Origin of the sequence: Bacillus sp. SH7-1, assembly GCF_008042405.1 — a bacterium.
GTDB lineage: Bacteria > Bacillota > Bacilli > Bacillales > Bacillaceae_G > Bacillus_A > Bacillus_A thuringiensis_N.
Window position 1 is genome coordinate 1 of record NZ_QNUD01000002.1, and the last position, 57,671, is coordinate 57,671.

Here is a 57,671-nt window from a genome sequence, read left to right on the forward strand (position 1 = left end):
TTCACGTTGTTTGTTTCGTTTAGTTTTCAAAGTTCAATATCGCGTTTTAGCGACTTTAATAATATATCATAGTATATTATTTTCGTCAACAAGTTTTTTTCGATAACTTGTATCTCTCATTTGCTGACTCTGCCTATTATATAAGCTTTCTCTTATCTATGCAAGTATTATTATAAAAAAATAAAGAGGGGGAAAATCCCCCCTCTCTTATTCTTCAGAAGAAACCTCTTCGCTTGTTTCTTCTTCGTCATCTTTTTGTGCTTTTGCTACCGTTGCTACCTCTTGCTCATCTTCTAATCGAATTAGACGAACACCTTGTGTATTACGTCCCATTTGAGAGATTTGATCAACTGGCATACGAATAATAACACCCGCTGCTGTAATTAACATAATGTCTTCTTCACCTGTTACAGACTTAACCGCTACTAATTTACCGTTCTTATCTGTAATGTTACAAGTCTTCAGACCTTTACCACCACGACTCTGTAGTCTATACTCTTCAACCGGCGTACGCTTACCATACCCATTCTTCGTTACGATTAAAACATTCGTATCTTCTTCAACAATTTCCATACCTACGACTTGGTCCTCTTCGCCTAGTGTAATAGCTTTTACACCAGCTGCATTACGGCCCATAGAACGTACATCTTGTTCATTGAAGCGGATTAACATACCATTACTTGTCCCTACGATAATATCTTTATCGCCAGATGTTAAACGTACAGAAATCACTTCATCTTCTTCACGAAGCGAAATTGCAATTAAACCGTTCGTACGTATATTTGCAAATGATGAGAGTGGCGTTCTCTTAGAGATACCTTGTTTCGTTGTAAAGAATAGGAACTGGTCGTCACCAAACTCACGAATTGGAATGATGGCGTTGATCCACTCACCTTTATCTACCCCTAATAGGTTAATAATCGGTAGCCCTTTTGCTGTACGACTATACTCTGGAATTTCATATCCTTTTGTACGGTATACTTTACCCTTGTTTGTGAAGAATAAAATATGATCATGTGTAGAAGTAGTCAATAAATGTTCTACGAAATCATCATCGTTCGTTCCCATTCCTTGTACACCACGTCCACCACGGTTCTGTGTTTTGTACGTAGAAGCTGGTAACCTCTTAATATAACCATTATGAGTTAACGTAATTGCAATATTTTGCTCTGGAATTAGATCTTCATCTTCAATAAATTCCATACCGCCGATTGTAATTTCTGTTCGTCTCTTATCATTAAAGCGCTCTTTCACTTCTGTTAATTCTTCTCGAATAATCTCAAGAACTTTCTCTTCATCTGCTAAGATCGCCTTTAATTCAGCAATTAACTTCATTAAATCTTGATATTCTTGCTCGATTTTCTCACGTTCTAATCCTGTTAAACGTTGCAAGCGCATATCTAAAATCGCTTGTGCTTGTTTCTCACTTAAACCGAAACGTTCCATTAAACCTTGCTTTGCGATATCAGCTGTTTTTGAACTACGGATTAAAGTAATAACTTCATCAAGGTGATCTAACGCAATACGTAATCCCTCTAGAATGTGGGCACGTGCTTCTGCTTTCTCTAATTCGTAAGCAGTACGTCTACGAATTACTACCTTTTGATGCTCTAAATAGTAATATAGATTTTGTTTTAAATTTAGGACTTGTGGCTCTCCATTTACAAGAGACAACATATTAATACCGAAGCTCGTTTGAAGTGCCGTGTGTTTATATAGATTATTTAATAGTACATTGGCATTTGCATCACGACGTACTTCCATAACAATACGCATACCATTTCGATCTGATTCATCACGTAAATCTGTAATACCTTCAATTTTCTTATCGCGAACTAATTCTGCAATTTTTTCAATTAATCGTGCCTTATTAACTTGATAAGGTAATTCCGTTACGATAATAGATTGTTTACCATTTGATTTCTCTTCAATTTCAACTTTGGCACGAAGCATAATAGAGCCTCGTCCTGTTTCATAAGCTCTACGAATACCACTTCGCCCTAAGATTAAACCTGACGTTGGGAAGTCTGGCCCAGGAATATATTCCATTAATTCCGCAATGGTAATATCAGGATTATGGCTTAATGCCAATACACCATCAATTACTTCGCCAAGTTGATGCGGCGGAATGTTTGTTGCCATACCAACTGCAATACCCGTCGTACCATTTACTAGTAGGTTAGGGAAACGAGCTGGTAATACAATTGGCTCTCTTTCAGAACCATCATAGTTATCTTGATAATCAATTGTATTTTTTGAAATATCACGTATTAATTCCATAGAAATCTTAGACATTCTTGCTTCTGTATAACGCATTGCTGCCGCTGAATCTCCATCAACAGAACCAAAGTTACCATGACCATCAACAAGCATATAACGTTGACTAAAATCTTGCGCCATACGTACCATCGTTTCATAAACAGCTGAATCTCCGTGAGGGTGATACTTACCAATTACTTCGCCGACAATACGCGCCGACTTCTTATATGCTTTATCAGCTGTAATTCCTAAATCATTCATCGCATATAAAACCCTACGATGAACTGGTTTTAACCCATCACGAACATCTGGTAATGCACGAGATACGATAACACTCATCGCGTAATCTAAAAATGAGGTACGCATTTCATGACTAATATTAATTTCTCGAATTCGTGCTTGTTGTTGATTTTCTGACATCAACGAGCACCTCCTCTTACATTTCCGTTACACATACATTGATTTATATGTAGAAGACAGGAATACTTATATTCCTGTCATTACTCATTTAAATATCAAGGTTTTTCACGTATTTTGCATTTTCTTGGATAAAGTTACGGCGTGGCTCTACTTTATCCCCCATTAAAATCTCAAATGTTTCATCTGCTTCAATTGCATCTTGAAGAGAAACTTGAAGTAACGAACGTACTTCTGGGTCCATTGTTGTCTCCCACAGCTGGGTTGGATTCATTTCTCCTAGACCTTTATAACGCTGAATTCCAGGTTTAGGTTGGGCTGGTAATTCAGCTAGTATTTTTTCAAGTTCTTTATCGTTGTAAGCATATTGAATTTTTTTACCTTGTTGTACTTTAAACAATGGTGGTTGCGCAATATAGATATAACCACACTCAATTATTTGACGCATATAACGATAGAAGAACGTTAATAATAGGGTACGTATATGTGCACCATCCACATCGGCATCCGTCATAATAATAATTTTATGATAACGAGCCTTCTCAATATCGAAATCCCCGCCAATATTTGTACCAATTGCTGTAATAATTGTACGCACTTCATCATTAGATAAAATTTTATCTAATCGTGCCTTTTCAACGTTAATAATTTTACCTTTAAGTGGTAAAATCGCTTGAAAATGACGGTCACGTCCTTGTTTCGCAGATCCGCCGGCAGAGTCACCCTCTACGATGTAAATTTCACTGATTGCTGGATCTTTCGAAGAACAATCCGCTAATTTACCAGGTAAACTTGAAACTTCTAATGCACTCTTTCTACGTGTTAATTCACGAGCTTTTTTAGCAGCTACACGCGCGCGTGCTGCCATCGTGCCTTTATCTACAATTTTACGCGCAACATTTGGATTTTCTAGTAAGAACTTTTCAAAGGCTTCCGAGAATACAGATTCTGTAATCGTTCTCGCTTCACTATTTCCAAGTTTCGTCTTCGTTTGTCCTTCAAATTGTGGATTTGGATGTTTAATTGATACGATCGCTGTTAAACCTTCACGAACATCTTCACCAGTTAAATTACTATCCGCATCCTTTAAAATATTATTTTTACGACCATAATCGTTGATTACACGCGTTAAGGCAGTTTTGAATCCTACCTCATGTGTACCACCTTCATACGTATGAATATTATTTGTAAATGAGTAAATATGATTTGTATATCCTTCGTTATATTGCAACGAAACTTCAACCTGGATTCCATCTTTTGAACCTTCCACATATACAGGCTCTTCATGGATTGGTTGTTTTGAACGATTTAAATGCTCCACATAAGATTTAATTCCACCTTCATAATGGAACTCTTTCTTTTGCTTATGTTCACGCTTATCTTCAATTGTTAATTTAATATTACGATTTAAAAACGCCAACTCACGCATACGAGTTGCTAACGTATCAAATTCATATTCTGTCGTCTCTTTAAAGATTTCTGGATCTGGCTTAAAGCGAGTTATTGTTCCTGTTTGATTTGTATCACCGATAACTTTTAAATCAGCAACCGGAATACCTCTTTCGTATTTTTGGTAATGGATTTTACCATCACGATGTACAAATACTTCTAGTTCTGTTGATAATGCATTTACAACAGATGCTCCAACACCATGCAAACCGCCAGAAACTTTATAACCGCCGCCGCCAAATTTACCACCGGCGTGAAGGACAGTCATAATAACCTCTACTGCAGGACGTCCCATTTTTTCTTGTATACCAACTGGAATACCACGTCCATTATCGGTTACAAGAATACTATTATCTTCTTCGATGCTAACATTAATTTCATCGCAATATCCTGCTAATGCTTCATCGATACTATTATCAACAATTTCCCATACAAGGTGGTGAAGTCCTTTTCCACTCGTAGATCCAATATACATACCCGGACGTTTCCGAACTGCCTCTAGTCCCTCAAGCACCTGTATCTGGCTTTCATCATATGCGTTCTCTTGCATTTGTTTTTGGTCCATTGACACAAAGATCACCTACTTTTCCATTTAAACAGGGGTTATGCCCTATCTATTTCACAATCTACCGTGCCGTTCGTTACATGAATTGTTTTTGCTTCTTTCAATGTTTCGTGTTCAATTCCGTCGACACTCGTCGTTGTCACAAATGTTTGCACCTTACCTTGAATTGTATTTAACAGATGTGATTGACGATAATCATCTAGCTCTGATAAAACATCATCTAATAAAAGAATTGGATATTCCTTAACTTCTGAGTAAATCAATTCAATTTCAGCTAATTTTAGGGACAGTGCGGTCGTTCGTTGTTGTCCTTGCGAACCAAAGACTTGAACATTTTTACCATTAACGAAGAATTGTAAATCATCACGATGAGGACCTATTAAAGTCGTACCACGGAAAATTTCACGTTGTTTCACAGATTGAAAACTTTCATAGTATACTTCTTTTATTTTCGACAAATCCATTGATTCTGATACATCTACGCTTGGTTTATAGATGATTTCTAACTCTTCTAATCCTCTACTAATCCCACGATGGATTGGTGCAGCCCATTCTTGTAGTAAGTGCAAAAACTCAAAACGTTTTCGCAATATTTTTGTACCATGTTCAATGAGTTGAAGTGTAAATACATCCAACATCGTTTCCTCATTTTTGCTATTCCCTTGCATTTTTTTAAGCAAGTGATTTCGTTGCGTGAGCACCTTTTGATATTGACTTAGTTCATACAAATAAACGGGTGCTATTTGTCCAAGTTCCATATCTAAAAAGCGTCTTCTTACTTGAGGGCTTCCTTTTACAAGATTTAAATCTTCTGGGGCAAACATGACAACATTCATTTCACCGATGTATTGGCTTAGTTTTTGTTGTTCAAGTTGATTTAACTTTGCCTTTTTGCCTTTTTTAGAAATATTTAATTCTAAAGACAAAGAACTGTTTCTTTTTTGCAAGCTACCTTTGATTTGACCATAATCTTCATCCCAGCGAATGAGCTCACGATCATTAGAGGTTCTATGAGATTTCGCCATCGCTAATACGTAAATAGCTTCCATCAAATTTGTTTTCCCTTGTGCATTTTCGCCAATAATTACATTGACCTTATCCTCAAAGGAAAGCTCTAATTTTTCATAATTGCGATAGTTTTTTAATTGTATTTCTTTAATAAACAAAGGGCTCCCCCTTTATGCCTGAACTTGGAAAGTTCCGCTTCCTGGAATTTCAATAATATCGTTCGCATACAGTTTGCGACCTCTTCTATTTTCAAGTTCTTGATTCACGTACACTTCATATTCTTGTAAAAACCATTTTACAGCGCCACCTGTATCAATTACATCGGCTAACTTTAAAAATTGTCCTAGTGTAATATACTCTGTTGAAATTTTAATACGTTTCATAAAATCGCTCACTTTCTGAAAGTGTTCATTCTTTCATTGTACTAAATAAACTAGCATTAGGAAAGTAATACCCAAAAATCAAATAAGGGCTACTAGCATCTGAAAACTAGCAACCCTTATTTCTTACTTAGTAAGTACGAACCGGTAAAATTAATTGAATAATGGATTCATCATTTACTGTACGAATTAAGAATGGTCTCATTGCTCCAGTAAAGCTAATCTTAATTTCAGTACTATCTAATGCCTTTAGTGCATCCATCATATATTTTGCACTAAAAGATATTTTTAACTCTTCCCCATCTACTTTTTCACATTGAACTTCTTCTACTACTTTTCCGATTTCCGGTGAATTCGAAGAAATTTCTAGCATTTCCTGTTCTAAGGTTGATAATTTCACAACATTATTACGACCATCTCTTGCTAATAGAGATGCACGATCAATTGCTTGTAAAAATTCTTTTGTATTTACAAAAATATCTGTTTTACTCTCTGCTGGAATTAAACGAGTTGTATCAGGGTAATTTCCTTCTAACAATCTTGAGAAGAATAATAAATGTTTTGTACGGAATAATACTTGATACTCCGTAATAACGATATCTACCATTTCTTCAGACTCATCTAGAATTTTGCTTAATTCATTTAAGCTTTTCCCTGGAATAACAACATTCGCTTGGAATTCATCTCCAATGCCTTCGATTTTTGCTTTTCGCAGAGCCAACCTGTGACTATCTGTAGCAATGCAAGTTAGTTCGCTGTTATATACCTTCCAGTTTACACCTGTCAAGATCGGTCTTGTTTCAGAAGTGGAAACTGCAAATACAGTTTGTCTGATCATATGTTTAAGTAAATCCGTTGGAATCTTAAAAACATGATGTTCTTCAATTTGTGGTAATAATGGATATTCTGCAGAATCTAAACCATTTAGATTAAACTCTGATTTTCCAGAAGTTATTTTTGTCATCAAATGATTTTCAACAGAAATTTCTACAGTTTCTTTAGGTAATTTTTTTACAATTTCACTAAAATATTTTGCCTGTAAAACAATACTCCCTGATTGTGTTACTTCTACGATTTCTTTTCCATCCTCTTCAACTGGGATGAAAGATTCAATCGAAATATCAGCATCGCTTCCTGTTAATGTAACGCCTTCTTCCGTAGCGACAACTTTAATTCCTGTAAGGATCGGAATTGTTGTACGAGAAGAAACAGCCTTCATTACATCTTGTACACTTCTTACAAGATAGTCTTTTTGTATTGAAAAACGCATAAAGAAAAACCTCCGGTAAGTATAAGATTTTATTTAATTAATAAAGATAAAAAATAGTAGTAATAGTAATAGGGCTTGTGGATATGTGGATAACCCCTTTGAAGGATGTAAAAACAGTCTATCTACATGTGGATAGACTGTGCGTAAAACAAGGGAAGTTATTCACACTATTCAGCTACTACTTTAAAATATCGTTAATTTCTTCAACTTGCTTTTGTAATTGCGTATCCGTTTTAAGTAGCTTAGAAATTTTTTCATGGGCATGGATAACGGTTGTATGATCACGTCCGCCGAATTCTTCACCTATTTTAGGTAAGGAGGAGTCTGTAAGTTCGCGTGATAAGTACATTGCAATTTGGCGAGGAAAGGCAACTGATTTTGTTCGCTTTTTCGCCTTGAAATCTTCTAATTTTACTTGATAAACATCCCCGACAGCCTTTTGGATATCATAAATAGAGATAATTTTTGGTTTAGAATTTGGAATAATATCTTTAAGTGCTTCAGCTGCTAAATCAGCATTAATATCTTTGTTAATTAAAGATGAATAAGCTACAACTCGGATGAGTGCGCCTTCTAGCTCACGAATATTTGAATCAATTTGATTTGCAATATAAAGCATGACCTCATTTGGTATATCAAGTCCTTCAGCCTTTGCTTTTTTACGTAAAATTGCAATTCGTGTTTCTAAATCTGGCGGCGTAATATCCGTAATAAGTCCCCATTCAAAGCGAGAACGAAGACGATCTTCTAAAGTTGGAATTTCTTTTGGTGGCCGATCACTTGAAATTACAATTTGTTTACTTTCTTCGTGTAATGCATTGAATGTATGGAAAAACTCTTCTTGAGTTTGTTCTTTTCCTGCTAAAAATTGAATATCATCTATCAATAAAACATCTACATTACGGTATTTATTACGGAAATCGACCGCTTTATTATCACGAATAGAATTAATGAATTCATTTGTAAATTTTTCTGATGATAAATATACAACCTTTGCGTTTGGGTTATGTTCAATTACATAATGACCAATTGCATGCATTAAATGGGTCTTTCCAAGTCCAACTCCCCCGTAAATAAAGAGGGGATTATATGCTTTAGCTGGTGCTTCGGCTACGGCCAATGAAGCAGCGTGAGCAAAACGGTTACCAGAGCCAATAACAAATGTATCAAACGTATATTTTGGGTTTAGCATACTCTGTGGTAAATGATTAGAATCATCTTGTGCTGAATTTGGTTTAGCAGGAGGAAGATCGATCTCCTCTTCCGCTTGACTTTGGGGAATAATAAAGCGAATAGCTAATTTTGCCCCTGTTAAATCATAAAGTGTTTCCGAAATTAGCTCTGAATAATGAGATTCTAACCAATCACGAGCGAATTCATTTGGAGCCGTAATTGTTAATACGTCTTTCTTTAAATTATGAGCGGTTGTTGATTTTAACCATGTTTCATAACTGGGTTTACTGACCTTTTTTTCTAGTTCTTTTAAGGCACTGTTCCATAAATCAGAGATGTTTTCCAAAGGTGTCCCTCCTTTACTAAGATGGTAAAAGAATAAGGTTGCGCAACAAATGTACAACCTAAATAAATATAAAATGTATATTTATACGAAACGTATTTTAAAACCTAAAAACGTCGTTTGTATATGAGATAGGGTTTTCGACAAAAAAAGCGAATGTGGATAAGCATTTACCCACATGTGATTAAAACTGTCCACATGTTATACACAATTTGTGGATAAGATAAAGGTGTGGAAAACTTATTCAAAGTGAAAACACAACTATAATATCAAAAAAAAGTAGCTATAGCAATGAAATTAAGAAAGTTATCCACAAAATCAATACCTTGTGGAATAAACTTGTCCACAACACGATATACTGTGTAAAAGTACGAAAAAAGTTTGTGGATATAAAAAACAAGAAAAAACATTTATCCACAAGGAAATATAGCGTCTGTGAAAAAGTATGTGAATAGGTTCAAAATGAATATTTGATGAAAATTTCTAGAACCATTGACATTTTCCTAGTTGATTAACTATAATTTATAAGACTGTCTTTAACAGATATTCCTCAGGGAGGTGTCATATAATGAAAAGAACTTACCAACCAAATAAACGTAAGCGCAGCAAAGTACATGGTTTCCGCAGCCGTATGAGCACAGCGAACGGACGTAAAGTGCTAGCAGCTCGTCGTCGTAAAGGAAGAAAAGTATTATCTGCGTAGACCACTGATCGTTCAGTGGTCTTTTTTTCTAATAATAGTGAATTTCCGCTGATGAACTACAGGAGTGTCAATTGATATGAAGAAAAAACATCGTATAAAAAAGAATGATGAATTCCAGACGGTTTTTCAAAAAGGAAAATCGAATGCAAATCGTCAATTTGTTGTCTATCAACTAGATAAAGAAGAGCAGCCAAATTTTCGCATTGGTCTTTCTGTCAGCAAGAAAATAGGAAATGCAGTAGTGCGTAACCGAATTAAACGTATGATTCGCCAGTCGATCATAGAATTAAAAGATGAGATAGATTCTGGAAAAGATTTTGTTATAATAGCAAGGAAGCCTTGTGCAGAGATGACATATGAAGAATTAAAGAAAAGCTTAATTCATGTCTTTAAACGCTCTGGTATGAAAAGGATAAAAAAGTAGCGTAAGGAAATGAATTACACTATATACATACCGAAACAAGGAGGAGCAGGCTTTGAAAAAGAAAATAGGTTTACTAGCCATGGTTATTGTATTAATGGCAATTGCTACTGGTTGTAGTGAAACGGGTCAGCCGATTACACCGAAAAGTACTGGAATTTGGAATGAATATTTCGTATACCCGCTTTCTCAGTTAATTACGTATTTTGCCAACTTATTTGGTAGTAATTACGGTTTAGCAATCGTTGTTACAACTCTTATCATTCGTTTTGCATTATTACCATTAATGATTAAACAAACGAAGAGTACGAAAGCAATGCAGGCGTTACAACCAGAAATGGTGAAGCTAAAAGAGAAATATAGTTCTAAAGATCAAGCGACACAGCAAAAATTACAACAGGAAATGATGCAGTTATATCAAAAAAATGGTGTGAATCCATTAGCCGGTTGTTTACCAATCTTCATTCAAATGCCAATTCTATTCGCTTTTTATCATGCGATTATGAGAACGGCTGAAATTAAGCAGCATAGTTTCTTATGGTTTGATTTAGGACATGCAGATCCGTACTATATCTTACCAATTGTTGCGGCAATTACGACATTTATTCAGCAAAAGCTTGCAATGGCAGGAACTGCTGGCCAAAACCCGCAAATGGCAATGATGATTTGGCTTATGCCGATTATGATTTTAATCTTTGCAATTAACTTCCCAGCTGCATTATCACTTTACTGGGTTGTTGGTAATATCTTTGGTATCGCTCAAATGTATTTCATCAAAGGGCCAGAAATTAAGGCTAGTAAGGCTGAGGGATCAGGCAAGTGAGTGTAATCACTGCTAAAGGTCGAACAGTTGAGCAGGCAGTAGAGGATGCTTTAAGGCAATTAAATGCTTCAAAAGACCGAGTAGATATAAATATTATCGATGAGGGTAAAAGAGGATTCTTAGGTTTATTTGGGAATCGACCTGCAGTAGTAGAAGTTGTATTGAAGAAAGACCCAATTCAAGAATGTGAAGAATATTTAAAAAATGTTATTCACGATATGGGTGTGGAAGCTGAGATTAGTAAAATTGTAAAAGGACGCGAAGTTGAATTTACAATTTCTGGGGAAAATATAGGTGTTTTGATTGGAAAAAGAGGAAACACCTTGAACTCTTTACAGTATTTAACAAAACTTGTGGCGAATCGCAATACGAAGCAGTATATTGGTATCACACTAGATGCTGAAAATTATCGTAGTAAAAGAAAAGGTACATTAGAAGCACTTTCTTATCGATTAGCAAAACAAGTAGTAAGTACGAAAAAAAGAGTTGTGTTGGAACCTATGCCATCTTTTGAACGAAAGATTATCCACCAAGCATTATCTAATCATCAAAATATCATTACAACTTCTGAAGGAAAAGAACCACATCGACATGTTGTAATATCTTCCAAATGACCGGTTACTCAATTGAGTGCCGGTTTTTTTTGAGGGGAAAATAGATGTGGATAACTAAAAAACACTAAACTTATCCACTGTGAATAAGTTTAGTGTTTTTTACATGAGGACATAATAAAATGAGTTATTATTCTTTTGTAGATAGGTTCGTTATGGTATTCTAATAATTTAGTGAAGAAAATAATCATGTTGAAATAGAGATAAATAAGCAAGTGAGGTGAAAGGACATGGAATTCGATACAATTGCCGCAATTTCCACAGCACTTGGAGAGGGTGCAATTGCCATTGTTCGAGTAAGTGGGGATGATGCGGTTGAAAAAGTTAATCGTATTTTTAAAGGGAAGGACTTAACAGAGGTTTCTTCTCACACAATTCATTATGGTCATATTGTTGATTTAGATACAAATCAGGTTATTGAAGAAGTGATGGTGTCTATTATGCGTGCACCAAGGACTTTTACACGTGAAAATATAGTAGAAATTAACTGTCATGGTGGACTTGTTTCGGTAAATAAAGTATTGCAGCTTATTTTAGCGCAAGGAGTACGATTAGCAGAGCCTGGTGAATTTACAAAACGTGCTTTTTTAAATGGCCGTATTGATTTATCACAAGCAGAAGCTGTTATGGACTTAATCCGTGCAAAAACAGATCGTGCAATGAACGTAGCAATTAATCAAATGGAAGGGCGATTATCTAAATTAATCGGCCGTTTGCGTCAGGACATATTAGAAACGTTAGCTCATGTTGAGGTAAACATAGATTACCCGGAATATGATGATGTGGAAGAAATGACACATAATATTTTAATTGAGAAAGCTACACATGTTCGTGCTGAAATTGCAAAAATATTAGAAACATCGAAGCAAGGAAAGATTTTACGTGAAGGTATTGCTACTGCAATCATCGGTAGACCTAACGTTGGGAAGTCATCGCTATTAAATAGTCTCGTTCAGGAGAAAAAGGCAATTGTAACTGATATTGCAGGAACAACTCGTGATGTTATTGAAGAGTACGTTAATGTGCGTGGTGTACCACTTAAACTTATAGATACAGCCGGGATTCGTGAAACAGAAGATGTTGTTGAACGAATTGGTGTAGAGCGTTCAAAAGAAATGATGAGCCAAGCTGATTTAGTGTTAGTTGTCGTTAATTATAGCGAAGCTTTAACGAATGAGGATGAAGATCTATTCCGTGCGGTACAAGGAAAAGATTTCATTGTTATTGTAAATAAGACAGATTTACCGCAAGCAATCGATATGGAACGTGTTACAGCATTGGCAGCGGGAAATCGTGTTATTACAACGTCGTTAATTGAGGAACAAGGAATAGATGAGCTTGAAAAGGCAATAGCTGATTTATTTTTTGAAGGAACAATTGATTCTGCAGATGTGACATATGTTTCTAACGCGAGACATATTGGATTATTAACACAAGCAGGAAGAACAATTGGAGATGCAATTGAGGCGATAGAAAATGGTGTGCCAATTGATATGGTGCAAATTGATTTAACAAGAACGTGGGAAATACTTGGTGAAATTACTGGTGATACCGTTCATGAAAGCTTAATTGACCAGTTGTTCTCTCAATTTTGTTTAGGAAAATAATATAGCGATGTTTTAGAAAGATAGAGATTATTAGGAGGAATAAATGATGGGATACAATGCCGGTTCATACGATGTCATAGTAATCGGTGCAGGTCATGCAGGATGTGAAGCTGGTCTTGCGGCAGCACGAATGGGCTCCAAAACATTAATGTTAACAATTAATTTAGATATGGTAGCGTTTATGCCGTGTAACCCTTCTGTTGGTGGACCAGCAAAAGGGATTGTTGTTCGTGAAATTGATGCATTAGGCGGAGAAATGGGACGCAACATTGATAAAACGCATATTCAAATGCGTATGTTAAATACAGGTAAAGGGCCAGCTGTACGTGCACTTCGAGCACAAGCAGATAAGTTCTCTTACCAGCATGAATTAAAGAAAACAATTGAAGAAACACCAAACTTAACCTTGTTCCAAGGAATGGTAGAGCGTTTAATCGTTGAAGACGGCGAATGTAAAGGGGTAATTACGCAAGCTGGTGCTGAATATACAGCAAAAACAGTTGTAATTACGACTGGAACGTTTTTACGCGGTGAGATTATTATGGGAGATTTAAAATATTCGAGCGGTCCGAATAATCAACAACCATCTATTACGTTATCAGAACATTTAGAGGAGCTTGGATTTGATCTTGTTAGATTTAAAACAGGTACACCTCCGCGCGTAAATAGTAATACGATTGATTACAGTAAAACAGAAATTCAGCCAGGTGATGATAAACCACGAGCTTTCTCTTTTGAAACGACAAAATTTATTATGGATCAAATTCCATGTTGGTTGACGTATACAAGTACGGAAACACATCGTTTAATAGATGAAAACCTACATCGCTCAGCTATGTATTCTGGTATGATTAAGGGAACAGGACCTAGATATTGTCCTTCAATTGAAGACAAAGTAGTAAGGTTTAATGATAAACCACGTCATCAAATTTTCTTAGAGCCAGAAGGACGTAATACACAAGAAGTGTATGTACAAGGTTTATCCACAAGCTTACCAGAAGACGTGCAGCGTGATATGCTTAGAACAATCCCTGGTCTAGAAAACGTTGAAATGATGCGTACAGGTTATGCAATTGAATACGATGCAATTGTGCCAACACAACTATGGCCAACACTTGAAACGAAAAATATTAAAAATTTATATACAGCAGGACAAATTAACGGAACTTCTGGTTACGAAGAGGCAGCAGGACAAGGGCTTATGGCTGGGATTAATGCAGCATGTCGTTCTTTAGGTAAGAAAGAAGTTATTTTAGGGCGTGAGGATGCTTATATTGGTGTCTTAATTGATGATCTTGTTACGAAAGGTACAAATGAACCGTATCGTTTATTAACGTCTCGTGCAGAATATCGTCTATTATTACGCCATGATAATGCTGATCTTCGTTTAACTGAAGTTGGTCGTGAAATTGGATTAATTAAAGAAGAGCGCTATGAGCGATTTACAAATAAAAAGTTACAAATTGAACAGGAAAAGGAACGTTTAAGCAGCATTATTATTAAACCACGTCCTGAAGTTCAAGAATTAATTCGCAGCATTGGTGGAAGTGAATTGAAAGATGGAATACGTGCAAGTGACTTATTACGTCGTCCAGAGATGACATATGAGCATATTCATCTTTTAGTACCAAGTGAAGTAGAATTAAGTGATGAAGTGACAGAACAAGTTGAAATTCAGATTAAGTACGAAGGATATATCGAAAAATCTTTACAGCAAGTAGAGCGTATGAAGAAGATGGAAAACAAAAAAATCCCTGTAGATATTGATTATGATGCGATTTCTAGCATTGCATCAGAAGCTAGACAGAAATTGAAAGATGTTCGTCCACTTTCAGTGGGGCAGGCTTCACGTATTTCTGGCGTAAATCCAGCGGATATTTCCATTTTACTTGTGTATATTGAACAAGGAAAAATTGCGCGAGTATCGAACCAATAAATAGTAAGGAGATATTGTTAGATGAACATAGAACAATTTCAATCTATGCTAGAAGAGAAGGGTATCACCCTCTCTTCTAGACAGTTAGAGCAGTTCGAAATCTACTTCGAAACATTAGTAGAGTGGAATGAAAAAATGAATTTAACGGCTATTACGGAGAAAGAAGAAGTATATTTGAAGCACTTTTTTGATTCCATTACAGCTGCTTTTTATTATGATTTTTCAAAACCATTCTCAATTTGTGATGTTGGCGCAGGAGCTGGATTTCCAAGTATTCCTTTAAAAATTTGTTTCCCGCACTTAAAAGTGACAATTGTAGACTCATTGCAAAAACGTATTAATTTCTTGAATCATTTGGCACAAAAGTTGGAATTAAGTGACGTTGCGTTTTGTCACGATCGTGCCGAAACATTTGGGAAAAAAGAAGGTGTACGTGAATCGTACGATATTGTAATGGCACGTGCAGTTGCACGTCTTTCAGTATTAAGCGAGCTATGTTTACCGCTTGTAAAAGTTGGGGGAACATTCATTGCAATGAAAGGTGCCGCAGCAAACGAAGAAATTGAAAATGGCAAGTATGCTTTAGAGGTGCTAGGCGGGGATTTAAAAGAAATGTCTACGTTCCAATTACCGTTTGAAGAAAGTGAACGTAATATTTTATTAATCGAGAAAAAGCGCAAGACACCAAAGAAATATCCACGCAAACCGGGAACACCCAATAAATTACCTATTGAAAAATAAATCTTATTAGACGTAAGATTAAATTATATAAATGAAAACGTAAATGTTTCATAGGAAACATTTTATGGAGAATAGTCAATAGGCCTAAAAGGTGGTGGAATATGTATGAAAAATACGTTTTCTCGTTTATTTGGCTTTGGAGATAAAGAGAGCGAATTCGAATTACAAGACGAAAGCCATGAAGAAATAGATAAAAAGGTATATGAAGAAATACAAGAAATTCCGATAGTAAATATTACCCCTAACCGTTATCAACCACGAACAGTTTTTGATGATGCACGTATTGAGGAGCTAGCATTAACAATTCGTACACACGGACTTATTCAGCCAATTGTTGTGAGGCAATATGAGGATGATAAGTACGAGATTATTGCTGGAGAAAGGCGTTTCCGTGCGGCAACAAAGTTAGGGTGGGAAAAGGTTCCTGCAATTATAAAGAACTTAAATGATACAGAAACAGCTTCTGTAGCTTTAATTGAAAACTTGCAGCGTGAGGAACTAACAGCAATCGAGGAAGCTGTGGCCTATCAAAAGCTAATTGAGTTACATAATTTAACACAAGAAGCATTGGCACAACGACTTGGAAAAGGACAATCCACAATCGCAAATAAGTTGCGATTGTTAAAGTTGCCTGAAGAAATAAAAAGTGCGTTATTAGAAAAAAGCATTACAGAGCGTCATGCTCGCGCGCTCATTCCTTTAAAAAATGAGGAATTACAACTGAAAGTTTTACAGGAAATTGTGGAGAAACAACTGAATGTAAAGCAAACAGAGGAACGAATTGCGAAATTACTAGAGGAAGCAAAACCGAAGCGTAAGGCAAAGCAAAAAGCAGTAAGTCGAGATACGAGAATTGCCATGAACACAATTAGACAGTCATTACAAATGGTTGCTGACAGTGGTTTAAATGTTAATTCTGAGGAAGAAGAGTTTGACGAGTACTATCAAATTACAATTCAAATTCCGAAGAAAAAATAATAATGGCGTGTTAGAGACCTGATCCTATTGGATAGGTCTCTTTTACTATATTTTCTTGTTAGATGAAGAAGGAGTTTACAAATAAATTTTGAAGTTTAATAAGGACGTAAAAGAAAAACTTTTATTTCATGTTACAATAAACGTAATTGTTACTAGAATAAGATAGAAAGGTTGAAAGTAGGTGACATCATGGGAAAAATCATTGCTATAGCCAATCAAAAAGGTGGCGTTGGGAAAACAACAACATCTGTTAATTTAGGGGCTGGATTGGCACAAGTAGGTAAAAAGGTCCTTCTTGTAGATATTGATGCTCAAGGAAATGCAACGACGGGTGTGGGAATTGAAAAATCCGAATTAGATCAATGTATTTACAATGTTCTTGTGGAAGATGCAGATGTTCAAGGGGTTATACAGAAAACCGCAACTGAAAACTTAGATGTTCTACCCGCTACAATTCAATTGGCAGGTGCTGAAATTGAATTGGTACCGACTATTTCCCGGGAAGTACGTTTACAAAGGGCATTACAGCCAGTTCGTGATGAATATGACTATATTATTATCGACTGTCCCCCGTCCTTAGGGTTATTAACGATTAATGCATTAACCGCAGCAGATTCTGTTATTATTCCTGTTCAATGCGAATATTACGCACTAGAAGGATTAAGTCAGCTATTAAATACAGTTCGACTTGTGCAAAAGCACTTAAATAAAAATCTAGCAATTCAAGGTGTATTGCTAACGATGTTGGATGCCCGTACGAATTTAGGGATTCAGGTTATAGATGAAGTGAAGAAATACTTTAGGGATAAAGTATACCGTTCGATTATTCCTCGTAATGTTCGTTTAAGTGAAGCACCAAGTCATGGGAAACCAATTATGCAGTATGACGCTAAATCAAGAGGGGCAGAAGTGTATATAGATTTAGCAGAGGAAGTGATTGCAGGTGGCTAAAGGATTAGGAAGAGGAATCAATGTGTTTTTTCCTGATTTAGATGTGAAAGAAGAAGAGACAATTCAGGAGATTGCGATAACTGAATTAAGACCGAATCCATATCAACCACGTAAACACTTTAATAAAGAGGCAATTCAAGAATTATCGGCTTCTATTAAAGAGCACGGCATATTACAACCGTTAATTGCTAGGAAGAGTATTAAAGGATATGAAATTGTTGCAGGTGAAAGAAGATATCGTGCTGCCAAAGAGGCCGGGCTTGAAAAGGTACCTGCCGTTGTAAGACAATTAAACGAGCAGCAAATGATGGAGTTTGCATTGCTTGAAAACTTACAACGAGAAGATTTAAATCCAATGGAAGAAGCAATGGCATATCAAATGTTAATGAATGAGCTAAATGTAACGCAAGAACAATTAGCAAAACGTCTTGGTAAGAGCAGACCTTACATTGCAAATTATACGCGGTTATTAAGCCTCCCTCCGTTTGTACAAGATATGATTGCAAATGGTCAACTTTCAATGGCTCATGGGAGAACTTTACTTACAATAAAAGATGAAGAACAATTGAAATCTTTATTGAAACGAATTGAAAAAGAAGGATTAAATGTTCGTCAATTAGAGAAAATTGTTCAGGAGATTAATCAACGCGTTTCACGTGAAACAATACAAGTGAAAAAGGAAAGAAACATATTTTTCGTAGAACGCGAAACGTTCTTAAGAGAAAAATTTGGCACAGATGTGAAAATTAAAGAAACGAAAAAAGAAAAAGGTAAAATCGAAATTGAATTTTTTAATAAAGAAGATTTGAATCGTATTTTAGAATTATTAGCACAGAAAAACTAAAAAGCAAACCATCTTATTATTTATAGATGGTTTGCTTTTTTTAATACAGATAATTTTTGGTCAGTTTCTTTTATACTCTGTGCAATTACCTCAGCCATTTTCATGACTAAACTTAATCTTGTATTTTGCAGAACGAAAAACTCCATAAAACCATTTAGATTTACGATGCCATGAATATGTAGATCACCAACTGCAGGTAATTTCTTATTCATTGCAGCTCCGGGTTTACTAGGCCCCATTCCGGTGGTGATGGAACCGATGCTTTGAGACTTTCCTAAACAGGCATCAACCGCAATTATAAATGAAGTAGGATTATCTTTCTGTATATTCTGAATTCTTGCTTCTAAATTTAGCGCATGTACTGGCTCATCTAGTGTACCGAACACTTGGAAGTTTTTAATTCCTACTTGTTCTAATTTCGTACCGACTAACGGACCGAGTGCATCGCCTGTAGAACGATCTGTTCCGATACAAACGAGAATAATCGGTATATTCGTTTTAATAGGGATATGGGAAAGTAAGAAGTTACTAATTGTCTCGGAGGCTTCTACGTCTTGGTGCATAACATTTTGAGTTTCTTTTTCGAAAAAGGGTAAGCGAAAACTTCCAATATTCATGAAGCATCCATCCTTTTAATAAATTTTCAAAATATGTTATATGGAGAGTAAAATGGAAAACTATAAGTGCGTACTTCCTGTAAAACTTGAGTGAAAATGGAATAATAGTACTAGTATATATATATTCGTTCCATTTTATACCTGCATGGAAGTTAACAAATGCAATTAAAGTCATAAAAACTTTGCAGAAATCAGGGTGACTTCTGATACAATGAGAAGGATAATTAAAAAGAAATTTTAGCTGGAGAGGTAGAGGTACATGGATTTAGCGTTGAAATGGTTTGAGTCCATTGATTGGACGAATATAGGTGTGAAATCACTAAAAATAGTCGTTATTTTAATACTTGGTGCAATTATTGTGCGAGTTGCGCGTGCAATTGTACGAAATGCGTTTCGTATGGGAAGTCGTTCGCCAATTCAAATTTCAGAACGTCGTACAGTTACAGTAGCGAAGTTACTTGAAAATATTGTGGCATACGTTGTTATGTTCATTATGCTAATTGCGATTTTAGGTGTGTTTAATATTAATGCATCTGGTTTATTAGCCGGTGCCGGGGTAATTGGTTTAGCGGTCGGATTTGGTGCTCAAAGTTTAGTGAAAGATGTCATTACAGGGTTATTTATCTTGCTAGAAGACCAATTTTCAGTGGGAGACTATGTGAAAATTGGCCAGTTTGAGGGAGTCGTTTTAGAAATTGGACTTCGTACAACAAAAGTAAAGAGCTGGACAGGCGAAATTCATACTTTACCAAACGGAAGTATCATTCAAGTTACTAACTATTCAGTTAGTAATAGTGTTGCATTTGTTGATGTATCTATTTCGTATGAGGCTGACATAGCAAAAGCAGAGCAAGTCATCGAAGAATTATTAGAAGAATTACCTGCGCAATATGAGCAAATGGTAACAACGCCTCTGTTATTAGGCGTGCAAACATTAGCTGCATCAGAAGTTATATTACGTGTTATTGCAGAAGTAGAGCCGATGCAACATGCGGTTATTGCAAGAGTACTTCGTAAAGAAATTAAAAATCGTCTAGATTTACATGGGATTGAAATTCCATATCCACGTATGGTTTTATATAATCGTGAAGAATTGGTAAGTGGAAAAGCAATTTAGTATGGAGAGGGGTTTGGAGAATGGAGCAAAAGCAGTATAACTTGTACGATGTTGTGGAAATGAAGAAAGCCCACCCATGTGGTGAGAATCGTTGGAAGATTATTCGTATGGGAATGGATATCCGCATTAAGTGCGAGGGATGTGACCATTCAGTAATGATTCCTCGAAGAGAGTTTGATCGTAAGGTGAAAAAAATACTTGTGAAGCACGAAGAATAGAGAGAAAGTAACAGTTGCAGTGGGTAGCTGTTACTTTTTTTCGTTTGGAGGAAACTTGTCATTTTTTTCGTTACTATCTATAATGATGAAAGATTGAGACATAGGAGTGAAAAATATGGGATTAACGGCTGGGATTGTTGGATTACCTAACGTAGGGAAGTCCACTTTATTTAATGCAATTACACAAGCAGGAGCAGAATCTGCAAACTATCCATTCTGTACAATTGATCCAAACGTAGGGATTGTAGAAGTACCAGATGAGCGTTTAAATAAATTAACGGAATTAGTAGAACCGAAAAAAACTGTTCCGACTGTATTTGAGTTTACTGATATTGCAGGTATCGTAAAAGGTGCTAGTAAAGGTGAAGGTTTAGGAAATAAATTCTTATCTCATATTCGCCAAGTAGATGCAATTTGCCAAGTTGTCCGTTGTTTTGAAGACGAAAATATTACGCACGTTTCAGGGAAAGTAGATCCAATCGATGATATTGAAACAATCAACTTAGAGCTAATCTTAGCAGATTTAGAATCTGTTGATAAACGTATCGAGCGTGTTGCGAAATTAGCAAGACAAAAAGATAAAGAAGCAGTATATGAGCATGAAATTTTAGTGCGTTTAAAAGAAGCTTTCGAAGAGGGAAAACCGGCTCGTACTGTTGAGTTTACAGAAGAGCAGATGAAGATTGTTAAAGGTCTTCATTTACTGACAACGAAAGAAATGTTATACGTAGCAAACGTAAGCGAGGAAGATGTTATCGATCCTTCTGAAAACAAATACGTACAAATGGTAAAAGAATTTGCTGCAAATGAAAATTCTCAAGTAATCGTTGTATGTGCAAAAATCGAATCAGAAATCGCTGAGTTAGACGAGGAAGAGAAAAAGGTATTCCTTGAAGAGCTAGGCATTGAAGAATCTGGTTTAGATCAATTAATTCGTGCTGCATATGATTTATTAGGACTTGCTACTTACTTCACAGCTGGTGTGCAAGAAGTACGTGCATGGACGTTTAAACAAGGTATGAAAGCACCACAATGTGCTGGTGTAATTCATACAGACTTTGAGCGTGGATTTATTCGTGCGGAAACAGTTTCTTATGATGATTTAATGACAAACGGTTCTATGACAGCTGCAAAAGAAGCTGGAAAAGTACGTTTAGAAGGAAAAGAGTATATCGTAAAAGACGGAGACGTTATGCACTTCCGCTTCAACGTTTAATTTAATATTTCCTAGGAAAAATAAAGATATAAGCTTGGCAAATATATTATGTGTTTGCCAAGTTTTTTATGTATGGGTGAGTTGATTCATCTAACTTACTATGATATAATCTAAACTCGTGAGTAATTACTATAAATTAATTGCTCCTTGCCCATTATGGGCCGTTTAGACCAAAAGGAGGTGAAAGTGTAATGAGAAAGTACGAAATTATGTACATCATTCGTCCTGGCGTTGAAGAAGAAGCTCAAAAAGCTTTAGTTGAACGTTTTGCAGGTGTTTTAACAAACAATGGTGCAGAAATCATTAACACGAAAGAGTGGGGTAAGCGTCGTTTAGCTTACGAAATCAACGACTTACGTGAAGGTTTCTACATGATCTTAAACGTGAACTCTAACGCAGAAGCGATTAACGAATTCGACCGTTTAGCTAAGATCAACGAAGACATCCTTCGTCATATCGTTGTTAAAGAAGAAGAAAAATAATTGATATATAAGGGAGAGTGGTTCGATTGATGAATCGTGTTATCCTCGTTGGTCGTTTAACTAAGGACCCTGACTTACGTTACACGCCCAATGGTGTTGCAGTAGCTACTTTTACGTTAGCTGTGAATCGCGCATTTGCGAATCAACAAGGTGAGCGTGAAGCTGACTTTATTAATTGTGTAATATGGCGTAAACAAGCAGAAAACGTAGCAAATTATTTGAAAAAAGGTAGCTTAGCAGGCGTAGATGGACGTCTTCAAACTCGTAATTACGATGGACAAGATGGTAAACGTGTATATGTAACAGAAGTTCTTGCGGAAAGCGTACAATTTTTAGAGCCGCGTAATGGCGGTGGGGAGCAACGTGGTTCATTTAATCAGCAACCATCAGGAGCTGGTTTCGGTAACCAAAGCTCTAACCCATTTGGTCAATCTAGTAATTCGGGCAACCAAGGTAACCAAGGAAACTCTGGATTTACGAAGAATGACGATCCATTTTCAAATGTAGGTCAACCGATCGACATTTCCGACGACGATTTACCGTTCTAATACAGTAAATTTGTTAGTTTTAACTAAGAATGGAGGGAAATAGACATGGCAGGACGCAAAGGTGGACGTGCGAAACGTCGTAAGGTGTGTTTCTTCACAGCTAACGGCATCACTCGCATTGACTATAAAGATGTTGATTTATTAAAACGTTTCGTTTCTGAGCGTGGTAAAATTTTACCTCGTCGTGTAACAGGAACAAGCGCGAAATACCAACGCAAACTTACAGTTGCAATTAAACGTGCTCGTCAAATGGCACTTTTACCATATGTTGGTGAATAATAGCGTATGAAATGCACAGTAGAGTCGGACTCTACTGTGCATTTTGCTATGCTTTTCTTTTTTTGAAAGAGAGGTTAGAGGATGAAAAATACGAAATTTATTACTGAGGGTGCAGCGTTGTTAGCGATATATGCAATGTTGCTACTTATATCTATGTATGTTCCGATTTTAGGTACAGTTGTAACGTTTGCGTTGCCATTGCCATTTATATTGCTAACGATAAGATATAAATTATCTAATGCCTTTGTAATTTTTACGGCGGCGCTTTTTATTACTGTTATTGTCAGTCAGCCGATGAACCTAGTGAAGACAACTATGTTTGGATTGATAGGTATCGTTTTAGGATCTATGTATAAAAAACGAAAAAAACCGGTAGAGATTTTGATGGCGGGGACGCTTGCATACTTAATTGGTATTATGCTCATTTATGTTGTGAGTATAAAGTTTTTTAACATAGATTTAATGAAGCAAATGCAAAATATGTTTAATGAAAGTATGGCACAAAGTGAAAAGATAGTCAGTGCTGCTGGTATGCCGATTAGTAAAGAACAAAAAGAGTTATTTGCACAAATGAATGATATGCTACAAACGTTATCTCCAAGTTTACTTGTAATGGTTTCTGCATGTTTTTCTTGGATCACAGTAATATTATCGGGCAGTGTTTTGAGAAAGTTAAAACACGATGTTATACCTTGGCCTAGATTTAAAGATATACAATTACCAAAGAGTATTGTTTGGTATTACGTTATATTTATTTTGTTATCAACTTTTATAAAAGTAGAACCGACATCATATTTACATATGGTATTTTCTAACCTATATGTCATATTTGCTTTACTACTCGTACTGCAAGGTCTGACATTTATCGCTTTTTTAGCGCATAGCAAAGGTTTTACGAAAGGGGTTCCTATTATTAGTTTTATTGTCTGCATGTTTATTCCGATGCTGTTTCCTCTTGTGACAATCTTAGGTATAATTGATTTAGGGATTTCATTGCGTTCTAAAATAGGAGGATGAAGTAATATTCCTTATACTATTTTAATCTGTTTAACTAACTGGAAGGTGAGTTAGTTTTACTTTATAGGAGTTGTATACATGCCTGAATTTTATAAGAAACAGTGGTTTTTATATCCTGTTTATGTATTGGCATTTTTCGTGTTTGTGCTCATTTCGATTCTCTGTTATTTTCATTTAATGATGGGGATAGCTGCCTTTTTTATTTTTTGTATCGTCCTTTTTGTTGTTGTACGATTTGAACTTACCTTTCAAAAGAATTTCGAAAAGCATACGACAGATATGATTACAAGGGTAAAGAAAGTAAGTAATGAGGCATTTAACCAAATGCCGATTGGTATTTTGTTATACAATAAGGATTATGGGATTGATTGGGCGAATCCTTATTTATCTTCATGTCTGGGACAGCATGCATTAGCTGGATGGCACCTTTATGATGTATCGGAAACGTTACTTCTTTTTATTAAAGGAGAAACTTCCGATGATATAGTTTCTTTAAATAATCGAAAGTTTCGTGTTTTTGTAAGGAAAGAAGAAAAGTTAATTTATTTCTTTGATGTAACGGAACAAACAGAAATTGAAAAGATGTATGAGGATCAACGTACTGTTTTGGCTGTCATTTATTTAGATAATTATGATGAAGTTACACAAGGTTTAGATGATCAATTACGTACGAATATAACAAGTCTTGTAACATCACGACTAAATGAATGGGCCGTTAAGTATGGGGCATATTTAAAACGTGCATCTTCAGAAAGATTCTTCGTTGTACTAAATGAAAGTATTTTAGCGCAGATGGAGAAAGGGAAATTTAGCATTTTAGATCAGGTGCGTGAAGAAACATCCAAAAGGAATATACCACTCACCTTAAGTGTAGGTGTTGGATCAGGTGATTTACCGTTATCAGAACTTGGGGCAATGGCTCAGTCCGGTTTAGACCTTGCGCTTGGACGTGGTGGAGATCAAGTAGCTATTAAACAGGCAACAGGTAAAGTTAAGTTTTATGGTGGTAAGACAAATCCGGTTGAAAAACGTACTCGCGTGCGTGCCAGAGTTATTTCGCATGCATTAAAGGATTTAGTATTAGAAAGTAGCAATGTCATTATAATGGGGCACAGGGCTCCTGATATGGACGCAATTGGTGCCGCGATTGGTATTTTAAAGGTAGCACAATTAAATGAGCGCAAAGGATATATTGTGCTAGATGAAAATGATTCTGATAAGGGAATTAAGCGTTTGATGGATAAAGTGAAACAAAACGAAGAGTTATGGTCTCACTTTATTACACCAGGACAAGCGATGGAATTTGCAAATGATGATTCTTTACTTGTTGTTGTTGATACGCATAAACCTTCAATGGTGATGGAAGAAAAGCTGTTACGCAAAATTGAAAATGTAGTTGTTATTGACCATCATCGCCGAGGAGAGGATTTTATTGAGGATCCATTGCTTGTTTACATGGAGCCCTATGCTTCTTCCACGGCAGAACTTGTTACAGAATTACTTGAATATCAACCGAAAAATTTAAAAATGACAATGTTAGAAGCAACGGCATTGTTAGCAGGTATTATCGTTGATACGAAAAGCTTTACATTCCGTACGGGTGCTCGTACGTTTGATGCTGCTTCTTATTTACGCTCACATGGTGCAGATACTGTACTTGTACAAGAGCTTCTAAAAGAAGATATGGATCAGTATTTACGGGTTGCAAAAGCTATTAAAAATGCGTACATTTATACAAATGGAATTGCGATTGCAAAGGTTGATAGTGATGATTACTATGATCAAGTGCTTATTGCGCAATCAGCGGACACGTTATTAACAATGACAGGAATTATTGCGTCATTTGTTATTGCAAAACGTGGCGAGAATTTCATTGGAATTAGCGGCAGGTCTTTAGGTGAAGTGAATGTGCAGCTAATTATGGAAAATTTAGGAGGTGGCGGGCATTTAACGAATGCAGCCACACAAATGAAAAATGTTACAGTAGATGAAGCTGAGGAGAAGCTTCGATTTGTTATTGATGACTATTTACAGGGAGGCACACAATCATGAAAGTAATTTTTCTAAAAGACGTAAAAGGTAAAGGGAAAAAAGGAGAAATAAAAAACGTACCAGATGGCTATGCAAATAACTTCTTACTAAAACAAGGATTAGCTGCTGAAGCGACAAATAGCAGTATGAAAACTTTAGAAGCTCAAAAACGTAAAGAAGAAAAAGATGCAGCAGCAGAGCTTGAAAGTGCAAAACAATTGAAAGAAACATTAGAGAAACTAACTGTAGAATTAAAGGCTAAATCTGGAGAAGGTGGCCGTCTATTCGGTTCAATTACAAGTAAACAAATCGTAGATGCAATGCAAAAATCACACAAGATTAAACTTGATAAGCGTAAATTTGAAATGGATGATGCAATTCGTGCATTAGGCTATACAAACGTTACTGTGAAATTGCATCCGCAAGTAACAGCAACAGTAAAAGTTCATGTTAGTGAACAATAAAAATAAGGTAAGCAAGGAGGATTGCGCATGAGTGATGTAATGGCTGATCGTACCCCTCCGCATAATATAGAAGCTGAGCAGGCCGTCTTAGGTGCTATATTGATTGATCAGGATGCGTTAACGTCAGCATCGGAACTATTGGTACCTGACTCATTTTATCGAACGAAACATCAAAAGATTTTTGAAGTCATGCTTGGGTTGTCTGATAAGGGAGAGCCAATTGACTTAGTAATGATGACGTCGGCGATGGCCGACCAAGGATTACTAGAAGAAGTTGGTGGGGTTTCTTACTTAGCAGAATTAGCAGAAGTTGTTCCGACTGCTGCTAACGTAGAGTATTATGCACGAATCATCGCTGAAAAAGCACTGTTACGTCGTTTGATTCGAACGGCGACTCATATCGTGTCTGATGGGTATGAGAGAGAAGATGATGTGGATGGCCTTTTAAATGAGGCTGAGAAAAAAATATTAGAAGTATCTCATCAAACAAATGCGAAAGCATTCCAAAATATTAAAGACGTTCTTGTAGATGCTTACGATAAAATCGAACTTTTGCATAATCAAAAAGGTGAAGTTACTGGGATACCAACTGGGTTTACTGAATTAGATAAGATGACGGCAGGGTTCCAGCGAAATGATTTAATCATCGTGGCGGCACGTCCATCGGTAGGGAAAACGGCATTTTCATTAAATATCGCACAAAATGTAGCGACAAAAACGGATGAAAATGTAGCGATTTTCAGTCTAGAGATGGGTGCTGATCAGCTTGTTATGCGTATGCTTTGTGCAGAAGGGAATATTGATGCGCAAAGGCTTCGTACCGGGTCATTAACTTCTGATGATTGGGCGAAGCTAACGATGGCAATGGGTAGCCTTTCTAATGCTGGTATCTATATTGATGATACGCCAGGGATTAAAGTAAATGAGATTCGAGCAAAATGTCGTAGATTAAAACAAGAACAGGGTCTTGGTATGATTTTGATTGACTACTTACAGCTTATTCAAGGAAGCGGGAAATCAGGAGAAAACCGTCAGCAGGAAGTATCTGAGATTTCGCGTACACTAAAAGGGATTGCGCGTGAATTACAGGTGCCTGTTATTGCCTTATCACAGTTATCTCGTGGTGTAGAATCTCGTCAAGATAAACGTCCGATGATGTCTGATATTCGTGAATCGGGGAGTATCGAGCAGGATGCTGATATTGTAGCCTTCTTATACCGTGAGGATTACTATGACCGAGAAACGGAAAATAAAAATACAATTGAAATTATTATTGCAAAGCAGCGTAACGGTCCCGTAGGCTCAGTAGAGCTGGCATTCGTTAAAGAGTTCAATAAGTTCGTTAACTTAGAACGACGCTTCGAGGATGGACATGCGCCGCCTGCATAAAGATAGTATAAAAAAGAAATGCATTTCTTATAATAAGATGTGTTTCTTTTTTTTTATAGGAAAGATAAGGCTTTCATAATGTAAAAATATAATTCTTACGAACGAAAATGTTTTTTAATAAAAAAATGTTCGCTTTTTGGTTGACTTCTTTTTCGGTTTTGGTACAATTATATTGTTTGAATAGATCGTTTGAAAATTGCGGAGGTGCTTTAATAATGTCTTCAGTAGTAGTTGTAGGAACACAATGGGGCGACGAAGGAAAAGGTAAAATCACTGATTTTCTTTCTGAGCATGCGGAAGTAGTTGCAAGATATCAAGGTGGAAATAACGCAGGACATACAATTGTTTTCGGCGGAGTTAAATATAAATTACACTTAATTCCATCTGGTATTTTCTATAAAGAAAAAATTTGTGTAATCGGAAACGGCTTAGTAGTAGATCCGAAAGCATTACTTGAAGAGTTAAAATACTTACACGATCGTGGTGTAAGTACTGATAATTTACGCGTAAGTAACCGTGCGCACGTTATTTTACCTTATCACTTAAAACAAGATGAGTTAGAAGAAGCAAGTAAAGGTGATGACAAAATCGGTACAACGAAAAAAGGTATCGGTCCTGCATATATGGATAAAGCTGCTCGTATTGGTATTCGTATGGCTGATCTTTTAGACCGTGAAGCATTTAAAGAGAAGCTTGAGCGCAATTTAGCACAAAAAAATCGTTTATTTGAAAAAATGTACGATACAGAAGGTTTCAGTGTAGAAGAAATCTTTGAAGAGTACTTCGAGTATGGACAACAAATCGCACAATATGTATGTGATACGTCTGTTGTATTAAATGATGCATTAGATAACAATCACCGTGTATTATTTGAAGGTGCACAAGGTGTTATGCTTGATATTGATCACGGTACGTACCCATTCGTTACATCTTCTAACCCAATTGCTGGTGGTGTAACAGTTGGAACTGGAGTTGGTCCTGCGAAAGTTACACGCGTTGTAGGTGTATGTAAAGCATATACAAGCCGCGTAGGTGATGGTCCATTCCCTACTGAGCTTAATGATGAAATTGGTCACCAAATTCGTGAAGTTGGTCGTGAGTATGGAACGACAACTGGTCGTCCACGCCGCGTAGGTTGGTTCGATAGCGTTGTTGTAAGACATGCACGTCGTGTTAGTGGTCTAACAGATCTATCATTAAATTCTATCGACGTTCTAACAGGTATTCCAACTCTTAAAATTTGTGTTGCTTACAAATATAATGGCGAAGTTATCGATGAAGTTCCAGCAAACTTAAACATTTTAGCTAAATGTGAGCCTGTATACGAAGAGCTTCCAGGTTGGACAGAAGATATTACTGGTGTAAAATCATTAGATGAGCTTCCTGAAAATGCACGAAAATACGTAGAACGTGTTTCTGAGTTAACAGGAATTCAATTATCTATGTTCTCAGTTGGACCAGATCGTAACCAAACAAATATCGTTCGTAACGTATACGAAGCTTAATTGATATTTTTAAGAAAAAACTCATGTCCGCATGAGTTTTTTCTTATCTTTTATAAAAAAAATAAAAAAATGTATTGCAAAAAACAAAGATAACATGTTATGATACATCTTGTCGTCACGAAAATATGACGTTGGTGAGTATGAGCCATTAGCTCAGTTGGTAGAGCATCTGACTTTTAATCAGAGGGTCGAAGGTTCGAGTCCTTCATGGCTCACCATTTTATTTTTCGTGGCCCGTTGGTCAAGTGGTTAAGACACCGCCCTTTCACGGCGGTAACACGGGTTCGAATCCCGTACGGGTCATGTTTTTTTTATGTTTATTTTTGGTCCCGTGGTGTAGTGGTTAACATGCCTGCCTGTCACGCAGGAGATCGCCGGTTCGACCCCGGTCGGGACCGCCACTTTTGTTTATACCACCATTAGTGGTTTTATATATAGTTTTGGCTCGGTAGCTCAGTCGGTAGAGCAGAGGACTGAAAATCCTCGTGTCGGCGGTTCGATTCCGTCCCGAGCCACTCTCAGGATATTAAGTGGGCCCACTTAATATCCTTTTTATTTGTGTAATTTTACAAAATTGAGTAGTTATTTTAAAATAGAATGAGGAGCCTCTAGCAGTTGAAGCTAGAGGTTTTTCTATAGATCGTATAGGATTCCGTGTAAAAGTGGATCATACATGAGTCTGTGAGAATAGAGGAGAAAGTACTTAAGCAAAAGATGCGGTCATATAGGGACATACTATGTAGACATCAATGTGTTTAGGGATATTGACCATATTTTTATAAGGAGGAAATAGACGATGATGGGAAAGAAAATTTTAGTAGTTGATGATGAAAAGCCGATTGCGGATATTTTGAAGTTCAATCTAGAAAAAGAAGGTTTTGAAATTGTAATGGCGCATGATGGTGATGAGGCGATTGAAAAAGCGAATGAAGAACAGCCAGATATGGTTTTATTAGATATTATGTTACCAGGTAAGGATGGCTTAGAGGTTTGCCGTGAAATACGTAAAAGCTCAGAAATGCCGATTATTATGCTTACGGCGAAGGATTCTGAAATTGATAAAGTATTAGGGCTTGAGCTTGGGGCAGATGATTATGTAACGAAGCCATTTAGTACGAGGGAATTGCTTGCTCGCGTGAAGGCTAACTTACGTCGCCATCAACAAGGCGGTGCTGCAGAAAAAGAAGAAAATACGGAAATGGTTATTGGACCAATTGTTATCAATCCAAATGCGTATAGTGTCACAAAACGTGAAGAAAATATTGAACTTACACATCGTGAATTTGAGTTACTACATTATTTAGCGAAACATTTAGGACAAGTTATGACACGCGAACATTTATTACAAACAGTTTGGGGTTATGACTATTTTGGAGATGTACGTACAGTGGATGTAACAGTGCGTCGTTTACGTGAAAAAATTGAAGATAATCCAAGTCATCCTACTTTAATTGTCACTAGACGTGGGGTAGGGTATTACTTGCGTGACCCAGAGCAGGAATAATATATGAAGAAAGTCGGTTTTTTTCAATCTATTCATTTAAAATTTGTACTCATATATATGCTATTAATATTGATAGCTATGCAAGTTATTGGGGTATATTTCGTAAGAGAGTTAGAAAAGAGTCTTGTACAAGGCTTTAGAGATTCTTTAACGCAGCAAACGAACTTATTATCGTATAACTTGAAACAAGAGTTTAAAAAAAGTTATACAAAAGCAGAGACAGAGTCCACAGATGAAACGATTAAAACTTCTATTCGAAAATTTGCCTCTGATCGAAAGAAAGATATCCAAGAGGTAAGTGTATTTGATTCGAATAGAAAACTGCTCGCTATTTCAGATGAGGCAAAGCAAAATAAGGTAAATAGAACATCAACTGATATAGCTGTTCAGCGGGTATTGGTACAAAAAAAGCCAGAAGTGAAAATTGAGAAGGATGGTCGTACAGGTCATCGTGTACAAGTTATGCTTACTCCGATTCTAGATGATAACGGCAAAGATCCACTTGGTGTTATTTACATTGTTGCATCTATGGAAGATGTTTATAAACAGATGAAGGATATTAATCAAATTTTTGCGACTGGAACCGTTATTGCATTACTCGTAACAGCTGTACTTGGAGTTTTATTAGCTCAAACGATTACGAGACCAATCTCAGATATGCGAAGACAAGCAATTGAAATGGCAAAGGGAAACTATTCAAGAAAAGTAAAAGTTCATAGCCATGATGAAATTGGACAATTAGCATTATCTTTCAATAATTTATCAAAAAAATTACAACAAGCTCGTTCTTCAACGGAAAGTGAAAGACGTAAATTGTCATCCGTTTTATCACATATGACAGATGGAGTAATTGCTACTGACCGAAAAGGGGACATTATTTTATTAAATGATCCTGCGGAAAAGATGCTAAATGTTTCGCGCGAAACGGCGCTCGATCAATCTGTTTTGGAAGTATTAGGGATACAAGAAGAATTTACGCTTGATCATTTATACGAAGAGCCTGATTCTGTGTTATTAGATTTTAGTACGAGAAATGAGCCATATATTTTACGCGCAAGTTTCTCTGTTATTCAAAAAGAGACAGGGAAAGCAAATGGTTTAATTGCTGTATTATATGATGTAACTGAGCAGGAGCGCATAGAAAGAGAACGCCGTGAGTTTGTAGCAAACGTCTCTCATGAACTAAGAACGCCATTAACGACAATGCGCAGTTATTTAGAGGCACTTACAGACGGTGCATGGCAAGATCCAAATATTGCACCGCAATTTTTAACAGTTACACAAGAAGAAACAGAAAGAATGATTAGACTTGTAAATGCGTTATTACAGCTATCTAAACTTGATAGTACAGAACATCGTTTAATGAAAGAATGGGTCGACTTTACTGACTTCTTTAATAACATTATTGATCGTTTTGAAATGTCTAAAGAGCAAAATGTAAGTTTCAAACGATCTTTCTCTAAAAAATCTCGATTTATTGATATGGATACGGATAAAATTACGCAAGTATTGTATAACATTATTTCGAATGCATTAAAGTATTCACCAGAGGGTGGAACAGTAACATATCGCTTACGTGATCGCGGGGAATTATTAGAGATTAGTGTAAGTGACCAAGGAATGGGTATTCCGAAAGAAAACGTCGATAAAATCTTTGAACGTTTTTATCGCGTAGATAAAGCGCGTTCAAGACAAATGGGTGGTACAGGACTTGGGTTAGCAATTGCGAAAGAAATGATTGAGGCACATGGTGGCTCGATTTGGGCGAAGAGTGAGGAAGGAAAAGGGACAACGATTTATTTCACTTTGCCAATGGCAGCGGATGAAGAGGACGATTGGGAATGAGTATGGAAAATGTTAAAACAATAGTTTTAATTAATTTAGTTGTAATTAGCCTATTTCTTACTTTTAACTTATGGACGTATGTGCCAGATTCCACGTCTATGCAAAACGCAAAATTTGTGCAGGGGAATGAAGGAACTACGCAAACTAAAATCGCTGATGTTGTCCGCCCTACTTCTATCATCGTGCATAAAGATAAAAATCATTACGGGAGCAAAAGAGAGGGAGATATAGAATCAATCTATAGACCTTTGGAAGCAGGGGAATTACATGGTTTCAAAGAGATATCGATTGCTAAGGCTGACTTCCTTTCTTATGTGCATGGTGAAGGGAAAATTGAACTTATTTTCCCTACCAACATCCCATTTGATGCAGTTAAATCTATGTTTAGTATGAAAGAAAAAAGTATAGATATGCCGAAACACTTTAATCGAATTATTCTCGATCCTTCTAGAAGTAGGGATCAGGAAATTAAAATTAATTTTGTTTCTGATGGTGATAACTCTAGAATATATGAAGCAAAATTAAGTGGTGTGTATTTAAAGGATATTGTAAATGCACAAAATCAATTTATAGTATCAGCGAAACCTTATTTTGACTATCAAATTAATGATATGAAAAAGCTATTTTTACCAGATGGAACGACAGAATTAAGTAATATAACATATATTTCATCTAATTTAGCGGTTGATACATTTAAGAATGCTCTTTTTAGTGATCCACGTTATTTAAGTCCGATTATCGAGCAATCGAAAGAAATATTTACAGATGGTATTAGGTCCATGGAGATTGAAAACGATCAGCATATGCTAAAGTATAAAAATTCTTCTGTTTCAAGTGAGAAAACGACAGATAATTTAATGCTTTTACAAAAAAGCTTTGATTTTGTAAATGGTCACAGTGGAAGCCTGGATTCATATCGTTTGGACTATATGAATAAAGGACAAACAGTATTCCGTTTACATGAAGATGGATATTCCGTATTCAATACAGATGGATTAGCTGAATTGAGGCAAGTATGGGGATCAGAAGAAGTAATGGAATATGAAAGACCATTGTTATCTTTAAATACGAAAGGTATGGAACAGAAGGTTACTCTTCCATCAGGACACGTTGTGATAGCATCTTTAGAAAATAATCCCGCTGTAGATAAGCGCTTCATTAAAGACATTGGTATTGGATACAAATTAGCACTAGACGGACAAGTAGCTCGACTACAGCCAATTTGGTATGTAAAGTTTGTTGAAGATGAAGCTGGCAAACAAAAAATATATGAGTGGAGTGAGGGAGGACTAAATGGATTGGGATCGGATTAAAACCATATTTATTGTGACCTTTTTTGTTTTGGACCTCTTTCTCATCTTTCAATTCATTCAAAAGCAAGATAGTAATCAATTGGAGCTTATTGCAGAAACAAAGATAGATCAAGAATTAAAAGCAAACAAAATTACTATGGGTAATTTCCCTAAAGAACCGAAAAAAGAGTCGTTTATTAGAGCAGAAAACAAGGCATTTAAAGAAGAAGATGTACAGTCTTTAAAAAATCAAACAGCGCATATACAAAATATGTACAAGATAGAAAGTAAGCTAAAAGAGCCCTTTTTAAATACAAAATCATTATCCAAAGATAAGTATAATGATTTTTTGAAGAACTATGTATTGGATGGACAAAAGTATGAGTTTGGGGCGATGAAAGACTCTAAAATTTACTTCTTCCAAAAATATAAAGATAAGCCTATTTTCTATAACGAACAGGCAATGATTGTCGTGGAGTTAAATGAAAAAAATGAACTTGTGTCTTACACGCAGACGATGCTAACTGATTTAAAAGAAATGGGCGAAAGTGAAAAAACGAAACAGCAAGAAATTATTACTGCCCAAACGGCTTTAGAAAACCTGTATTTAAAAAATAAAGTTCATGGGAATACACATGTAAAAGAAGCACAAATTGGTTATGCCACCCTTACCGCATCTACTTCTAATAACCAAGTACTGGCTCCAACATGGAATTTAAAAACGGAGCAGAAGCAGGACTTCTTTGTAAATGCAATTGAAGGACAAGTTATGGAATTAGGTGAAAGGGAAAATCAAGTGGTTGATGAACATACTGGAGTGAGAAAGAATGGGGTTGCATTTTAGCGTACTTGCAAGTGGAAGTACAGGGAATATGCTATATGTAGGAACAGATGAAAAAAAATTACTCGTCGATGCAGGTTTAAGTGGTAAAGCAACAGAGGCTTTATTTAAACAGGCAGAACTAAATATAAATGATGTATCAGGTATTCTTGTAACGCATGAACATAGTGATCATATTAAAGGATTAGGTGTATTGGCACGTAAATATGATTTACCTGTTTATGCAAATGAGAAAACATGGAATGCAATGGAACATTTAATAGGAAATATTCCAACTGAGCAAAAGTTCATTTTCTCAGTTGGGGATGTGAAAACATTCGGTGATATTGAGGTCGAGTCATTTGGGGTTTCTCATGATGCGGCAGAGCCGATGTTCTATGCCTTTCATAACAATAATAGAAAGTTAGCCCTTATTACAGATACGGGATACGTAAGTGACCGTATGAAAGGTGTGATTAAGGGGGCGAATGCTTTCGTGTTTGAAAGTAATCATGACGTGGAAATGCTTCGTATGGGGCGTTATCCATGGAGTATTAAGCGACGTATTTTAAGTGATGTAGGTCACGTTTGTAATGAAGATGCTGCGTTAGCGATGGCGGATGTAATTACAGATGAGACAAAACATATTTATTTAGCCCATTTAAGTTTAGATAACAACATGAAAGAACTAGCGCGTATGTCAGTATCACAAGTATTAGAGGAAAAAGGATTTGGAGTGGGAGAAGCTTTTGAAATTCACGATACAGATCCAAAAATGCCTACAAAAATTCAATACGTATAATTCTTCATTTTAGTAAACAATAAAGGTGAATATAGTTGTTTTCAGGAAGATGGGTGAACAAATATGTCCTTTATTGATGAAGAAAATTATCGTATGAAACGTGCAAAGAAAAAGAAGCATAAAGGTATTGTTATTTCTAGCATAGCAGGAACAATTGTAGGAGCTTCGTTATTTGCATTTGGAGCTCCTTTATTTTCAAATGATGGGGGCGCGCTTCCGCAAGCTGAAGCAAGTGGAAGTAATATGGCCGAAGCTCAAGGTATTAAACAGATTAGCTTTGTAGATGCTGTTGATCGTGCGTCTGAAGCCGTTGTTGGCGTTATTAATATCCAACGAGATAATTTTTCAGAGGCAGATTCAGAAGCTGGTACAGGATCGGGTGTAATTTATAAAAAGGCAGATGGCCAAGCTTATATTGTAACAAATAATCATGTTGTTGCTGGAGCAAATCGTATTGAAGTAAGTTTAAGTGACGGTAAGAAGGTTCCAGGAAAAGTATTAGGAACCGATGTAGTCACAGATTTGGCTGTACTAGAAATTGATGCAAAGCATGTGAAAAAGGTAATTGAAATTGGCGATTCTAACACTGTTCGTAGAGGAGAACCAGTCATTGCGATTGGAAATCCACTCGGGCTGCAATTTTCTGGGACTGTCACACAAGGCATTATTTCGGCTAATGAACGTATTGTCCCTGTAGATTTAGATCAAGACGGACATTATGATTGGCAAGTAGAAGTATTGCAAACAGACGCGGCAATTAATCCGGGTAATAGTGGTGGTGCACTTGTAAATGCGGCAGGTCAATTAATTGGTATTAACTCGATGAAAATTGCAGCAAAAGAAGTGGAAGGCATTGGACTAGCTATTCCTGTTACTAGAGCTGTTCCGATTATGAATGAGCTGGAGAAGTACGGAAAAGTAAGGCGACCGTATGTTGGAATTGAACTTAGATCATTAAATGAAATTCCAAATTATTATTGGTCAAAAACATTGCATTTACCAGGCAATGTAACAGAGGGAGTTTGTATTTTAGATGTGAAAAGTCCTTCACCAGGTGCAGATGCTGGTTTACGAGAACACGATGTCATTGTAGCAGTAGATGGAAAACCGGTTCGCGATATTATCGGATTCCGTACGGCCTTATATGATAAAAAAATTAATGATAAAATGACTCTTACGTTTTATCGTGGTACAAAACGAGCAACAACAACGGTTAAACTAGGCATTCAAAAGTATTAAAAACAGGAGGGCCTACCTCCTGTTTTCTATTGTAGAAAAGTGAGGTGAAGAATATGAATTTACCTTGTTGTTTAGAACATGTTGAATTAGCTTTAGATATTATTGTGGATGAGTGTGAAGTTGCGCCAGTTATTAACAATGTGGATAACTCAGAAAAAGAGAAAAAAACATGTGAATTTTGTCAAAATGAGGCGACATATGTTGTATCGAACACAGATTCTCACACAATATGTGGGTAACAATTGTGGATATGTGGATAAGTTATGTGGATAACATGTTTGTAAGGTGGGGAATAAGTGTGAATATCTCGATTATTTCAATTGGGAAATTAAAAGAAAAATATTTAAAACAAGGTATAGCAGAATACTTAAAAAGATTATCTGCATACGCAAAAGTAGAAGTAATTGAATTGCCAGATGAAAAGGCACCAGAAAATTTAAGTGAAGCAGAAATGTTAATTGTAAAAGAAAAAGAAGGTATACGTATACTGGATAAAATTTCTGATGATACGCACGTGATTGCATTAGCGATAGAAGGTAAGCAAAAATCATCAGAAGAATTTGCGGTAAGTTTAGATCGTCTTGCTACATATGGAAAGAGTAAAGTTGCATTCGTAATTGGTGGATCACTTGGATTAAGTTCAGAAGTAATGAAGCGTTCAAATGAATCTCTTTCTTTTTCAAAAATGACATTACCACACCAATTAATGAGATTAGTATTGCTTGAGCAAGTGTATAGAGCATTTCGTATTAATCGTGGGGAACCGTATCATAAATAAAATTACTTTTTGTATATAAAAAGAGTAAAAAAGACCATTGGACAAAAATCACCGATGGTCTTTTACATATTAATAGGTGGTATATAGATTTCCTAAAATAAGTATGTTTCTATTTCTAAAAAAGTGTGATGTAATATGAAGAGGAAAAAAGTATAAGTAGTCATAGAAGTGAGGAATTAAAGGTGAAGAAGTTTAAGAAATTTTACTTGGAGATTACGAGTGTATGTAATCTTGCGTGCAGCTTTTGTCCGCCGACGGAAAGGCAGAAGCAATTCATTTCTGTGGAGGATTTTGCTAAAAGATTAGACCAAATTAAACCTCACACAGACTACATTTATTTGCACGTAAAGGGTGAGCCGTTGCTACACCCGAAAATAGATCAACTGTTAGATTTAAGCCATGAAAAAGGGTTTAAAGTTAATATTACAACGAACGGAACGTTAATTAATAAGAGAAGGCATAGACTGTTAAATAAGCCTGCTTTAAGACAAATGAATTTTTCATTGCATAGTTTTGATGGACATCCAGGTTCACAAGATAAAGAAGGATATGTAAGAAGTATACTTTCCTTCATTAGAGAGGCCACAAGTCAATCGGATTTAATTGTTTCACTTAGATTATGGAATTTAACGCAGGATAATAAAACAAATGCTGAAATCCAGAAAAATAGAGAGTTATTATCTATCATTGAAAATGAGTTTGATTTATCTTATCAAATTGAAGAGAAGCTTACACCAGGAAAAGGTATAAAAATTGCGGAACGTGTCTTTATTAATCAAGACTATGAATTCCAGTGGCCAGCATTGCATGAAGAAGAGGATGATGGAAAAGGATTCTGTCATGGTCTTCGAAATCAAGCGGGTATTTTAGCGAACGGAACGGTTATTCCTTGTTGTTTAGATGGCGAGGGAATTATTAACCTTGGGAACATTAATAATGATTCATTTTCTAACATTATAGAAGGTGAGAGAGCAACAAACATTGTCGATGGATTTTCGAAAAGAGTTGCAGTCGAAGAGCTATGTAGAAAATGTGGCTACCGTAAAAGATTTGGAAAGTAAATATGAAATAAGCCCTCATAAAGCGAGGGCTTATTTTTTTATTCTTGATAAGAGCGCTCTAATTCATCGATTAAGGAACCGACGTAAGAAACAGCCCTGCGGATTGCATCTGGTTTTGACATATCTACTCCGGCGTGTTTCATTAATTCAAGTGGTTTCATCGTACCACCAGCGCGAAGTACATCTAACCAGCGATCAACGGCAGGTTGTCCTTCCTCTTTTATCATTTGAGCTACGGCAGTGGATGCAGTGAGGCCTGCGGAATAGGTGTAAGAATATAAGCCCATATAATAATGAGGTTGACGCATCCAAGTTAAGCCAGCGCCTTCGTCAATTTCTACAGAATCACCCCAGAATGTCGAAAGTACATTTGTTTTTATTTCAGTTAAAGTTGTGGCTGTAAGTGCTTCTCCTTCTTCTGCTAGCGTGTACACTCTTCTTTGGTATTCTCCCTCAAGTAAGTGAGTAACAAAGTTGTGATAATATGTGCCGAGTAGTTGCAGAATTACCCATCTGTGCATTCTCTTATCGTCAGTAGTCGCTAATAAATGCTGGGCTAATAATAATTCATTCATTGTAGATGGTGCTTCAACAAAGTACATAGATGGACGTACATTCATAATACGCTGGTTTTTATTTGCTAAATAAAAATGACCAGCATGCCCAAATTCATGGGCTAATGTGAAGCATCCACGCATCGTATTTTGCCATGTAATTAAAATGTATGGATGGGAACCATACGGGCTTGAACAAAATGCTCCAGTTGATTTGCCTACGTTATCTGCAAGATCGACCCATCTTTCTTTGAATCCTTTTTCGATAATGGAACTATATTCATCGCCGAGTACTTGTAAAGAGTCTTGAATAAGTTTTCCAGCTTCTTCGTAAGTAATTGCCGGATTAAATTCGGGATCTAAAGGTGCATGTAAGTCGCAGAACAGTATTTGATCGAGTCCTAATACTCTCTTTTTTAAATCTGCAAAACGGCGCATATGAGGCGCTAATTCTTTATAAATAATATCAAGTTGATTGTTATACATTTCAAGTGGGACTTTTTGTGGTTCTAAAAGCATATGAGTAACAGATTCAAATTTGCGTAAACGAGAAAGTGTTACTTGTTTTTTTACTTCAGTCGCATATGTTGTTGCCACGGTATTTTTATATCGTTTCAAGGTGGAAATAAATGATGAGTATGCTTTTCTACGTATGTCTACGCTTGGAGAAAACTCATATTTGCTCTCAAATAATGCAAATGAGACAGGGAGTTCCTTTCCTTGTTCGTCTTGTATGGAGGTAAAATCCATATCGGCTAATTTAGTCATACCGTAAATTTTGTATGGAGAACTATGTACTTCGCCAAGCGCAGCAAGAACCTCTTCTGTTTCAGGAGAGAGCGTGTGCGGCCTTTTTTGCAGTATGTCTAGTAATGATTTACGGAAAGGTTCAAGTTTTGTTTCTTCAGTTAAATATTTTTCAATTGTGCCTTCATCGAATGAGAGGATTTCATTGTGAATAAAGGATAGTGCAGTATGTACTTTCGTCCATAAAGCAGCAATTTTGGAAGAGTTTGCTTGAATAACTGGATTTGTACGATCAGTAGATTCTTTTAAATTTGCATAGGAGTATAGTTTTGTTAACTTCATTAAAAGCTCTTCTTCTAAAAGTAGGCAATGTAATAATGTAGTGGGGCTATTGTGTAATTGCCCTTTAAACGCATCAAGTTTTTTTATATCATCTGTTAATACACGTAATGCAGTTTCCCACTCTTTATCAGATTCGTATAAATCAGAGAGGTCCCATGTTAGTTCAGTAGGAACTTCTGCACGAATATGGCGTTTCTCAATTACATCTTTCATTTATTATATCCCCCTTATTATAAGTATCTAAAAACATGATACTAGAAAATTCAGTAAAATGAAAATATTTAACATTTTTATATATGAAAAGAAGGACAAGTATAAAAATACTTGTCCTTCGAGTTAAATTTTAAAATTAATATACTTTATCACCGTTGAAAATAGAGTTTTTCACAACTACATAATCCACAGTACGAATTGAGTCTAATTTTGTTCCACCAGCGTAAGAGATAGAAGATTGAAGATCTTGTTCCATTTCGATTAAAGTGTCTTCTAAAGAACCTTTATGCTCAACGAACATTTTCTTACCTTCAACATTTTTCTTCTCACCCTTTTGGAATTCAGAAGCTGAACCGAAGTACTCTTTATAAAGTTTGCCGTCTTTTTCGATTGTTTCCCCTGGAGACTCTTCGTGACCAGCGAATAGAGAACCGATCATAACCATAGTCGCCCCAAATCGAATAGATTTAGCTACATCGCCGTGTGTACGAATACCACCGTCAGCGATAATTGGCTTACTTGCAGCTTTTGCACACCAGCGAAGTGCAGCTAGTTGCCAACCGCCAGTTCCAAAGCCTGTTTTAATTTTAGTAATACAAACTTTACCAGGTCCAATACCAACTTTTGTTGCGTCAGCACCAGCGTTTTCTAATTCTCTTACCGCTTCTGGAGTTCCAACGTTTCCAGCGATAACGAAGCTTTCTGGTAAATGCTTTTTAATATGTTGAATCATGTTGATTACAGCATTAGAATGTCCATGCGCGATATCAATCGTGATGTATTCAGGCGTAAGGTGCTCAGCAGCTAATTGTTGTACGAATTCATACTCGTCCTCTTTTACACCAACGCTAATAGAAGCGATTAATCCACGTGATTGCATATCTCTAATGAATGAGATTCGTTTCTCTGGTTGGAAACGATGCATGATATAGAAGTAATTATTTTCAGCTAAATAAGTTGCAATTCTTTCATCAATAATCGTTTGCATGTTTGCAGGTACGACAGGTAATTTAAATTTATGTTTTCCTAAAGTGACAGTTGTATCACATTCAGAGCGGCTATTTACAATGCATTTTGCAGGAATTAATTGAATATCTTCATAGTCGAATACGTTTTCCATCATTTACACCCCTAAAATACGAATATTTTATTAAGTTTGTTTAAAAATGTTCGTCCAAAAGATAATTTACATTATTTTCACTCATAAGTCAAAGGTTTTCATGTTTATATTTGAAAATTAAAGTTTACCCACATACTTTGTCGGTTCTTGTAATAAAAATGTGTTTAAACATAGTATTATTTGATGTAAAATTATGTTTGGAAAATAAAAGTTAAAGAGGGAATTTTAGGAGGAGTACTAATGAAGCGTCTAGTATATATGGATTGGTTGCGAGTATTAGCGACAATCGCAGTTGTTACAATTCACGTTTCTGCTGGTTATGTTTCTGTTTTAGATGCAAATAATGCTTCACGCTGGATGGCTGGTAATTTATTTGAATCGATTTCACGTGCGAGTGTTCCGATTTTTGTAATGATTAGTGGGGCTTTATTGTTAAAAGGGACAAAGGATATTTCAGTCGGGGAATTTTTACAGAAGCGCGCAAGTAAAGTGATTATACCTTTTGTAGCTTGGAGCGCTATATTTTATGCATATGGAGCCTATGCAGGGTATTTTCCAGCATCTTTAAAGCAAGGGGTAAAGCACTTTTTAACGGATACTATTGGGGGACATTTATGGTTCTTATACATGATTGTAGGGATATATTTAATTACACCGCTACTGAAAATCTTTGTGAAGAACGCTAAAAAAAGAGAGATAGAATACTTTTTAATTTTATGGCTATATGCGTCTGTTGTAGTCAATTTAGTTAAATATTATTATCCTATCAACTTTAATATTGAATTATTTTACGTTACAAATTATGTAGGGTATTTCTTACTTGGTTATTATCTATCTAATTTTGATATTTCAAAAAAATGGAGAAATATTTCTTACATTGGAGGATTCGTAGGATTTATTAGTACATTCTTTATTACGTATTACTATACAGTAAAAGCAAATGGGCAGTTAGAGCAGTTTTGGTATGGATATTTTGCGCCAGGTGTCGTACTAATGGCGATTGGATTATTTATATTTTTTAAATATGCATTCCAAAAATCAGAACGAGAATTACCATTGTTATTCCGTTTTATAAATCAAGCAAGCCTTGGAATCTATATTCTTCACTTCTTCTTATTAAATAACTTGTTGTACATGGTTTTCCCTAAGGTGAATGAGCGTGTGCATGCAATATTGGCGATACCTATTAATGTAACGATTACAATTGTTCTTAGTATGGTAATTACGTTAGTATTGCAAAGAATACCAGTTGTGAAAAAACTAGTTCCGTAAAAAATGAATATGGTATAGATAGGGCAGACTTATTATTAAGGCTGCCCTTTACTATTTTAAAATTATACTTAGATAAATTTAAGTTTAAACGAATTAAAAACAGTGGATTAATATAGTATCTTACTATAGTCTAAAGTGAGGTATGAAGAACATAATAGGTTAAATATAAAATCAAATGAGGTTAATATATGAGTAAAAAAAGTTTTAGTAATTATGCATTAAGTAAAGAGATAAGACGAGCACTTACTGGTTTAGGATATGAGCATCCAACAGAAGTGCAAGGAGAGGTTATCCCAGTTGCATTGCAAAAGAAGGATCTTGTTGTAAAGTCGCAAACGGGAAGTGGAAAAACGGCTTCGTTCGGTATACCACTTTGTGAAATGGTAGAGTGGGAAGAGAATAAACCACAAGCGTTAGTTTTAACACCAACGAGGGAACTTGCTGTTCAAGTAAAAGAAGATATTACGAATATAGGGCGATTCAAGAGAGTTAAAGCTGCTGCAATTTATGGGAAATCCCCATTTGCACGTCAAAAATTAGAGTTAAAGCAAAAGACGCATATTGTAGTAGGGACTCCAGGACGTGTATTGGATCATATTGAAAAAGGGACCCTTTCTTTAGAGCGGTTAAAATATTTAGTGATTGATGAAGCAGATGAAATGCTAAACATGGGCTTTATCGATCAAGTAGAGGCAATTATTGATGAATTACCTACAAAAAGAATGACAATGCTATTTTCAGCAACCTTACCGGAAGATGTTGAAAGGTTATCCCGTACATATATGAATGCACCAACTCATATTGAAATTAAGGCGGCTGGGATTACAACAGATAAAATTGAACATACCCTTTTTGAAGTAAGAGAAGAAGAGAAACTTTCACTTCTTAAGGATGTAACCACGATTGAAAATCCAGACAGTTGCATTATTTTCTGTCGTACACAAGAAAACGTAGATCATGTATATAGACAGCTAAAACGAGTTAATTATCCTTGTGACAAAATACACGGTGGTATGGTACAGGAAGATCGTTTTGAAGTGATGGATGATTTTAGAAAAGGAAAGTTCCGTTATTTAGTAGCAACGGATGTAGCTGCGAGAGGAATTGATATTGATAATATTACACATGTTATTAATTATGATATTCCATTAGAGAAAGAAAGCTATGTACACCGTACAGGAAGAACAGGACGAGCTGGTAATAGCGGAAAGGCCATTACATTTATAACGCCTTATGAAGATCGATTTTTAGAGGAGATTGAGGCGTACATCGGTTTTGCAATTCCGAAGGCACACGCACCTTCAAAAGAAGAAGTTATAAAAGGGAAAGCTGCATTTGAAGAAAAAATACACGCTAAACCAATGATCAAGAAGGATAAGAATGCGGATATAAATAAAGGAATTATGAAATTATACTTTAATGGCGGAAAGAAAAAGAAAATTAGAGCGGTGGATTTCGTCGGTACAATTGCTAAAATTCAAGGTGTTTCCGCTGAAGATATAGGCATTATTACAATACAGGATAATGTTTCTTATGTTGAAATATTAAACGGAAAAGGACCACTTGTTTTAAAGGTTATGAGAAATACAACGATAAAAGGTAAGCAATTGAAAGTTCATGAGGCAAATAAGTAAACAAAAAAACTATCCACTTTAATAGGTGGATAGTTTTTTTGTTTAAGATCCTTTTAAATCATCGACTAACTTCTCTGCTAAACGTCTATACATATTACTCATGTTCACTAAGGAGTTTAGTAATAGAAACTTTTCTAGTTTTGGATCTTCTAAGGAAGAAATCTCACTTACTTCTGAAACACGGTTATTTACATCTTGTTTAAAGCTTTCGACGTTGTTTTCGGTAAGAGTAAGATAATCTTTATATAGCGTATTTAATTCGAATGAATCATCGCTTAATAAGGATTCATTTATATGTTCTAAGGAACTTTTTATGTCATTAATGGAAAGAGCCCCTTTTAATTGATAAATTAAACTGATTAAAATCATATGCTCTTTTGAGTATTTTTTATTTTTGATTGGAATAAACAATTTACCTTTTGCATAATTGTTAATCATTGTTTTTGTTAATACCTTTTCATCATCGGTTCTTGTTGTATCCGTATAAGTATTTTCAAATAGTTGGACAACCTGGTCTACATACAAATCGACATTTGGAATGTCTTCCAGTGTAATATTTTTTTCTAAATGTAATGTTTCAAGCAATTTATTTATATTTTCCACGTAGAACCCCTCACTTTTATAACTTAGTGGAGCATAATGTTTAGTTTATCTCTAAATATGGTATTACGAAACAAATGAATTGTAAATGTTGACCTCTAATAATAATGTGTATATAATTACATATAGTTATTAAAACTACATGTAATTATATGAGGAGTGTTTATATGAATGCTTATATAAGAGAACCGGTTAATGCTTTTACCCATTTTGGAGGAGCTATATTATCATTTATTGCATTACTAGCTATGCTTGTAAAAGTTTCTATTAAGATGCCATCTTTTGCGGCAATTACAGCTGTTATTTTGTTTGGCATCGGAATGATGGTTCTGTATACGGCATCAGCTGTATATCATAGTGTTGTAGCCAGTGAACGTGTTATTTATTTCTTTAGGAAGCTTGATCACTCTATGATTTTTATATTGATTGCAGGTACATATGCACCATTTTGTTTAATTACATTACATTCCGCACACGGTTTATTATTATTTTGTTTAGTTTACGCAACTGCCGTTTGTGGTATTGTTTTTAAAATGTTTTGGTTCAATTGCCCGAGATGGTTATCAACAGCAATTTATATTACAATGGGCTGGTTAATTGTTCTGTTCTTTGCGCCATTAGCTGCTAACTTAAGTACAGGAGGTATGGTGCTCCTAGTGCTTGGAGGTATTTTTTATACAATTGGTGGATTTATTTATGGAACAAAGCCAAAATGGTTAGAGTTTAACCATTTGGGGCATCATGAAATTTTTCACGTTTTCGTGTTATTGGGAAGCCTTGCCCACTTTTTAAGTGTATATTGCTATGTAATTTAACAATATAAAATTTCCGATTGATTTTTATTTTTCTCGATTAATAAAAAAAGATATAGACACATATGTATGTTGAAGAGTTGCATAACGTAAAGGTTATGTGGCTCTTTTTTATATAAATAATAATCGAAAATAATTTTTAGAATTATCAGTCTTTTTATGGTAGGATATATGTGTATTGAGGTTATAAAATTTTATAATTAATAATTAGTGGGGGACTATATATATGGCGATACTTATAACGGGTGGAGCAGGATATATTGGTAGTCATACATGTATAGAATTATTAAATAATAATTATAAAATTATAGTTGTAGATAATCTTTCAAATAGTTCAATCGAGTCCTTAAACCGAGTAAAAGAAATAACAGGAAAACAATTTGAATTTTATAAAGAAAGTGTTTTAAATCGTGAAAAAATGAATGAGATTTTTTTGGAAAATAACATTGAAGCAGTTATACATTTTGCTGGATTCAAAGCAGTGGGGGAATCGACTACAATTCCGCTTACATATTATTATAATAATATAATAAGTACAATCATACTATGTGATGTGATGCAGACACATAATGTTAAAAATTTTATTTTTAGTTCATCTGCAACTGTATATGGAATTCCAAAAACATCACCAATTACAGAAGAATTTCCGCTGAGTGTGACAAATCCGTATGGACAAACAAAATTAATGATTGAGCAAATTATGCGTGATGTAGCAAAAGCTGATGATGAATGGAGTATTGCGTTACTTCGTTATTTTAATCCATTTGGAGCACATCAAAGTGGCCGTATTGGTGAAGATCCAAATGGGATTCCGAATAATTTAATGCCATATGTAACGCAGGTAGCCATAGGTAAGTTAAAAGAGCTAAATATATTCGGAAACGATTATCCAACGAAAGATGGGACGGGTGTCCGTGATTATATCCACGTTGTTGACCTTGCAAAAGGGCATGTAAAGGCACTTGAGAAAGTACTTAAGACGAAAGGAATCGAAGCGTATAATCTTGGCACAGGTAAAGGGTATAGTGTATTGGAGATGGTAAAGGCTTTTGAGAAGATTTCGGGTAAAAAGATACCTTATAAAGTGATAGGACGTCGTCCTGGTGATGTAGCAATCTGTTTTGCTGATGTATCTAAAGCGAAACGAGAATTAGGATGGGAAGCGGAATATGGGTTAGAAGAGATGTGTGTAGATTCTTGGAGATGGCAAGTAAATAATAAAAATGGATATCAGATGATTTAAGATAGTTAGTAAAGTATTCTCTTATTCTTTTATGTATACAATAAATTGTAATCTTTATTATGTTGCTTGAAATCGGTAATATGTTCACTTTAGGAAAGAGAACATATTACTGATCATAGCGTTTGAACAGCAATTTGTTCTATATCAATTTTAGATACTGGAAAGAACTATTAATGAATGCGAACAAGTTGTTTATGATACACCGTATTACCTTCTTGGCTTGTATAAGGCGGTACGCTTCGTCCGAAACAATTTGCAATAATATTGGAGTGAGTAGGATAAGAAATACGAATTTCATACAAATTAATAGCTTCATCTAAATTAGCATAAAATACTGCTAGATTGTTGCCTTGTAAAAGGTATGGAAATTCTACAACTGTATCTCCACTAATGAGTACAGGTAATTTTACAGGACTAGAATAGTTAGACCAATCCCAAACCTCTATATTTATATAGTGTGCATAATATGCATCTAAATTTACAATGTTTATTACTGCTGAAACTGTTGCAGGCTCTCTTGTTAATACACCTGTTGAATGAATAACAGCTTGATGTGGATAATGAAGAGGCATAAATATCAGACCTTTCTAATTTAATATGATTGTACAATATTCTATGCAGATGATTGATAGAATGAAATAGGGAAAGTGTATCATTCTATTAATTTTTTATAGAAATAAAAAACGTAATATTGAATAATATTCCAATACTTGTATCATTGGTAAAGTGCGTTTATAATCAAATAATCATTAGCTTTTTGATTGAATTACGTATTATTGAAAGCGTTTTTATTATGTGATACATTTCGATGGGCATGATTACTGTATGACATGTATCGAAAGGATTTTTTTATTGTTTTTTAAGGTAGGAAGTCTGACTTATATTCGGAAAAACTTTGTATGTAGTTGTAAGTAAGAAGGAGAATAAGGAATAATATAATTTTTACAAGATGGGGAGGGACAGTGTGAAAATGTAAGGTTTTCACATGAGGATATATGGGTTACGTAGGATTATTACTTTCGGGTGCAGCTTTATTTTTAAATAGTCTTGTTATATTAGGAAAAGCAGAGATGAAAAGTGCGGGTGTTTTTAATTTATTTGTAGGGGCATTACAAATTATTATTCCGTTCTATCTGATCATGATTTCTGACCAAAGCAATTGGACAGTGTATTCATATGCAGCTACTTTCTTATTTGGATTAACCTATTTATATGTAGGGGTTACCTTTATAAAGGGAATGGATAGTAGCGGTCTAGGGTGGTTTTGTATTTGGGTAGCAATTATTGCTTTATTCTATATGGTTGTTTCATTTGTTCAATTCCATGATGTTGTTAATGCGTTAACGTGGTTTATGTGGGCATTACTTTGGTATTTATTCTTTGTATTAAATACACAAAAAAAGAATATCAATCAATATCTTGGAAGGATTGCTTTCGTACAATCATGGGTAACATTGACGTTACCTTCACTCTTTTATTTTATGGGAGTATGGGGAGAGGGATTCGTATATGAACTATGGGTTTATGTGTCCGTAATTTCTATTTTATACTTCTGTTATTGTATTTATAAATATCGAGTACGTTAATATATTTTCTGTAGAAAAGCATGGAATCGTTACACTAATTCCATGCTTTTTATATGTTAGCATTTATAATAGAGAGGTAGTATTTTACAATTTATTAAAAAGGGGATGATGAAGTTGAAAAAAGTATTGGTGCTAGGGGGAACAAGATTTTTTGGTAAACATTTAGTAGAAGCGCTTTTGCAAGATGGGCACGATGTAACGATTGCGACGAGAGGAATTACGGAAGATTCTTTTGGAAGTGCAGTAAAAAGACTTATTGTAGATAGAGAAGATGAAAAACAACTAGCAGAGCGTCTAGAAGATAAAAGTTATGATATTGTATACGATAATTTATGCTATAGCTCGAATGCAGCGAAGATAATATGTGAAGTGTTACGAGGGAAAACGAAGAAATACGTTATGACATCTTCAATGGCCGTCTATGAACCTACACTAAACTTATCAGAAGAAGACTTCAATCCGTACGAGTATGCAATCGCGTATGGAGATAGGAATGACTTCAATTATGGTGAAGGAAAGAGATTAGCCGAAGCCGTTGTATTTCAACAAGCAACATTCCCAGTTGTTGCAGTTCGTTTTCCGGTTGTTATTGGAGAAAACGATTATACGAAAAGGTTACAATTTTACGTTGAACATATCGTGAGAGAAGAACCTGTCGCAGTGAATCATCTAGATGGAAAGTTGTCGTTTATACATGAAGAAGAAGCAGGGGAATTTTTAGTTTGGTGCGGGATGAAAGACATAGAAGGGCCAATTAATGCTTGTAGCAACGGGGTAGTTTCTGCTCGGGATATTATTCATTTCATAGAAGAAACTACGGGAATAAAAGTACTTGTTCAAGAAGCAGGAGACAATGTAGCACCTTATAATGAAGTGACTAATTGTACATTACATAATGGAAAAGCTAATGAATTAGGATTCCTATTCCGAGAGTTGAAAATAGAAATAGAAAAAGTATTACGTTATTACATACATGCAATGAAATAATCATAAATCCCCCGGTGGCAATCCGGGGGATTCTGGAGGATTTCGACAATACTAATTTTACATTACCAAACTTACCTTATACGCACGACTAGTGTTTTTGTGATTGAATTGCTTGTAAATACTTTTCATTTACCCGGTCCCAGTTCACTGTATGCCACCAGTTGGTAACAAATTCTGGGCGACGATTTTGGTACTTTAAATAATAGGCATGTTCCCATACATCAATGACGAGTAATGGAATCTTACCTTCTTGCAAAGGTGTATCTTGATTAGGTGTACTCATTACAGTAAGTTCTTCACCATCAAGGACAAGCCATCCATAACCACTTCCAAAACGGCTAATTGCTGCTTTAGACAGTTGATCTTTTAAGTTGTCAAAGGTATTGAAATAATAATCAATTACTTTTGCAACGTCTCCATTAGGCTCGCCGCCACCCCGTGGGCTCATTACTTCCCAAAAAAGACTATGACAATAATGTCCACCACCGTTATTTCTTACAGCTGTAAGAATTTCCTTTGGTAAAGTGTCTAAATTACATAGTAACTCTTCTAAAGATTTATTATGTAATTCTGAATAGTTTTCTAATGCAGCATTCAAATTATTTACGTATGTCGCATGGTGCTTCTTGTGATGAATAGAAAGTGTGTTGCTATCGATATATGGCTCTAGTTCATCATAGTCATATGAAAGCTTTGGCAATTGAAATGAAGACATGACATTCCCTCCTTTCCTCCTAAAAGTTGGTCTAGGTAAAAATAATTTACCTGAGTCAAAAATACACCTATTTTTTATACAAGTCAATAGTAATCTCTTTAATTTTCTGAAAAATATTACAATAAAAGTAACACTTCGACTTTCATTTGTTACTCTTATTCTTTTTGCTTATACTGTAAAGTAGAACGTTTTGTTGAAATAGAAGGAGATTGTTTATGAGTAAAACGAAACAATTAATAGAGGAAGCGAGTCAGTTTATTACGATTTGCTATAAAGAGCTTAATAAAGAACAATTCATAGAAGAACGCATGAAAGAAATTCAAGCTGAGATAGAGAAGACAGGGACGTATGAACATACATTTGAAGAACTTGTTCATGGATCGCGAATGGCATGGCGCAATAGTAATCGATGTATCGGAAGACTATTTTGGAGTAAGATGCACATATTAGATGCACGTGAAGTAAATGATGAGGAAGGTGTATATAATGCATTAATTCATCATATTAAATATGCAACGAACGAAGGAAAAGTGAGACCGACAATTACAATTTTTAAGCAATATCAAGGTGAAGAAAATAATATACGAATTTATAATCATCAATTAATTCGATATGCAGGATATAAAACAGAAATGGGATTGATTGGTGACTCTCATTCCACTGCATTTACAGACTTTTGTCAGAAACTTGGCTGGCAAGGAGAAGGCACGAATTTTGATGTATTGCCACTTGTGTTTTCTATAGATGGAAAAGCGCCTATATATAAAGAAATTCCGAAAGAAGAAGTAAAAGAAGTTTCAATTGAACATCCAGAATACCCGATTTCATCACTTGGAGCAAAATGGTATGGGGTTCCAATGATTTCAGATATGCGCTTAGAAATTGGCGGTATTTCCTATACAGCAGCTCCGTTTAATGGATGGTATATGGGAACAGAGATTGGGGCACGTAACTTAGCAGATCATGATCGTTATAATTTACTTCCGGCAGTTGCGGAGATGATGAATCTAGATACATCGAGAAACAGTACGTTGTGGAAAGATAAAGCGTTAGTTGAATTAAATGTAGCGGTTTTACATTCCTTTAAAAAACAAGGAGTGAGTATTGTTGACCATCATACAGCTGCACAACAATTTCAACAATTTGAGAAGCAAGAAGCATCATGTGGACGGGTTGTCACTGGCAATTGGGTGTGGCTCATTCCACCGTTGTCGCCAGCTACCACTCATATTTATCATAAACCGTATCCGAATGAAATTTTGAAGCCGAATTTCTTTCATAAATGATATTTAGTATAGTTTTTTTATGCAAAATATAATTTTTTTTAATTACTGTTACGTAGCAAATGGAAGCCTTTACTATCGGTTATTTTTGGAAGGGGGTTTTTGAACCAAGGAGTTCCTTATGTTATAATCAAATTTCTGTTTCGAAGACCTTATAGAAATATAAGGTCTTTTGTTTTGCTTTTTTATGTAATAGGGATAGGAATTTTCTTTTAAATAAGGGATTTAGCATATTTTTAGGGACAACATAAGTGTGTGGAAAATCGATGAATTATTATGCTTATATAATCATTATGTTTTGGGTGTAAACAATAAAACATAGTAAAGTTGTTTTTTTAGATTGCTGAGGAAGGAGGAAGTGTAAATGAGAATGAAGAGTCGAAAAACGGATTGGCCTGTATTTCTTATTAGTGGTGGCTCACTTTTATTATTTGTAATTGCAGTTATTTTAAATAAAAGTTACGTAGAGGGAGTCATTAATAGCAGTTTTGCAGCTTCAATTAAATATTTTGGTGCCTTTTGGCAGGTTTTATTAATTGGTACATTTGTTGTTGCAATGTGTATGGCGTTTTCGAAATATGGGAGAGTTAAACTTGGGGGGCTAGAAAAACCTGAGATTAGTACGACAAAATGGCTCGCTATTATTATGTCTACATTACTTGCCGGAGGTGGCGTTTTTTGGGCAGCCGCAGAGCCGATGTACCATTTGATGACGGTGCCACCAATACATGAAGGTATAACTGCTGGAACGAAAGAAGCGGTAATGCCTGCTTTAGCACAAAGTTATATGCACTGGGGTTTCCTGGCTTGGACGATTTTAGGTACAATTAGTGCGGTAGTTATGATGTACGGGCATTATCATAAAGGTATGCCGTTAAAACCTCGAACGCTTTTATATCCTATTTTTGGAGAGAAATTGCGAAAGAGTATACTTGGAACGATGATCGATGCATTTGCCATTATTGCGGTAGCGGCAGGGACAATTGGTCCAATTGGATTTTTAGGACTACAAGCAAGTTATGGATTACAAGCATTGTTTGACATTCCTGATGTGTTTACTACTCAATTAGCCATTATTGTTTGTGTAGTAGCTGTTTCTACTATATCCGCGGTAACAGGAATTGATAAAGGAATTCAAATTATAAGTAATTTAAATGTTAGATTAGCAGTTCTATTAATGGTATTTGTATTATTATTTGGACCAGGTGGATTTATTATTGATGCATTTGTTTCTTCGTTTGGATTTTATATAAATGAATTTATTCCAATGAGTACATACCGCGGTGATACAGGTTGGTTAGGATCGTGGACAATCTTTTTCTGGGGATGGTTTATTGGATATGGACCGATGATGGCAATTTTAGTGAGCCGAATTTCAAGAGGAAGAACAATCCGAGAAATCATTGTTGCAATTGGAATTATTGCGCCTATTATTACAACGTTTTGGTTTACTATACTAGGGGGATCAGGTGTGTTTTATGAGTTAATGAATCCTGGTTCTATCTCGACAGCTTTAAGTGAATCTGGTATGCCAGCGGCTATGATTGCAATTACAGAGCAACTGCCACTCTCCAATATTATTGGACCTGCATTTCTTTTATTAACAATTTTATTTGTAGTGACAACAGGAGATTCAATGGCGTATTCGATTTCAATGGCAGTGACTGGAGATGGAGATCCTAGAATTAGTTTGCGAGTTTTTTGGTCGCTTATTATGGGCGCAGTTGCAGCGATTCTTTTATACATGGGTGAGGGAAGTATTAATGCATTGCAATCATTCATCGTAGTAACAGCTGTACCAGTATCAATTCTGTTGTTCCCAATGCTATGGCTAGCGCCTAAAGTCGCAGGGGAATTAGCACTAAAACAAGGTATTGTAAAAGAAGAAGATAAAACTGCTTTCTTATTTCAGAAGGCTAGTAAATCAAAATAATAAATAAACAAATAAAAGAGGAAGCATCTTAAATGAGATGCTTCCTTTTTACTATTTATCCAATTACTTTTCTTGAAGGGGGATAGTTCTCGAACAATCATCTTGTACAGTTTTAATCTATTCTAATACTTTCCCCTTCGTCTCTGGGACACATAATAGCATCGTAACTAAACCGATTGGATAGATAATGAAGATAAGAGATAATGCCCCCATTAAATTACCACCTGCAGCAAGTAATCCGATAATAACAGGTCCAAAGCCAGCTAAACCACGTCCAGTACCGAAAATAAAGTTTTCTGCTGTAGAGCGAGCTTCAGCAGGATAGTTTTCAGCTAAAATTGCTCCGAATCCTCCCATCATGCCATTTGCAAAGAATCCAAGCAATGCACTTCCCCATAGCAATAATGTTGAATCTGTGAATAAGAAGAAGTAAATGAGACAGTATATAGTACCACCGACATAATAGATTGTAAAAGTTTTACGGCGACCAATTTTATCGGCTAGAATACCAAAAGTTGCAATTCCAATGAGCATGCCGATCGTAGAGATGAACATCCAACCGCTCGCTTTTGCTAATGTGTAGTTATATTTATTCGCTAAAATAGTTGGCATCCATGTAAAGATGCCATAGTATCCGAAGTTCTGGATGAATGACATAATAATAAGGCCAATAGTTGTTATTGTTACTTTTTTATTTGCAAATAGATTTCGAAGTGGGAACTTTTTCATTTGCTTTAGTTGTTCTACTTCAGTAGTTGTTAAATTACCTTCAGCTTCTTTTTGTAGCAATTCTTTTTTGTATCGTTGTTTTTGTTCCCATATTTTCGGTTCACTTAAACTTTTGCGAACGTAAACAGCTAATAAAGCTGGAATGAGTCCAAATAAGAAAACAGCTCTCCATCCAAAATGCGGGACGATAAATGCTGGAAGGAGTGAAGCCACTAGTACGCCAAATTGCCATCCAAGTGCAACAACTGATGTCGCCTTAGCGCGCATGTCTTTAGACCATGTTTCAGTTACGATGGCCATTCCAATCCCGAATTCACCACCAACTCCCATTCCCACTAAAAAGCGAAGAATTAATAATTGCCAATAATCTGTTGCGAAATAAATAAGTGCTGTTGCAAGTGAAAATAGTAAGATTGTGAAGGCCATCGTACGGATACGCCCAAATAAATCAGCAATAAATCCAAATAAATAAGACCCAATTAGCATTCCTATTGTGGTAGCTAAAGTTAAGTTTCCACCTTCAACAGGGCTTAAATGAAATTCTTTTAAAATGTAGACGAGTACGAAAGATAAGAGCAACATATCTAAACCTTCTGCTGCATATCCTAGCGCAGAACCAAATAGTGTTTTATATCTTTTCTCTTTCGTCTCTTCTGTTGTTGATTGTACATCAGTAGTGACGTTCATCATTATTCCTCCTTATTTTCTTCTACAGTCGCTATGGAAGAATAACAAAAGGCCTTCTCACCTGATATGATGAGAAGGCCAAAAAAGCATACGTATCCCTAAAAAGAACATACGTATATTGTATTCCGACTTCCTTCTCAACCTCACGGGGTTGGGTTAAAGGACTGTATTATATTACTTTATTTTTAGCACTCTTCTATTATATTGTCAAATAAGGGGGGATTTTTATGTGTAAAATATTTCAAAAGGTATTTCATTCTTCTTGACGCCCACTTCATTATTTTCCCATAATAAAACTAACTACTATAAAAAGGAATGAATCACAGATGCTAAATTTAGTACTTATGATGATTGAACGCGTCGGACTTATTGTTATTTTAGGATTTTTACTTTCGCATATTAAAACGTTCAGGCGCCTTCTTCATAAGCAAGACGGATATGTAGATAAGCTTAAGCTTATTTGTATTTTTTCGGTGTTTACAATTGTAAGCAATTACACAGGAATTGAAATAGCAGGAAATACGATTATGAATGAAAATTGGCTACAAGGCGTTTCTTCATCAAGCACAATCGCGAATACACGTATTATGGGTGTTGGAATTAGTGGATTGCTCGGGGGACCTATCGTCGGAATTGGAGTAGGATCGATTGCTGGTATTCACCGTTATATGCTTGGCGGGACGACAGCGCTAAGTTGTGCGATCTCTTCAATTTTAGCAGGCGTTATAACTGGGTATATTGGATACATTTTTAAAAAATATAACCGTACAATTACACCTAAGTTTTCAGCAATTTTAAGTGTTTTTATCGTTTCTTTAGAAATGATTATGATCCTATTGATTGTAGAGGATGGAATGAGTATTGTGAAAACAATTGCGATACCAATGATCCTTGTAAATAGTTTTGGAAGTTTTATTTTACTTTCCATGATACAAGCTATTTTGCGCCAGGAAGAGAACGCAAAGGCACTTCAGACTCATAAGGTATTACGTATTGCAGATAAAACGTTACCGTATTTTCGCCAAGGATTAACAGAAGAGTCATGTAAGCATGTGGCACAAATTATTCACCGCTTTACAGGAACAGATGCGGTATCCTTAACAGATACAGAGAAAATATTAGCTCACGTTGGATTAGCATCAGATCACCATATTCCTTCACATAGTTTAATAACTGGTTTGTCGAAAGAAGTGTTAAATACAGGGAAAATAATGAAAGCAAAATCACGTGAGGTTATTAATTGTCAACACGAAGGCTGTCCTTTGCAAGCGGCCATCGTTATTCCACTAACTTCACATGGAAATACGATAGGGACATTAAAACTATATTTCAAAAATCCTAACCAGTTAAGTCGTGTGGAAGAGGAATTAGCAGAAGGATTAGCAAAAATATTCTCTACACAACTTGAATTAGGTGAAGCTGAGTTGCAAAGCAAATTATTGCAAGATGCGGAAATAAAAGCATTACAAGCACAAATTAACCCACACTTTTTATTTAATGCGATTAATACAGTATCAGCTTTATGCCGAACGGATGTAGAAAAGGCAAGGAAGTTACTATTACAGCTTAGCGTGTATTTCCGTTGTAATTTGCAAGGGGCACGTCAGTTATTGATTCCACTAGAACAAGAATTAAACCATGTACAGGCATATCTATCACTAGAACAAGCAAGGTTCCCCAATAAGTATGAAGTAAAGATGTATATTGAGGATGAGCTAAAGACAACCCTAGTACCACCATTTGTTCTTCAACTATTGGTTGAAAATGCATTGCGACATGCTTTTCCAAAGAAGCAACCAGTATGCGAAGTGGAAGTGCATGTTTTTGAAAAAGAGGGTATGGTTCACTTTGAAGTAAAAGATAATGGACAAGGAATTGAGGAAGAACGTTTAGAACAATTAGGAAGAATGGTAGTTTCGTCAAAGAAAGGGACTGGAACAGCTTTATATAATATTAATGAACGTCTTATTGGGTTATTTGGGAAAGAAACGATGCTTCATATCGAAAGTGAATTAAATGAGGGGACGGATATTACCTTTGTTATTCCCAAAAAAATAGGGGAGGAAGAGCAGGTTGTTAAAAGTATTAGTAGTTGACGATGAAATGTTAGCACGTGATGAACTAAAGTATCTATTAGAGAGAACGAAAGAAGTTGAGATAATAGGTGAGGCTGATTGTGTAGAAGACGCATTAGAAGAGTTGATGAAAAATAAACCAGATATTGTGTTTCTAGATATTCAGCTATCCGATGATAACGGATTTGAAATTGCGAATATATTAAAGAAGATGAAAAATCCACCTGCAATTGTATTTGCTACTGCCTATGATCAATATGCGCTGCAAGCATTTGAAGTAGATGCGTTAGACTACATTTTAAAACCATTTGATGAAGAGCGTATTGTGCAGACATTAAAGAAGTATAAAAAACAAAAACAAGCGCAAATAGAAACGAAGCACGAAATAAAGGGGACAGATGTAACAGCAGAGATGCATAAATTAGCATTACCAATT

At 35.7% G+C, this 57,671-nt stretch carries 53 protein-coding genes and 4 tRNA genes (1 of these 57 running past the window's edge); 44 read left to right on the forward strand and 13 right to left on the reverse strand.

Annotated elements, in window-relative coordinates; translation table 11 throughout:
- Positions 1-207 precede the first annotated feature (207 nt).
- The 6 genes from gyrA to dnaA form a co-directional block, all read right to left on the reverse strand.
- Positions 208-2,679: a DNA gyrase subunit A gene (gyrA, locus tag DN390_RS00210; protein WP_097951317.1), complete on the reverse strand. Its 2,472-nt coding sequence runs from the start codon at positions 2,677-2,679 to the stop codon at positions 208-210.
- Positions 2,680-2,767: 88 nt separating this feature from the next.
- Complete coding sequence (gene gyrB, locus DN390_RS00215; RefSeq protein ID WP_063224001.1) at positions 2,768-4,690, reverse strand: DNA topoisomerase (ATP-hydrolyzing) subunit B; 1,923 nt, start codon at positions 4,688-4,690, stop codon at positions 2,768-2,770.
- A gap of 38 nt (positions 4,691-4,728) precedes the next feature.
- A complete protein-coding gene (gene recF, locus DN390_RS00220) occupies positions 4,729-5,856 on the reverse strand; it encodes a DNA replication/repair protein RecF (RefSeq protein ID WP_060633074.1) in 1,128 nt (375 codons plus the stop codon).
- A 12-nt stretch (positions 5,857-5,868) separates the two neighbouring features.
- On the reverse strand, positions 5,869-6,081 hold the full coding sequence (yaaA, locus tag DN390_RS00225; protein WP_000821369.1) for a S4 domain-containing protein YaaA: 213 nt from the start codon (positions 6,079-6,081) through the stop codon (positions 5,869-5,871).
- A gap of 127 nt (positions 6,082-6,208) precedes the next feature.
- The gene (gene dnaN, locus DN390_RS00230) at positions 6,209-7,348 is read right to left on the reverse strand and encodes a DNA polymerase III subunit beta (protein ID WP_147806340.1); all 1,140 of its coding nucleotides are present in this window, start codon (positions 7,346-7,348) and stop codon (positions 6,209-6,211) included.
- Between the two features lie 178 nt (positions 7,349-7,526).
- Positions 7,527-8,867: a chromosomal replication initiator protein DnaA gene (gene dnaA / locus DN390_RS00235; protein WP_097951318.1), complete on the reverse strand. Its 1,341-nt coding sequence runs from the start codon at positions 8,865-8,867 to the stop codon at positions 7,527-7,529.
- 565 nt (positions 8,868-9,432) lie between these two features.
- Here dnaA and rpmH point away from each other — a divergent pair.
- From rpmH to spo0J, 10 genes are all read left to right on the forward strand, one after another.
- Entirely contained in the window at positions 9,433-9,567 is a 135-nt protein-coding gene (gene rpmH, locus DN390_RS00240) for a 50S ribosomal protein L34 (RefSeq protein ID WP_000831901.1), read from the forward strand.
- 76 nt (positions 9,568-9,643) lie between these two features.
- Entirely contained in the window at positions 9,644-9,991 is a 348-nt protein-coding gene (rnpA, locus tag DN390_RS00245; protein WP_147806341.1) for a ribonuclease P protein component, read from the forward strand.
- A gap of 52 nt (positions 9,992-10,043) precedes the next feature.
- The gene (gene spoIIIJ / locus DN390_RS00250) at positions 10,044-10,811 is read left to right on the forward strand and encodes a YidC family membrane integrase SpoIIIJ (protein ID WP_060633071.1); all 768 of its coding nucleotides are present in this window, start codon (positions 10,044-10,046) and stop codon (positions 10,809-10,811) included.
- Positions 10,808-11,425: an RNA-binding cell elongation regulator Jag/EloR gene (gene jag, locus DN390_RS00255; RefSeq protein ID WP_097951319.1), complete on the forward strand. Its 618-nt coding sequence runs from the start codon at positions 10,808-10,810 to the stop codon at positions 11,423-11,425. Before spoIIIJ ends, jag begins: the two co-directional genes overlap by 4 nt.
- Before the next feature lie 227 nt (positions 11,426-11,652).
- Complete coding sequence (mnmE, locus tag DN390_RS00260; RefSeq protein ID WP_063223995.1) at positions 11,653-13,029, forward strand: tRNA uridine-5-carboxymethylaminomethyl(34) synthesis GTPase MnmE; 1,377 nt, start codon at positions 11,653-11,655, stop codon at positions 13,027-13,029.
- A 46-nt stretch (positions 13,030-13,075) separates the two neighbouring features.
- A complete protein-coding gene (gene mnmG / locus DN390_RS00265; RefSeq protein WP_097951320.1) occupies positions 13,076-14,965 on the forward strand; it encodes a tRNA uridine-5-carboxymethylaminomethyl(34) synthesis enzyme MnmG in 1,890 nt (629 codons plus the stop codon).
- Positions 14,966-14,986: 21 nt separating this feature from the next.
- On the forward strand, positions 14,987-15,706 hold the full coding sequence (gene rsmG / locus DN390_RS00270) for a 16S rRNA (guanine(527)-N(7))-methyltransferase RsmG (RefSeq protein WP_001019622.1): 720 nt from the start codon (positions 14,987-14,989) through the stop codon (positions 15,704-15,706).
- A gap of 105 nt (positions 15,707-15,811) precedes the next feature.
- On the forward strand, positions 15,812-16,684 hold the full coding sequence (noc, locus tag DN390_RS00275) for a nucleoid occlusion protein (protein ID WP_000799027.1): 873 nt from the start codon (positions 15,812-15,814) through the stop codon (positions 16,682-16,684).
- A gap of 189 nt (positions 16,685-16,873) precedes the next feature.
- Positions 16,874-17,635: a sporulation initiation inhibitor protein Soj gene (soj, locus tag DN390_RS00280; protein ID WP_000516114.1), complete on the forward strand. Its 762-nt coding sequence runs from the start codon at positions 16,874-16,876 to the stop codon at positions 17,633-17,635.
- A complete protein-coding gene (gene spo0J, locus DN390_RS00285) occupies positions 17,628-18,479 on the forward strand; it encodes a stage 0 sporulation protein Spo0J (protein ID WP_097951323.1) in 852 nt (283 codons plus the stop codon). Before soj ends, spo0J begins: the two co-directional genes overlap by 8 nt.
- A gap of 20 nt (positions 18,480-18,499) precedes the next feature.
- Here the strand turns inward: spo0J and yyaC are convergent, their stop codons facing one another.
- Positions 18,500-19,096 carry a spore protease YyaC gene (gene yyaC, locus DN390_RS00290; protein WP_147806342.1) on the reverse strand — a complete coding sequence of 199 codons (597 nt, stop codon included), beginning with the start codon at positions 19,094-19,096 and terminating at the stop codon, positions 18,500-18,502.
- Between the two features lie 259 nt (positions 19,097-19,355).
- On the opposite strand from yyaC, the gene DN390_RS00295 reads away from it, so the two are divergent.
- The 24 genes from DN390_RS00295 (at position 19,356) to DN390_RS00410 (ending at position 38,703) form a co-directional block, all read left to right on the forward strand.
- Positions 19,356-20,213, forward strand: a complete 858-nt coding sequence (locus DN390_RS00295; RefSeq protein ID WP_097951325.1) for a mechanosensitive ion channel family protein — start codon at positions 19,356-19,358, stop codon at positions 20,211-20,213.
- 20 nt (positions 20,214-20,233) lie between these two features.
- Positions 20,234-20,431: a DUF951 domain-containing protein gene (locus DN390_RS00300; protein WP_000436051.1), complete on the forward strand. Its 198-nt coding sequence runs from the start codon at positions 20,234-20,236 to the stop codon at positions 20,429-20,431.
- Between the two features lie 115 nt (positions 20,432-20,546).
- Positions 20,547-21,647 carry a redox-regulated ATPase YchF gene (gene ychF / locus DN390_RS00305; protein WP_147806343.1) on the forward strand — a complete coding sequence of 367 codons (1,101 nt, stop codon included), beginning with the start codon at positions 20,547-20,549 and terminating at the stop codon, positions 21,645-21,647.
- Between the two features lie 191 nt (positions 21,648-21,838).
- Positions 21,839-22,129 carry a 30S ribosomal protein S6 gene (rpsF, locus tag DN390_RS00310; protein ID WP_001233781.1) on the forward strand — a complete coding sequence of 97 codons (291 nt, stop codon included), beginning with the start codon at positions 21,839-21,841 and terminating at the stop codon, positions 22,127-22,129.
- A gap of 26 nt (positions 22,130-22,155) precedes the next feature.
- Positions 22,156-22,677 carry a single-stranded DNA-binding protein gene (gene ssb / locus DN390_RS00315; RefSeq protein ID WP_000981963.1) on the forward strand — a complete coding sequence of 174 codons (522 nt, stop codon included), beginning with the start codon at positions 22,156-22,158 and terminating at the stop codon, positions 22,675-22,677.
- A 45-nt stretch (positions 22,678-22,722) separates the two neighbouring features.
- A complete protein-coding gene (rpsR, locus tag DN390_RS00320) occupies positions 22,723-22,956 on the forward strand; it encodes a 30S ribosomal protein S18 (RefSeq protein WP_000918873.1) in 234 nt (77 codons plus the stop codon).
- Positions 22,957-23,037: 81 nt separating this feature from the next.
- Positions 23,038-23,973, forward strand: coding sequence for a YybS family protein (locus DN390_RS00325; protein ID WP_060633063.1), 936 nt, complete (start codon positions 23,038-23,040; stop codon positions 23,971-23,973).
- A gap of 78 nt (positions 23,974-24,051) precedes the next feature.
- Complete coding sequence (locus DN390_RS00330) at positions 24,052-26,025, forward strand: DHH family phosphoesterase (protein ID WP_016085351.1); 1,974 nt, start codon at positions 24,052-24,054, stop codon at positions 26,023-26,025.
- Entirely contained in the window at positions 26,022-26,468 is a 447-nt protein-coding gene (gene rplI, locus DN390_RS00335) for a 50S ribosomal protein L9 (protein WP_060633062.1), read from the forward strand. Before DN390_RS00330 ends, rplI begins: the two co-directional genes overlap by 4 nt.
- Positions 26,469-26,495: 27 nt before the next feature.
- Positions 26,496-27,857: a replicative DNA helicase gene (gene dnaB, locus DN390_RS00340; protein ID WP_001286244.1), complete on the forward strand. Its 1,362-nt coding sequence runs from the start codon at positions 26,496-26,498 to the stop codon at positions 27,855-27,857.
- Between the two features lie 215 nt (positions 27,858-28,072).
- Entirely contained in the window at positions 28,073-29,362 is a 1,290-nt protein-coding gene (locus tag DN390_RS00345; protein ID WP_060633061.1) for an adenylosuccinate synthase, read from the forward strand.
- 142 nt (positions 29,363-29,504) lie between these two features.
- Positions 29,505-29,580: transfer RNA gene (locus tag DN390_RS00350), tRNA-Lys, on the forward strand.
- A 13-nt stretch (positions 29,581-29,593) separates the two neighbouring features.
- Positions 29,594-29,665: transfer RNA gene (locus DN390_RS00355), tRNA-Glu, on the forward strand.
- A gap of 22 nt (positions 29,666-29,687) precedes the next feature.
- Positions 29,688-29,763: transfer RNA gene (locus DN390_RS00360), tRNA-Asp, on the forward strand.
- Positions 29,764-29,804: 41 nt separating this feature from the next.
- A tRNA-Phe gene (locus DN390_RS00365) sits at positions 29,805-29,877 on the forward strand.
- Positions 29,878-30,158: 281 nt separating this feature from the next.
- Positions 30,159-30,866 (forward strand): cell wall metabolism DNA-binding response regulator WalR, encoded by a 708-nt coding sequence (gene walR / locus DN390_RS00370; RefSeq protein ID WP_000971865.1) that lies wholly within the window; start codon positions 30,159-30,161, stop codon positions 30,864-30,866.
- A gap of 3 nt (positions 30,867-30,869) precedes the next feature.
- Positions 30,870-32,711: a cell wall metabolism sensor histidine kinase WalK gene (gene walK, locus DN390_RS00375; protein ID WP_060633060.1), complete on the forward strand. Its 1,842-nt coding sequence runs from the start codon at positions 30,870-30,872 to the stop codon at positions 32,709-32,711.
- The gene (locus tag DN390_RS00380; RefSeq protein ID WP_147806344.1) at positions 32,708-34,024 is read left to right on the forward strand and encodes a YycH family regulatory protein; all 1,317 of its coding nucleotides are present in this window, start codon (positions 32,708-32,710) and stop codon (positions 34,022-34,024) included. The genes walK and DN390_RS00380 overlap by 4 nt, the downstream gene beginning before the upstream one ends.
- Complete coding sequence (locus tag DN390_RS00385; protein ID WP_060633058.1) at positions 34,005-34,847, forward strand: two-component system regulatory protein YycI; 843 nt, start codon at positions 34,005-34,007, stop codon at positions 34,845-34,847. The genes DN390_RS00380 and DN390_RS00385 overlap by 20 nt, the downstream gene beginning before the upstream one ends.
- Positions 34,831-35,625 (forward strand): MBL fold metallo-hydrolase, encoded by a 795-nt coding sequence (locus DN390_RS00390; protein WP_000522836.1) that lies wholly within the window; start codon positions 34,831-34,833, stop codon positions 35,623-35,625. The genes DN390_RS00385 and DN390_RS00390 overlap by 17 nt, the downstream gene beginning before the upstream one ends.
- Before the next feature lie 63 nt (positions 35,626-35,688).
- Entirely contained in the window at positions 35,689-36,864 is a 1,176-nt protein-coding gene (locus DN390_RS00395; RefSeq protein ID WP_097951330.1) for a S1C family serine protease, read from the forward strand.
- 53 nt (positions 36,865-36,917) lie between these two features.
- On the forward strand, positions 36,918-37,103 hold the full coding sequence (locus DN390_RS00400; RefSeq protein ID WP_001052827.1) for a CxxH/CxxC protein: 186 nt from the start codon (positions 36,918-36,920) through the stop codon (positions 37,101-37,103).
- Positions 37,104-37,162: 59 nt separating this feature from the next.
- Positions 37,163-37,642, forward strand: a complete 480-nt coding sequence (rlmH, locus tag DN390_RS00405) for a 23S rRNA (pseudouridine(1915)-N(3))-methyltransferase RlmH (RefSeq protein ID WP_001027003.1) — start codon at positions 37,163-37,165, stop codon at positions 37,640-37,642.
- A 182-nt stretch (positions 37,643-37,824) separates the two neighbouring features.
- Positions 37,825-38,703, forward strand: a complete 879-nt coding sequence (locus DN390_RS00410) for a radical SAM/SPASM domain-containing protein (protein ID WP_000713633.1) — start codon at positions 37,825-37,827, stop codon at positions 38,701-38,703.
- A gap of 38 nt (positions 38,704-38,741) precedes the next feature.
- On the opposite strand, the gene pepF is transcribed toward DN390_RS00410, so the two are convergent.
- Positions 38,742-40,559, reverse strand: coding sequence for an oligoendopeptidase F (gene pepF / locus DN390_RS00415; protein ID WP_147806345.1), 1,818 nt, complete (start codon positions 40,557-40,559; stop codon positions 38,742-38,744).
- A gap of 136 nt (positions 40,560-40,695) precedes the next feature.
- Positions 40,696-41,679 carry a GMP reductase gene (guaC, locus tag DN390_RS00420; RefSeq protein ID WP_000432434.1) on the reverse strand — a complete coding sequence of 328 codons (984 nt, stop codon included), beginning with the start codon at positions 41,677-41,679 and terminating at the stop codon, positions 40,696-40,698.
- Positions 41,680-41,919: 240 nt separating this feature from the next.
- Between guaC and DN390_RS00425 the strand changes: the two genes are divergently transcribed.
- Positions 41,920-42,951, forward strand: coding sequence for an acyltransferase (locus DN390_RS00425; RefSeq protein ID WP_097951332.1), 1,032 nt, complete (start codon positions 41,920-41,922; stop codon positions 42,949-42,951).
- A 188-nt stretch (positions 42,952-43,139) separates the two neighbouring features.
- Positions 43,140-44,585, forward strand: a complete 1,446-nt coding sequence (gene dbpA, locus DN390_RS00430) for an ATP-dependent RNA helicase DbpA (protein WP_147806346.1) — start codon at positions 43,140-43,142, stop codon at positions 44,583-44,585.
- Between the two features lie 42 nt (positions 44,586-44,627).
- Here the strand turns inward: dbpA and DN390_RS00435 are convergent, their stop codons facing one another.
- Entirely contained in the window at positions 44,628-45,188 is a 561-nt protein-coding gene (locus tag DN390_RS00435; protein ID WP_060633054.1) for a DUF1836 domain-containing protein, read from the reverse strand.
- A 164-nt stretch (positions 45,189-45,352) separates the two neighbouring features.
- On the opposite strand from DN390_RS00435, the gene trhA reads away from it, so the two are divergent.
- Positions 45,353-46,000, forward strand: a complete 648-nt coding sequence (gene trhA, locus DN390_RS00440) for a PAQR family membrane homeostasis protein TrhA (protein ID WP_147806347.1) — start codon at positions 45,353-45,355, stop codon at positions 45,998-46,000.
- A 223-nt stretch (positions 46,001-46,223) separates the two neighbouring features.
- Positions 46,224-47,240 (forward strand): UDP-glucose 4-epimerase GalE, encoded by a 1,017-nt coding sequence (galE, locus tag DN390_RS00445; protein WP_098608588.1) that lies wholly within the window; start codon positions 46,224-46,226, stop codon positions 47,238-47,240.
- Positions 47,241-47,410: 170 nt separating this feature from the next.
- Here the strand turns inward: galE and DN390_RS00450 are convergent, their stop codons facing one another.
- Positions 47,411-47,812, reverse strand: coding sequence for a hypothetical protein (locus tag DN390_RS00450; protein WP_147806348.1), 402 nt, complete (start codon positions 47,810-47,812; stop codon positions 47,411-47,413).
- Positions 47,813-48,235: 423 nt separating this feature from the next.
- Between DN390_RS00450 and DN390_RS00455 the strand changes: the two genes are divergently transcribed.
- Together DN390_RS00455 and DN390_RS00460 are read left to right on the forward strand one after the other, a co-directional pair.
- The gene (locus DN390_RS00455; RefSeq protein ID WP_000542569.1) at positions 48,236-48,826 is read left to right on the forward strand and encodes an AmiS/UreI family transporter; all 591 of its coding nucleotides are present in this window, start codon (positions 48,236-48,238) and stop codon (positions 48,824-48,826) included.
- Positions 48,827-48,931: 105 nt separating this feature from the next.
- Positions 48,932-49,813: an NAD-dependent epimerase/dehydratase family protein gene (locus tag DN390_RS00460; RefSeq protein ID WP_147806349.1), complete on the forward strand. Its 882-nt coding sequence runs from the start codon at positions 48,932-48,934 to the stop codon at positions 49,811-49,813.
- Positions 49,814-49,901: 88 nt separating this feature from the next.
- Here DN390_RS00460 and sodA read toward each other — a convergent pair whose 3' ends face one another.
- The gene (sodA, locus tag DN390_RS00465; RefSeq protein ID WP_147806350.1) at positions 49,902-50,528 is read right to left on the reverse strand and encodes a superoxide dismutase [Mn]; all 627 of its coding nucleotides are present in this window, start codon (positions 50,526-50,528) and stop codon (positions 49,902-49,904) included.
- A gap of 215 nt (positions 50,529-50,743) precedes the next feature.
- Here sodA and DN390_RS00475 point away from each other — a divergent pair, with 215 nt between their 5' ends.
- Entirely contained in the window at positions 50,744-51,814 is a 1,071-nt protein-coding gene (locus DN390_RS00475; RefSeq protein ID WP_147806351.1) for a nitric oxide synthase oxygenase, read from the forward strand.
- A gap of 361 nt (positions 51,815-52,175) precedes the next feature.
- Positions 52,176-53,744: a BCCT family transporter gene (locus tag DN390_RS00480; protein WP_147806352.1), complete on the forward strand. Its 1,569-nt coding sequence runs from the start codon at positions 52,176-52,178 to the stop codon at positions 53,742-53,744.
- 117 nt (positions 53,745-53,861) lie between these two features.
- Here the strand turns inward: DN390_RS00480 and DN390_RS00485 are convergent, their stop codons facing one another.
- A complete protein-coding gene (locus tag DN390_RS00485) occupies positions 53,862-55,160 on the reverse strand; it encodes an MFS transporter (protein WP_147806353.1) in 1,299 nt (432 codons plus the stop codon).
- Positions 55,161-55,486: 326 nt separating this feature from the next.
- Between DN390_RS00485 and lytS the strand changes: the two genes are divergently transcribed.
- The gene (lytS, locus tag DN390_RS00490) at positions 55,487-57,256 is read left to right on the forward strand and encodes a two-component system sensor histidine kinase LytS (protein ID WP_097951343.1); all 1,770 of its coding nucleotides are present in this window, start codon (positions 55,487-55,489) and stop codon (positions 57,254-57,256) included.
- On the forward strand, positions 57,234-57,671 hold the 5' portion of the coding sequence (locus tag DN390_RS00495; RefSeq protein ID WP_060633043.1) for a LytR/AlgR family response regulator transcription factor. Its footprint extends 303 nt past the window's final position; only the first 438 of its 741 coding nucleotides appear in the window; it begins with the start codon at positions 57,234-57,236; the stop codon falls past the right edge of the window. Before lytS ends, DN390_RS00495 begins: the two co-directional genes overlap by 23 nt.

Excerpts from the sequence above, each read along its gene's own strand:
- DN390_RS00300 (WP_000436051.1), top strand. The coding sequence starts at position 20,234 with ATGGAGCAAAAGCAGTATAACTTGTACGATGTTGTGGAAATGAAGAAA.
- DN390_RS00380 (WP_147806344.1), top strand. The coding sequence starts at position 32,708 with ATGAGTATGGAAAATGTTAAAACAATAGTTTTAATTAATTTAGTTGTA.
- DN390_RS00295 (WP_097951325.1), top strand. The coding sequence starts at position 19,356 with ATGGATTTAGCGTTGAAATGGTTTGAGTCCATTGATTGGACGAATATA.
- DN390_RS00385 (WP_060633058.1), top strand. The coding sequence starts at position 34,005 with ATGGATTGGGATCGGATTAAAACCATATTTATTGTGACCTTTTTTGTT.
- sodA (WP_147806350.1), bottom strand. The coding sequence starts at position 50,528 with ATGTCTTCATTTCAATTGCCAAAGCTTTCATATGACTATGATGAACTA.
- DN390_RS00475 (WP_147806351.1), top strand. The coding sequence starts at position 50,744 with ATGAGTAAAACGAAACAATTAATAGAGGAAGCGAGTCAGTTTATTACG.
- dbpA (WP_147806346.1), top strand. The coding sequence starts at position 43,140 with ATGAGTAAAAAAAGTTTTAGTAATTATGCATTAAGTAAAGAGATAAGA.
- rpmH (WP_000831901.1), top strand. The coding sequence starts at position 9,433 with ATGAAAAGAACTTACCAACCAAATAAACGTAAGCGCAGCAAAGTACAT.
- yaaA (WP_000821369.1), bottom strand. The coding sequence starts at position 6,081 with ATGAAACGTATTAAAATTTCAACAGAGTATATTACACTAGGACAATTT.
- lytS (WP_097951343.1), top strand. The coding sequence starts at position 55,487 with ATGCTAAATTTAGTACTTATGATGATTGAACGCGTCGGACTTATTGTT.
- DN390_RS00425 (WP_097951332.1), top strand. The coding sequence starts at position 41,920 with ATGAAGCGTCTAGTATATATGGATTGGTTGCGAGTATTAGCGACAATC.
- DN390_RS00480 (WP_147806352.1), top strand. The coding sequence starts at position 52,176 with ATGAGAATGAAGAGTCGAAAAACGGATTGGCCTGTATTTCTTATTAGT.
- DN390_RS00400 (WP_001052827.1), top strand. The coding sequence starts at position 36,918 with ATGAATTTACCTTGTTGTTTAGAACATGTTGAATTAGCTTTAGATATT.
- rnpA (WP_147806341.1), top strand. The coding sequence starts at position 9,644 with ATGAAGAAAAAACATCGTATAAAAAAGAATGATGAATTCCAGACGGTT.
- gyrA (WP_097951317.1), bottom strand. The coding sequence starts at position 2,679 with ATGTCAGAAAATCAACAACAAGCACGAATTCGAGAAATTAATATTAGT.
- mnmE (WP_063223995.1), top strand. The coding sequence starts at position 11,653 with ATGGAATTCGATACAATTGCCGCAATTTCCACAGCACTTGGAGAGGGT.
- DN390_RS00345 (WP_060633061.1), top strand. The coding sequence starts at position 28,073 with ATGTCTTCAGTAGTAGTTGTAGGAACACAATGGGGCGACGAAGGAAAA.
- rpsF (WP_001233781.1), top strand. The coding sequence starts at position 21,839 with ATGAGAAAGTACGAAATTATGTACATCATTCGTCCTGGCGTTGAAGAA.
- walK (WP_060633060.1), top strand. The coding sequence starts at position 30,870 with ATGAAGAAAGTCGGTTTTTTTCAATCTATTCATTTAAAATTTGTACTC.
- galE (WP_098608588.1), top strand. The coding sequence starts at position 46,224 with ATGGCGATACTTATAACGGGTGGAGCAGGATATATTGGTAGTCATACA.
- DN390_RS00325 (WP_060633063.1), top strand. The coding sequence starts at position 23,038 with ATGAAAAATACGAAATTTATTACTGAGGGTGCAGCGTTGTTAGCGATA.
- guaC (WP_000432434.1), bottom strand. The coding sequence starts at position 41,679 with ATGGAAAACGTATTCGACTATGAAGATATTCAATTAATTCCTGCAAAA.
- DN390_RS00485 (WP_147806353.1), bottom strand. The coding sequence starts at position 55,160 with ATGAACGTCACTACTGATGTACAATCAACAACAGAAGAGACGAAAGAG.
- pepF (WP_147806345.1), bottom strand. The coding sequence starts at position 40,559 with ATGAAAGATGTAATTGAGAAACGCCATATTCGTGCAGAAGTTCCTACT.
- rplI (WP_060633062.1), top strand. The coding sequence starts at position 26,022 with ATGAAAGTAATTTTTCTAAAAGACGTAAAAGGTAAAGGGAAAAAAGGA.
- soj (WP_000516114.1), top strand. The coding sequence starts at position 16,874 with ATGGGAAAAATCATTGCTATAGCCAATCAAAAAGGTGGCGTTGGGAAA.
- trhA (WP_147806347.1), top strand. The coding sequence starts at position 45,353 with ATGAATGCTTATATAAGAGAACCGGTTAATGCTTTTACCCATTTTGGA.
- walR (WP_000971865.1), top strand. The coding sequence starts at position 30,159 with ATGATGGGAAAGAAAATTTTAGTAGTTGATGATGAAAAGCCGATTGCG.
- noc (WP_000799027.1), top strand. The coding sequence starts at position 15,812 with ATGAAAAATACGTTTTCTCGTTTATTTGGCTTTGGAGATAAAGAGAGC.
- ychF (WP_147806343.1), top strand. The coding sequence starts at position 20,547 with ATGGGATTAACGGCTGGGATTGTTGGATTACCTAACGTAGGGAAGTCC.
- DN390_RS00450 (WP_147806348.1), bottom strand. The coding sequence starts at position 47,812 with ATGCCTCTTCATTATCCACATCAAGCTGTTATTCATTCAACAGGTGTA.
- dnaN (WP_147806340.1), bottom strand. The coding sequence starts at position 7,348 with ATGCGTTTTTCAATACAAAAAGACTATCTTGTAAGAAGTGTACAAGAT.
- rsmG (WP_001019622.1), top strand. The coding sequence starts at position 14,987 with ATGAACATAGAACAATTTCAATCTATGCTAGAAGAGAAGGGTATCACC.
- DN390_RS00330 (WP_016085351.1), top strand. The coding sequence starts at position 24,052 with ATGCCTGAATTTTATAAGAAACAGTGGTTTTTATATCCTGTTTATGTA.
- gyrB (WP_063224001.1), bottom strand. The coding sequence starts at position 4,690 with ATGGACCAAAAACAAATGCAAGAGAACGCATATGATGAAAGCCAGATA.
- DN390_RS00460 (WP_147806349.1), top strand. The coding sequence starts at position 48,932 with ATGATGAAGTTGAAAAAAGTATTGGTGCTAGGGGGAACAAGATTTTTT.
- DN390_RS00395 (WP_097951330.1), top strand. The coding sequence starts at position 35,689 with ATGTCCTTTATTGATGAAGAAAATTATCGTATGAAACGTGCAAAGAAA.
- rpsR (WP_000918873.1), top strand. The coding sequence starts at position 22,723 with ATGGCAGGACGCAAAGGTGGACGTGCGAAACGTCGTAAGGTGTGTTTC.
- DN390_RS00455 (WP_000542569.1), top strand. The coding sequence starts at position 48,236 with ATGGGTTACGTAGGATTATTACTTTCGGGTGCAGCTTTATTTTTAAAT.
- DN390_RS00390 (WP_000522836.1), top strand. The coding sequence starts at position 34,831 with ATGGGGTTGCATTTTAGCGTACTTGCAAGTGGAAGTACAGGGAATATG.
- mnmG (WP_097951320.1), top strand. The coding sequence starts at position 13,076 with ATGGGATACAATGCCGGTTCATACGATGTCATAGTAATCGGTGCAGGT.
- yyaC (WP_147806342.1), bottom strand. The coding sequence starts at position 19,096 with ATGAATATTGGAAGTTTTCGCTTACCCTTTTTCGAAAAAGAAACTCAA.
- dnaB (WP_001286244.1), top strand. The coding sequence starts at position 26,496 with ATGAGTGATGTAATGGCTGATCGTACCCCTCCGCATAATATAGAAGCT.